Below are 55109 nucleotides of genomic sequence, written 5' to 3' on the forward strand. Positions count from 1 at the left end.
GTTGCGCCGCGTGATTCCGCTCCCCGATCTTCTTGAGGGCAGCATCACGCACGCGCTCGTCATCGATTTTTCCCTGCACGAGGCGACGGCGGCTTACCGCAAGCTTTTTCGCATGATCGCACTGATCGGGTTTGTGGGCCTTCTTCTCCTGTCGCTCGGCTGCTGGCTTGCAGCGCGTTCCCTGACGCGTCCGATTGCCGTGCTGGAGCGTGCGGTCAACAAGGTGTCGCAGGGCAGCAGACAACCTGTCGAACTGCACAGCAGCGACGAAATTGGCAGCTTGGCCAAAAGTTTCAACAGGATGGTCGGCGCCATCGCGACACATGAGGCCGAAATCACCCATATGGCGCTGCATGATGCGCTTACCGGCCTGCCCAATCGGCAGGCGCTGCTCGACCTGCTCGACCGGCACATTGCCGAGCAGCAGCCCGTCGCCGTTCTCGCGCTCGATCTGGACAATTTCAAGGTCATCAACGACTGGCTTGGCCATAGCATCGGTGACGGCCTGCTATGCGCTGTGGCACAGCGGCTGAAGACCGTGTTCCCCGACCGTATGATTGCGCGGTTTGGCGGCGACGAGTTCGTCATGCTGGTCGGCGGTGAACCTGTGGCCCGGCATGCGGTCGACGCCGCTCAGCGGATCCTTCAGGCGCTGGAGCAACCGTTCGATGTGGACGGACACAGCATGACCGTGGGCGCCAGCATCGGTATCAGCCTGACGCATCAGGATGGGCATACGGCGGGCGCGGTGTTCAAGAATGCGGATCTTGCCCTTTATTGCGTGAAGGAGGACGGCCGCGGCGCCTTCCGCTTCTTCGATGTCTCAATGGATGCTGATGCCCAGGAACGCCGGCGTCTCGATACGGACATGCGCACCGCTTTGGCGGACGGTCAATTATTCCTCGCTTTCCAGCCTTTCCTGCATCTGGAGGAAAACCGCATTACCGGAGTGGAAGCGCTGATCAGGTGGCAGCATCCGGAAAGGGGCCGTGTGCCCCCCGATCAGTTCATCCCGCTCGCGGAGCAGAACGGCATGATCTGCGAAATTGGCGAATGGGTTATCGAAGAGGCGCTGGCACGGTTGCAGGAATGGCCCGCGCCGCTCAGCATCGCGGTCAACGTTTCGCCCGTGCAGTTCGGCAGCCCGACCTTCCTTCCCAAAGTCGAGGCGGCGCTGGTCCGGTCGGGCGTTGACCCGAAGCGGCTGGAACTGGAGGTGACTGAGTCGGTCTTCATCGCGGACCTCGACGAAACCCTGCGAATATTGAAGGGGTTGCAGGCGCTTGGGCTTCGCATCGCGCTCGATGATTTCGGTACCGGCTTTTCCAGCCTCAGCTACTTGCAGAAATTCCCGTTCGACAAGCTGAAGATCGACCGCAGTTTCATTCAGGATCTCGGCGCTACGGACAGCGCCACCGGAATCTTTCACGCAATTACCGATCTGGCCACGGCGCTTGGGATGCAAACGACGGCGGAAGGCGTCGAGGAGGAGGGGCAATTGGCGCTGATCCGCGCACAGGGATGCACCCTGATACAGGGCTATCTGTTCAGCAAGCCGCTGGCGGCCGATCAAATTCCAGCGATATTGGCGACCGTGAATGGCAGTTCGGATGACCTCCGCTCGATGGTCGCGGCCTAGGCCTGATTGACATCCTCTCGCCGCTGCCCGGCGGCATTGAATATCCCTCCATCGGGAAGGGATTTCAGGTGGATATCCCGCTGCGGGAAGGGGACTTCGATGTCGTTCTCCTGGAATAGGTCCCATAGCTTGTTAAGGATGGCACTTTTGACATTCCCGACGCCTTCCTCGGCATCGGCGATCCAGCACAATATGTCGTGATCGAGGCTGTAATCTCCATACCCCTTCAGCCACACATTTGGCGGCGGCGTCTCCAACACGCGGGGCACGGACTTTGCTGCCTCCAGCATCAGTTCCTGCGCCTTGCGGATGTCACACCGGTAGCTGACGCCCACGGGTATGTGGATGCGCACATTGCGGCTGGAATAACTCCAATTTTCAACCTGTTCCGTCATCAGGATTTCGTTCGGGATCAGATATTCAATACCGTCGCGCGTTATGATGGACACTGCGCGCACGCCGATCTTGTTGACCCATCCGAACGTATCGTCGACCACGATGACGTCGCCGGGTTTGATCGACCGGTCGATCAGCAGGATCAGGCCGGAGATCAGATTGCCGAACGTCTTCTGCATGCCGAAACCGATGGCAATGCCCAGGCCGCCGGAGAAAAAGGCGAGGGCGGTAAGATCGATTTGCAACAGTTCGATGCCTAGGAAAAATCCAATCGCAATGACCGCAATGCCGGCCAGCTTTTGAAACAATACCCTCTGTGACAGGTCTAGCCGCCGCGAATTTCCGATCCGGCTCGAGATAAGCTGCGAAATGAATTTTCCACCGGTGTACAGCGCGACGACAACGATGATTGCGTTCAGGAAATCCAGAACGCTGACGCGCCGTGAACCAATACGAAGCGCGGCACTGTCCAATGCGTTCACCAGCGGTTCCAGGCCGCCTAGACTGCTCGCCACGGAGACGATACCTATGAAGACGCCAAGGATGACGGAGAACAGCCAGTTCACCTTTATGATGCGGGCGAAGATATAGACGAGGCGACCCAGAACGACGCCAAGCACGAAAGCGAGGATGAGGGTGCCATATATTCCGAAAACCGTGATCGCCCGCCCGGCAATTAACACGATCGCTGCGGTGGAGGCGCCCAGTGCGCGTGGCGCCCACTTTGCGATGTGCTGAAATGCCTGGGCGTCGCGTGCGCTCAGGAAAGTGCCGACGCGTGGTCCGATAAAACGCTGAACCAAGCCCCCCAGCAGGATTGCGACTGCGACGACGAGGCCTGCGAAGATCAATGCTTCCTGGCGAACGACATCATCGAGCGGCAATCCGAAAAGTATCGCCAGCTCGCGGAGGTCGTCGATCACGCGGCGGCCTTCTGAAAGCGATCGAGTCCTGCCATCAGATCGGCGATGAGGTCGTCCGCGTCCTCCAGGCCGCAATGGATGCGCAGCACGGGCCCCGGCGCCGACCATGGCGTGGCGCTGCGAACCGTACCCGGACTGACAGGCAGGATGAGACTTTCAAATCCGCCAAAGCTGAAACCCATGGAAAACAGCCGTAGATCGTCGACCATTGCCGCCAAATGATGCCGTTCGCCGCCATTCAGCACAACAGAGAACAGGCTGGAATAGCCGAGAAAATCTCGCTGCCACAGGTTGTGGTGCGGATTGCCCGGGATTCCGGGACAAAGAACGTCCGCAACTGCCGAATGGGTCTGCATGGCAGCGGCGGTCTTCAGCGCCGTTTCGCCATGGCGGCGCAGGCGCATCGACAGAGTCCGGACGCCGCGCAGCGCAAGGAACACGTCGTCCGGGCCCGCGCATTGGCCCAGTCTTAGCGCTGTCGCCTTCACGCGCGGCCATAACGCCTTGTTTGCGGTCACACTGCCCATCATGGCGTCGGAATGGCCGACGATGAATTTCGTCAGCGACTGAACCTCTATATCGACGCCGTGCTGCAGCGACGGAAACAGCAGCGGCGTTGCCCAGGTATTGTCGATGATCGTGACGACATCACGCTTCTTTGCGGCGGCGACGATGGCGGGAACATCCTGCACTTCGAACGTCAGGGAGCCTGGGCTCTCCATGAATATGGCGCGCGTATCGTCGCGGATCAGCCCGGAAATATCGCTGCCTATCAGGGGATCGTAGAACTCGCACTCCACGCCCATCCGTTTCAGGACACCGTTGGCCAGAACACGCGTAGGCTCATAGGCCGTGTCCGCGATCAGAACATGATCGCCGGCCCTGCAGACGGCCAGAAACGCCCCCGCAAGCGCCGCGACGCCGGACGGGAACAGTTTCGTGCCCGCCGCGTCCGCGTGCATCCCGGTCAATGCATCCTCAAGCGCCCATATCGTCGGCGTCCCGCGGCGGCCGTAGTAGAGGCCGTCATCGGGATGCTTCAGCCGCTCATCGAATTCTGCCAGCGTTTCGAACGTGCAGGTGCTGGCGTGATAGACGGGCGGATTGACGACCCCCTGGGTGTAGCGCGCGTCGCGGCCCGCATGGATCAACTGCGTGTCGCTCGCGAACTTCTCCGGCGCGCCGTCGCTCACGCGGGACCCGTCACCTTGTTGGTATCCTCGCGCGCGCCCCATTCGGCCCAGCTGCCATCGTAAAGAGCAGTCTTTTTCGCACCGATCAGATGCAGGGCAAAGGACAGCGCGGCGGCCGTCACGCCGCTGCCGCACATGGTAACGACCGGCTTGTCAACGTCGATCCCCGCCTCTTCAAAGATGGCGCGCAGTTCGTCCTGCGATTTGAAAGTACCGTCCCCATTGAACAGTTCCGAATGGGGTACGTTCTTTGCACCACGCATATGGCCGGCGGCGACGCCGCTGCGTGGATCTTCCTCGGCGCCTGTAAAGCGGGCCGAAGGTCGTGCGTCGACGATCTGTTCGTCCTTCGATTGCTGGTTCGCCTTCATCTGTTCCAGATTGCGGATGCCGCTTTCGTCTTTCCAGACGGTGAAGTGGCGATGCCGGACGCTGGCCTTGCCGCTTTCGACGGGCCGGCCCTCGTCCTTCCACTTGGCGAGGCCGCCGTCGAGGATGGCAACCTCATGAGCGCCGAACGTCTTCAGCATCCACCAGGCACGCGCGGCTGTTTTCAGCTCGCTATCGTCGTAAACGACGATGCGGCTACCGTCGCCCAGGCCGAGGGATTGCATGCGGCTGGCGAATTTTTCCGATGACGGAACCATGCCGGGCAGATCGCTCTCCTTGTCGGCCAGTTCTGCAAGGTCGAGAAAGACGGCGCCAGGAATATGGCCGTTTTCGAATTTCGCCCGTGCGTCCCGGTCCAGGAAATAGGTCGCATCGACAACGCGCAGGTCGGTCTTGTCCAGTTCCCCTGCCAGCCATTCGGTCGTCACAAGCGAATCCATGCGCGTCTCTCCAAGGAAGATATGTTGATGCCTGATAGATAACGCCCCCCACTAGGCAAGGCTAGGCCGAACCATGTAGGCCTCATCAAATGCAGCAGCCTCCTTTAAACCCCGCCCATCTGGGCCAAGCGAGCGTTCTTCCCGAAAGTCCGGATGCGGCGGTCCTCGATTATCCGGCCAATCCGCGCTTGGGGGAACGCTATCTGGTGCGCTTTTCCGCGCCCGAATTCACATCGCTCTGTCCGGTTACAGGCCAGCCGGACTTTGCCCATTTGGTCATTGATTATGTGCCTGCCGAGACAATCGTGGAGTCCAAATCGTTGAAGCTGTTCCTTGGCAGTTTCCGCAACCACGGTGCCTTTCACGAGGATTGCACGGTCGGCATTGGCAGGCGTCTGATGGATGAGATGAAGCCGATATGGCTGCGCATTGGCGGCTATTGGTATCCCCGTGGGGGCATACCCATCGATGTCTTCTGGCAAAGCGGAAAATCCCCCGAGGATGTGTGGATTCCCGATCAGGGCGTCCCCGGCTATCGCGGGCGAGGGTAAAGACCCCGTCGTTCAGGCCCGGATCAGGCGCAGATCAGGCAATGCCGATCATTTTGTGGGTCTGCAGGCTTAGGCGCCATTGCGGATGCGCCAGGCAATAGCGAACGGCCGCCGCAGTATTTTCGGCGGCGTTCGGCCCATCCATGGGCTGCAGGAAAAAATTGCGAAATGGCAGAGACGCGAAATCCGCCGGGTCGTTTTCCACCTGCGGATAGACCAGCTTCAGTTCATCGCCGGACCGCTGCACAAGCGGCTGCGCCGCCTTGGGGCTGACGCAAATCCAGTCCAGGCCCGCCGGCGCAGCGATGGTACCATTGGTTTCGACCGCGATGCGAAAACCATGTCCGTGCAGCGCAAGGATCAGGGCGCTATCCAGCTGCAATAGTGGTTCGCCGCCTGTGCAGACGATCAGGCGGTGATCGCGCGGCGTGCCCCAACATTCCGCCGCCGCCGCCGCCAACAGGTCGGCATCCGCGAATTTTCCGCCGCCAACGCCGTCCGTGCCAACGAAGTCGGTGTCGCAAAAACGGCAGACCGCACTTTCCCTGTCCTGCTCCCGCCCGCTCCACAGATTGCATCCGGCAAAGCGCAGAAATACGGCGCGGCTGCCTGCCTGCGCGCCTTCGCCCTGCAGGGTCAGGAACAATTCCTTAACGGCATAGCTCATCGTGGCGGTTTCAGGCCGCGTAGCGCGTGGGATCGGGCAGGGCGGCTTCCTCAAAGCCCTTCTTGCGCAACCGGCAGGCGTCGCAGCGGCCGCAATGCAGCATCTCCGATTTCCCCGGAACCGGATCGTAACAGGTCCAGGTGGCGCCCGCATCGACACCCAGGCGGTTCGCCAGCTTTGCAATGCCCGCCTTGTCCAGATCCAGAAGCGGCGTGTGGATACGAAATGCGTCGCCCTCGATCCCGGCCCGGGTCGCCTTTGCGGCCAGTTCCTCGAAAGCGGCGATGAAATCGGGGCGGCAGTCCGGATAGCCGGAATAATCGAGTGCATTCACGCCGATGAATATGTCCCGCGCGCCTGCGGCCTCGGCCCAGGCCAGCGCGACGGACAGGAAAACCGTATTGCGGGCTGGCACATAGGTCGGTGGCACGATGCTGTCGTCGACGGCGCCGTCTCCCTTGGGAACGTCGATATCGGCTGTCAGCGATGATCCGCCGAATGCGGAAAGGTCCAGTGGCAGAACGACATGCCGCTCTGCGCCATATTTCTCCGCTGCAGCGCGTGCAGCCTCCAGTTCGACGCGGTGACGCTGGTTATAATCCACGGTCAGCGCCAGCAGCGCATAGCCCTCCTCTCGCGCCACGGCGGCGCAGGTGCTGGAATCCAGCCCGCCGGATAGGAGGATGATGGCCTTCGGTTTTGGCATGGTCCCGGACTAACTGCGGCGGCATGCGGGGGCAAGGTGCCGCTATGGTCCCGCCTCGCCAAAACGGTGGCGATTGGCGGCCCTGCGTATTATGGCGCATATTATGAAACGCACGCTCCTTCCCCTGAACGGTCTTCGCGTATTCGACGCGGCGGCGCGGCATTTGTCGTTCACAAAGGCGGCGGAGGAACTGCACGTGACGCCCGCTGCGGTGGGGCAGCAGATTCGCACGCTTGAAGAGGTGCTGGGCGTCGTCCTCTTTCGACGGCTCACCCGAAACCTTGAATTGACGCCGGAGGCGGAGGCGGCTCTGCCCGCGCTGCGGGACGGCTTTTCCCGCATCGAAACAGCGGTCGACCGGATGCAGGCGGGGCAGGGGGACCGTGTTGTGACGATCGGCGCCTCGCGCGCGATTATCGGCAAATGGCTGGCACCGCACCTCGCCGCCGTGGGTGCCGCCGCGCCGGACCAGCGGTTCATTCTGGTGCCAACCGACGAGGGCGCGGACTTCACGACAGCGAATATGGATTTGGCGATCCTGTGGGGCGCCATGCCGGCTGAGGAGGAGCTGTCGGGCGTCCGTCTGGCCGAGGAGCAGGTCGTCGTTGTCGCTTCGCCGCAACTTGCGTCGGAACTCGCCGATCCGGCGGCGCTAACAACGCGCAGTCTGATCCATCATCCCAGCCAGAGCTGGCAAGCCTGGTTCGACGCCCAGGGTCTCAGCCATGATGAAATCGACGGGGGGCTCAGCGTCGCCGATGCGGGTCTTGCGATAGACGCCGCCGCCGCCGGTTACGGCGTCGCGCGGGTGCCGCTGACGCTCGCCCAGGGTGACATCGCTGCGGGGCGGATCACGCAATTGTTCGATGGTACGCCCAGCGACGAGCATTTCTGGCTCGTCGCGCCATCGCAAAGCTGGCGGCAGGCAAAGGTGAAAGCAATCGTAGAGGCGCTGACCGCCGCTTAGCAAGGCGGGGCGCCAGTTCCGCAGCCCGTCACCGCCATCACGCAGTCTCTCAGGCGTCGATGGCTTCTTCGTCCAGTTCGCGGGCATGTTCCTGGATGAAGCGGAAACGCATGGCCGGATCTTTTCCCATCAGCCGTTCGACCAGGTCTGCGACCGGCGCGCGGTCCTCATATCCCTGCGGCAGCGTGACCCGGATCAGGGTCCGCTTCGCCGGATCCATGGTTGTCTCCTTCAATTGCGCCGGGCTCATTTCGCCCAGGCCCTTGAAGCGGCTTGTCTCGATTTTGCCCTTGCCGGTAAATTCCCGCGCCATCAGCTCTTCGCGGTGCGCGTCGTCGCGGGCATAGGCCACCTTGCCGCCCTGCGCGATCCGGTACAGCGGCGGCTGCGCCAGATAAAGCCGCCCGCCGCGAACAAGACCGGGCATTTCCTGAAAAAAGAAGGTCATCAGCAGCGTCGCAATATGCGCGCCGTCGACATCGGCATCGGTCATGATGACGATACGATCATAGCGGACCGCTTCGTCGTCATAATTCTTGCCCGCGCCAGCGCCGATGGCCAATATCAGGTCGGCGATCTCGCTGTTTGCGGCGATCTTTGCGGTTGTCGAACTGGCAACGTTCAGGATCTTGCCGCGAATGGGCAGGATAGCCTGGGTGCGGCGATCGCGCGCCTGCTTGGCGCTGCCGCCCGCCGAATCGCCTTCGACAATGAACAATTCGGTTTCGGCACTGCCGCTGCCCGCCGCGCAGTCCGTCAGCTTGCCGGGCAGGCGCAGGCTGCGCCTGTTCGTCGCGGTTTTGCGCTTGATCTCCTTCTCGGCTTTCCGCTTCAGCCGTTCGTCGAGACGCTCCAGCGCAAAGCCCATCAACGCCTTGCCGCGATTCATGTCGTCGGACAGGAAATGATCGAAATGGTCCTTGATCGCGACCTCGACCAGGCGCGCCGCCTCCGGACTGGTCAGGCGGTCCTTCGTCTGCGACTGGAATTGCGGCTCGCGGATGAACACGGAAAGCATGATCTCCGCACCATTGACCATATCGTCCGCGGTCAGCTGCGAACCCTTTTTCGTGCTGGTCAGCTCCGCAAAGGCACGAATGCCCTTGGTCAGCGCGCCGCGCAGGCCGGTCTCGTGGGTGCCGCCGTCCGGCGTGGGGATCGTGTTGCAATAATAGCTGGTCGACCCTTCGCCGTATAGCGGCCAGGCGATTGCCCACTCGACGCTGCCCTGACCGTCGGGAAACTTCGCCTTCCCGGCAAAGGGCTCGGTTGTGGCGCATTCGCGATCGTCGACAAGAACGGCGAGATGATCGGCCAGCCCGCCGGGAAACTGAAACACTGCCTCCGCTGGCACGTCATCCGACGCCAGCTCCGGATCGCAGGACCAGCGGATTTCGACCCCGCCAAACAGATAGGCCTTCGATCGGGCGAGCCGGAACAGGCGCGCCGGCTTCAGTCGCGCCTTTGCACCGAAAATATCGGCATCGGGCAGGAAAGTGATCTTCGTTCCCCGGCGATTCGGCGCCTGGCCCGCCTCTGCCAGCGGCTCCACCACTTCACCACGAGAGAATGTCGCGCGGTACAGCACCTTGTTGCGCGCCACCTCGACATCCAGCCGCTCGGACAGCGCATTTACGACACTGACACCGACGCCGTGCAGCCCGCCCGACGTTTCATAGGCCTTGCCGGAAAACTTGCCGCCGGAATGCAGCATCATGAAGATGACTTCCAGTGCGCTACGACCCGGATATCGCGGATGTTCGTCGACAGGAATGCCGCGCCCATTGTCGGTGACGGACAGGCTGCCGTCGGCGGACAGATGCAGTTCTATGCGGGTGGCATGGCCCGCCACCGCCTCGTCCATGGCATTGTCGACGACTTCATTGGCAAGGTGGTGCAGTGCGCGTTCGTCGGTACCGCCAATATACATGCCGGGTCGCCGCCGGACCGGTTCCAGACCCTCCAGAACCTCGATCTGGTCGGCATTGTAATCAGTGGACTGAGGCCCGCCCCCGGTAAAAAGATCGCTCATGCGCGAACCTATAGGCGGCGGCGCGCTCGCTCGCTACCTTTGTCGGATACGCGCTCGCGGATTCACTCCTCCCCTGAGGCAGCAATCGCAGAGCCTAACATTCTTGGGGGTTGAATCATTTATGCTGCATTGCAATATACAGGGTGCTCCAAAGAGCGATCCTCCCCAAGGATTGACTGGGCCGGCCCGGCAACAGGTCGGCCCTTTTTTTTGTTAACTATACTGTTGCGTAACTGCATCACTTTTAGGCTTTGTGTTTTTGTGCCCAAAAAATAGACTTGTGCATCGCAATGTAATCGGCAATGTAACGATCAGGCGGTCGAACAAGAACCGCCAACCCCTTCCGGGCGAGCAGCTTCTGGCTGAACATAGAGAAGGGTTAAAGCATGAAGATCTTCGGACATCCCACAGGGATTCTGGCACTTGCACTTGTTGCAGGCGCGGCGGGTATCGGCACTGCAGCGAGTGCGCAGGACACGGGCCTGGAGGCCGCCACAGATACCTCCATTCCCTCCGACTGGTCGCTATCCGGAAATGTCGGCTTCGTGACCGACTATCGTTTCCGCGGCATTTCTTTCTCCGATGAAAATCTTGCGGTGCAGGGCGGTCTCGACGTCGCCCATTCCTCCGGCTTCTATGTAGGTACCTGGGCATCCAGCCTGGGCGGATACGGCACATATGGCGGCCCCAATCTGGAGGTCGATCTTTACGGCGGCTATGGCGGCTCCCTCGGCGGGGTTGGCACTTATGACGTTGGCGTCATCTATTACCTCTATCCCGGCGGTGCAGGTAATAATGACTATATCGAATTTTACGGTTCGCTGGGTGCAGAGGTTGGCCCCCTTGCCGCCACGGTTGGCACGGCATGGAACCCCGATCAGGATTCGCTCGGCGGCGATAATATCTACGTCTACGGCGATTTGGGTGCCGACATTCCGGGAACGCCGTTCAGCCTTGCCGGCCATCTGGGATATAGCAACGGATCGATGGGCTTCGGCGGTTCCGGCATAGCGCCCGACGGCACGTTTGCTTCCTATGACGATGATTATCTGGACTGGTCGGTCGGCGTGTCGACGGAGCTGTTCGGGCTCTCTCTCGGCCTTACCTACCTCGATACCAACATCAGCAAGACGCGCGAAAATGTCGTGGGTACGCGCGTCACTGGGTCGGGCAGCCCCTATGTGGCCGATGATCAGTTTGTCGCATCCCTGGGCTATAGTTTCTAGCACCAGGTATCCGCGGGGGTGGGGGACGGCGCGCGGGAGGGCGCGACGTCCCCCAATTTCTGTTCCTGTTTCCGCGCGCGACATTGACGTCGCCTCTGGCGTCCTGCGAAGAGCGGAACCATGACATCCAACATTGCTCCTGTTCGGGCCGACCAGATGCCGGATCCCACCGAATGGCCGCGCGTGCCGACCGTGCAGCGCAATATGTGGACGACGATCGCCATCGCGGTGATCGCTGCTTTGGGGTCCGCCGCTCTGGTGGGTTACGCGCTCGGGATCTGGGAATTCGCGGCCTTGTTTGCCGCGCTGGTGGTCGCCAGTGGGGCCATCGGCTATTTCGCCGCACTCGGCCGGTCGCGCAGGGGCGGTGGCCGTATCGACTGGGCGCTTGTGCGTGCAGCGCTCGAATCTCAACAGGTGGCACTCGCAATCACCGACAGGGAAGGGCGCCTAGTCAGTGCCAATGCCGCCTATGGCGCCCGTGCAAATGGTTTTCCCGCGCCGACGGAGCTTGCCCTGCGTGAAGGCGTGGGGGACGCGGCGGTGCTTGCCGCCGCCAATGCTGCACGACGCGACGGTAGCGGCTTCGCCGATATTTCCGTCACCGGCGATGACGGGATCAGCCGGCGCCTGCGGATCACCGTTCGTCCTGCCGAGCAGGGCCGGGATTATCTGCTGTGGACCCTGCGGCGCGATCGCACCGACAAGGCGCTGGATGACACGAGGGAGATGATTGAGGGGCCGCTTGGCGGCTGGTTCGGCAGTGCGGGTATTCTCGCGGCGATGGCAGGCGGCGATGGGCGCGTTCTCGCCAGCAATCATGCCTTCATGCAATATATTGGCGAACAACCGGCCGGGACGTCGTTAAATCTCGGAAATCTCGTCGATGTGGATGACGAGGGGGATCATTGGCTGATTTGCCGCTCGGGCACGGGGGACCCAGATCGTCTGCCCGTCCTGGTCACTCGCCTGCCATTGACGGCCGAGGCGGCGCGAGTGGCGGAGGGTGCACCGACCATTGCCGAAGGAGAGGACGATGTTGAGCCCGATGCGGGCGCCTTTCTTTTCCTGCTGCGGGAACGGGAAACACCGCAGGTGGCCGCCGCCGCCATACCGACCGATCTGCCGGCTTTGATGGGCGTTTTGCCGATCGGACTGGCGCTGACCGATCGGGATGGCCAGCTGAAATATATGAACGATGCGTTCCGCGCGGCGGCGGGCGTGACCGAGGATATGAACCGCGGCTTGTTATATCCCAGCGATCTCGTTGGAAAAGATGACAAGTCGGCGGTCGCCGATATGGTCCGCCGCGCCGCCTCCAGTTCCGAGGGCGTGCGGGATCTTCGCGTTCGTCTGAAGCACCGACCCGACGAACCGGTGGTGCTGACCATCGGTCGCGCGCCGTGGCAGGAAGGGCCCGCCGTGGTCCTGTCTCTAAAGGACAATCGCGAACAAATGCGTCTGGAGCGCCAGATCACCCAGGCGACGAAAATGCAGGCCGTGGGGCAATTGGCGGGCGGCGTTGCGCACGACTTCAATAATATCCTGACGGCGATCATTGGCTATTGCGATTTGATGATGATGCGCCACAGCCCTGGCGATCCGGATTTTGACGACATCAATCAAGTCCGTCAGAACGCCAACCGCGCGGCAAATCTCGTGCGCCAGCTTCTGGCCTTCAGCCGTCAGCAGACCTTGCGGCCGCAGCTGTTGCAGGTGTCCGACATTGTCGGCGAGCTGTCCCACCTCCTGAAACGGCTGCTGGGCGAACGTGTCAAATTGACCGTCGATCATGGCCGCGGGCTTGCCCCCGTGCGCGCCGATCCGGGCCAGATGGAGCAGGTGATCGTAAACCTCGCCGTCAACTCCAGGGATGCCATGCCTGACGGCGGCACGCTCACCATCCGGACGTTCGCGGTCACCCCCCAAGAGGCAAAGCGCCTGGCGAGGGAAGGCATGCCGCCCGCGGATTATGTCGCCATTGCCGTGTGCGACACCGGCACGGGCATCCCTGCCGAAGCGCTGCCAAAGATCTTCGAACCCTTCTTCACGACGAAGGAGGTTGGACGCGGCACCGGACTAGGTCTTTCCACCGTGTATGGCATCGTCAAGCAATCCGGCGGCTTTATCTTCGCCGATTCGCGCGAAGGCGATGGAACGGACTTCACGATCTATCTTCCTGCGCAGGAAGCCTTGGTGGAACCCGCATCGGCTACGGCAAGTGTAAAGCCGCGCGATACCAATTTCGGTGAAGGGACGATCCTGATTGCCGAGGACGAGGACATGGTGCGTGCCGTGGCGGAGCGGGCGCTGACCCGAAAGGGCTATGACGTGGTCTGCGCCTCCGACGGAGAGGCGGCGCTCGAAATGCTGATGGCGATGGATGCGCCGCCCGACCTTCTCATCACCGACGTCGTCATGCCGGTCATGGACGGACCTGCCCTCGTCGCGGCGGCGCGGGAGAAGTTTCCGCAGCTGAAAATCGTCTTCATGTCGGGCTATGCGGAGGAACAGCTGCGATCATCTCTGGAAATCGAGGACGCCGGATTTCTCGCCAAACCGTTTTCCGTCAACGATATCACGGAGAAGGTCTATCAAACGCTGAAGGGATGACCTCTTCCAACCCGAACGTCGTCCAGGAACATATAAAGAACTTTATCTTGTGAAGGTAGAACAAATGCGGTACGAACGGCTTATGTTGAACGCCCCGAGGGGCAGGGCTAGGGAGGCTGATCATGGCCGCAGCGTTAAAGATAGTGGACTCGGGAATGGATAAGCAGAAGGCTCTCGACGCAGCCCTGGCGCAGATCGATCGCGCCTTCGGCAAGGGGTCCGCGATGAAGCTGGGCCAGCAGGAAAAGGTTGAGATCGACGCGATTTCGACCGGGTCCATTGGCCTCGATCTGGCGCTGGGCGTCGGCGGTTTTCCGCGGGGACGCATCATTGAAATCTACGGCCCGGAAAGCTCCGGCAAGACGACTTTGGCGCTACACGCCATTGCCGAGGCGCAGAAGGCAGGCGGCACGGCGGCATTCGTCGATGCGGAACATGCGCTCGACCCCATTTATGCGAAGAAGCTGGGCGTCGATACGGCAGAGCTGATCGTTTCCCAGCCGGATACCGGCGAACAGGCGCTGGAGATCGTGGATACGCTCGTACGTTCCAACGCGGTCGATATTCTCGTCATCGATTCCGTCGCGGCCCTGACGCCGCGGGCCGAGATCGAGGGCGAAATGGGCGACAGCCATGTCGGTCTGCAGGCTCGTCTGATGTCGCAGGCATTGCGCAAGCTGACGGGGTCCATCAACCGTTCGCGCACGACCGTGGTCTTCATCAATCAGGTACGCATGAAAATCGGCGTCATGTACGGCAATCCGGAAACGACCACGGGCGGCAATGCGCTGAAATTCTACGCCTCCTGCCGACTCGATATTCGCCGCATCGGTCAGATCAAGGATCGCGATGAAGTCGTTGGCAACACGACGCGGGTGAAGGTCGTCAAGAACAAGGTGGCGCCGCCGTTCCGGCAGGTGGAATTCGATATCATGTATGGCGAAGGAATTTCAAAGACTGGTGAAATCCTCGATCTCGGCGTGAAGGCCGGCATCGTCGAAAAATCTGGTGCATGGTTCAGTCATGATTCCACGCGCATCGGTCAGGGACGTGAAAATTCCAAAACCTTCCTCAACGACAATCCCGAATTTCTGGCCAAGATCGAGGCTGCCATCCGCGGTAAATCGACGGAAGTCGACGGCGCACTGCTGGATGGTAAGGACGAAGAGGCTGAGGACGCCTGATCGGCACTTCCATCGGATTTCGTTGAGATGGTGAATGCTTACGGGGCCAGGTCCAGGCGGATCTGCCCCGTTTGTGTTTGTAGTCTCGACGATCGTCCTGCACGGCTTTAAGTGCCGCTCGAATGGCTGATATACCCACCGCCGATTTGCCGCCGAAGAGCCGTAAATTCTCGCGTCTCAAGATCGTCTGGGACTTTGCACGCGCGTACCCAATGCAGATCGTGGTTTCGTTGCTGGCCCTGATCGTCGCGGCCAGCGCGACGCTTGCCATACCGCAGGGACTGAAGCTGGTCGTCGACCGCGGCTTCGGCAATGAAGACCCTGCGGCTATCGCGCCATATTTCCTGGGTCTGATTGCCATCGTCATCGTCATGGCAATCGCAACCGGTGTTCGGTTCTATTTCGTTTCCTGGCTGGGCGAACGGGTGGTTGCCGACTTGCGCGTTGCCGTCCATCGCAACCTTCTGTCCCTCGACCCCGCCTATTTCGAGGAGAACCGCCCCTCGGAAATAGCAAGCCGGCTGACCGCCGACACATCCGTCATCGAACAGGTAGTCGGAACCAGTTTTTCCATTGCGCTCAGAAACACCTTCATGGGGCTGGGCGGGATCGTTTATCTGTTCTACCTCAGCCCGAAGCTGACTGGTCTCATCCTTCTCGTCATCCCACTGACGATTGGTCCGATCATTCTTCTGGGTCGTAAGGTGCAGAACCTCAGCCGCACCAGTCAGGATCGTATCGCTGACGTCGGGGCGATCATTTCCGAAACTCTGGGCGCGATCAAAATCGTTCAGGCATTCACGCAGGAATCGCGGGAAAGCCGCAGGTTTGCCAATGCAGTCGATGACGCTTTTGCTGCCGCCCGCCGCCGCATTCGTATCCGTGCGCTGCTAACAGGGGTGGTCATTCTGCTGATCTTTTCGGCGATCACCCTCGTCTTGTGGCAGGGCGCGGTGGACGTCATTACCGGCCGCATTACCGGCGGTACGATCACCGCCTTTGTCTTCGCCAGCGCGCTCGTTGCGGGTGCGTTCGGCGCCCTTACCGAGGTTTATGGCGACGTCATGCGCGGCGCGGGTGCGGCGGGGCGACTGGCAGAGCTCCTGGCCCAGATTCCCGCCATCCGCCCTCCCGAAACGCCAATTGCCTTGCCTGCCTCTGGAATGGGCAGGGTGGAATTCCGCGACGTCACCTTTCTTTACCCGACGAAGCCGGGTGTCGCGGCGATCAAAAATTTCGATCTGAAGGTAGCGGCGGGTGAAACCGTTGCTGTAGTCGGACCCTCAGGCGCTGGGAAATCCACGCTGTTTCAACTTGTTCAGAGATTTTACGACCCGCAGGAGGGCAGCATCCTTGTGGACGGCGTCGCCATCGACGAAGTGAGCCCGCTCGACCTCCGTTCGCGTCTCTCGGTGGTCCCGCAGGAAACCGTCGTCTTCGCCGCGACGGCGGGACAGAACATCGCCTATGGCCGTCCCGATGCCAGCGAAGAACAAATTTGGGAGGCGGCGAGAAACGCGAACGCCGATGGCTTTCTGCGCGCTCTCCCTGAGGGGCTCGACACATTTATGGGCGAGGCCGGCACCCGCCTGTCGGGCGGCCAGCGGCAACGAATCGCCATTGCGCGGGCGATCCTGCGCGACGCCCCCATTCTGCTTCTCGACGAGGCGACCAGCGCTCTCGACGCTGAGTCCGAACGGGATGTCCAGCTTGCGCTGGAGCGTCTTATGCAGGGACGCACCACGCTCGTTGTTGCGCACCGGCTTGCCACCGTCCGCAATGCAGATCGCATCGTTGTCATGGATGAGGGGCGGATCGTCGCAGAGGGAAACCACGACCAGTTGATGCGCCATGATGGCCTTTATGCCCGCTTGGCGAGGTTGCAGTTCGACGACGCCGCCTGAGGCACCCGACGCCTGCAACCCGCGCTAATAGCGCTTCGGCCTATGCGCTTTTTGCCGTGGGCATTCTGTCTGTGTCGGGCAGCCTGACCAGTTCGCGGGCGGCCTCCGCCGACATGGGTTTTCCCGTCAGATAGCCCTGGATCTGGTTACACCCCATTTGCTGCAGGGCAGCCAATTGGCCGGGCAGTTCGATGCCTTCTGCGACCGTCACCATTCCCATGTCGCGCGCCAGTCCGATCACGGCCTTGATGATGGCATGGCAATTCTTGTTGTTCTGCATGTCGATGACGAAGGATCTGTCGATCTTGATCTTGTGGAACGCGAATTTCTGCAGATAGCCCAATGACGAGAACCCCGTACCGAAATCATCCAGAGAAAACCGGATTCCAAGCGCGCGCAGCCGCTCGAGCAGAGCGCGCGTCCGGCGGCTTTCCTGCAGCAGCACCCCTTCCGTAATCTCGATCTCCAACCGCGATGGCTGCAGACCGGACGTGCGGAGCGCCTCGGCAACGATATGTTCCAGCCCATCGCCGCGCATCTGCAGGGGCGACACGTTGATTGCGACGCTCAGATTGCCCGGCCATCTCGCCGCCTCCGCCGTTGCGGAGCGGATGACCCATGCGCCCAGTTCGTTGATGAAGCCGCTTTCCTCGGCCAGCGGAATGAATTCCGCAGGAGAGACAAAGCCGCGTGTAGAGTGCGTCCAGCGCAGCAGCGTCTCAAAGCCTTTTACCTCCAGCGTCCGGGAATCGACCAGCGGCTGATAATTGAGGTAGAATTCGCCCCGTTCCAGACCCTGCTCCATCTCGGCGATCAGGGTTCGCCGGGCCGTGGCGCTGGCATTCATTTCCTTGTCGAATTTCTGCCAATTCTTCCGGCCGGCCTCGCGCGCTGCGCGAAGGGCTGTTTCGGCGTTTTGCAGCAGAGTCGGGAATGTCTTCGCATCATCCGGCGCCGTGGCGATACCGATGCTGACCGACATGTGCACCAGTGCGCCCGCGCCTCTGATCGGCAGAGACATTTCTTCCAGAATCTTTCCGGCAAGCGTCTCCAATTTGGCGGATACCTGGACAGAGGAAACCAGCAGCGCAAACTCGTCGCCACCCAGGCGTGCGACGATGGCGTTGCGGCCTGCTATCATTTGCAGCCGGCGCCCCGTCTCCTTCAGGATGGCGTCGCCGGCACGACTGCCATGCTCCTCATTCAGGGATTTGAAATGGTCTATATTAATGAGGAGAAGGCCGGTTTTCCGTGATCCTGCCGCCTCCGCCAGATACTGGATGGCTTGATCTTCGAAGGTCTGGCGATTGGAAAGGTCCGTAAGGGCGTCGTAATGCGCCAGGCGTGATACGCGTTCCTCGGCCCGCATCTCGCTCGTCACGTCGCTGATGACCCCGCGAAACGCCGGTCCCCCCGGCTCCTCTACCGGCCGCGCCGTCAGTGACCACCGCCGCTGCTCGCCGCGTGTACCCAGCGTCACGACGAGCCTTTGCACGGGCTGGTGGGTTGCGAGCTTATCGGCCAATTGCCGTTGCGCCTCATCCGGTACGAACAGAGACAGGAAATGGCGTCCCTCAAGATCCCCCACCCGCATGCGCGCAAGCTGCGCGAACGGGGCGGTGACGTTCAGCAGGTGGCCGTCCTTGTTCAGAGAGAACAGCCGGTCGGAACCCTGCTCCTCATATTCGTTCAACAGATTTCGCGCGATGCCGCCCTGCCACTCCGCGCGCACGCGACGGGCCAGGCTGCGGCTGGTATCCTCCATGATGTCCGCCAACAGCCAGGCGATCAGGATGGCGGCATTGCCCAGCCACCAAGCGCTCGTCTGCTGGATCGCGTAGCATGCGGTCAATAACGCCAGACCGACGCAGACAGCGGCCAGTTTCGGGCCATTGGGCAGAAACCTGGCAGAGGCGGTGGCGATAAAGGGCAGGGCGGAAAGCATCGCCAGCAGCGACATCTGCAACGACGTCGGCAGGTCCGGCAGCACAAGATAGGTGACCGTGAACAGCGGAATGATGGCAAGGCTATATTCGGCGACGATGCGCCCGATCGCGACATCGATGCCCTTGTCGCTGGCCAAGCGGGCCGCGGCGGTCAGCAGCAGAAGCCCCGCGACCGAAATCCCCGCGCCCCAAAAGGGCGCAAATTGGGGCAGGGCGGCCCAGAACAGCAGGCCATAGGTCGCCAGCGCGACCAACGCCAGGCTGCCCCTTGCGGTTACCAGGCCTGCGCGGTGTGCCTCTATCTGGGCGGCAAGGATGGCGGCGGGTGGGGGGGCGCCCGTCTGATCCTCTTTGATTGTCCTCATTTTTGACACGGGGGGTACTTGTCTCCGTCGGCCATCCGTCCCCTTGGTTATCGGCCGCAAAACCCTTCAAATCCGTTTAAAAAGCCCCGCTATTATGGGCAAGAAACATCGATTATGGCTTGTTAATCAGCTCAGCATCGGCGTCATGCCGGGCTCGGCCTTTGCCATCGCGGCGCGGTAAGCATCCCGTTGACCGATGCGCTGCAGCCATGCGCGAATATTGGGAAAGGGTTCGACGCTTGTCTGGCGAAATGCCCGCCCAGTCGTCAGGGCATAGCCCATATTTATGTCCGCCAGGGTCAGGGATTGGCCGCCGAAATAATCGGCCTCGCCCAGACGCGCTTCGATCATGGCCCAAGCCTTCGCATTGCGATCGCGGCTAAAGACCTCGGCGGGGTTCCCTTCTGGTGCGTTCGCGATGGTCAGCATCAGGGACAGCATGGCCGTGGCCATGAACGTGCCGTTTGCCCAATGAAACCAGAAAAGATGATCCGCATGATCCGGACTGTCCGGCCCGGGTGCGAAGCTGGCGCGCTGGTCGGGGGTGCCGTGGGTGGCGAGGATATATTCCAGGGTCGCGCCCGATTCACCCAGAACCAGATCGCCGTCGGTAATAACCGGCGCAACGCCCATCGGCGACAGGGCCTTGTATTCGTCGGGTGCCAGACGATTGTCGGACCGCCGCTCATAGACTTTCAGTTCGTAGTCGAGGCCCAATTCCTCTGCTAGCCAGACGATACGCTCGGACTGCGACAGGCGCAGGTGATGAATGGTCAACATTTTCTGTCTCCTCCCGAACCTTATGTCCGCTGGAAACTGAAAAGTCGATCAGGCCGTCTGGTCCATGGCGTTGGCTGATACGGCGATCACTCCAATGTCACCGACGCCTAATCCTCGTTGGTTTCTTCATTCAGCTCTTCATAGTCCACGGGCGGGGGCAGGGTGCAGCCGCGTTCGATGGCGCGACCTTTCAAATAGCTGCGTCGCGCAACACCGGCCAGGATGGCCGCCCTATAGGCGCGTTCGCGGCCCGCGCTACCCGTTACTTCCCGCACCACCCCGCGAAACGGGATCAGCATTCCCGCCCCGAATTTCCCCGCAAGCCCAAGAGCGGCATTGCGGCGCTTTTCGGTAAGTGACGGGTCGTCCGTAACCGTGTCGAAATCCGGGCCCAGCACTTCGTTCATCTGCGTGATTTCGGCACCCAGACGCGCACAACTGGCGGGTTCGGGCAGCCTGTAAGGATCATCCAGAATACGCTGGATCGCATCCTCCACCTTTGGCTGAACGATCCCGACGTCGCTAAGCGGCTGTATGGCGGCATCCCGCGCCCGTTCACCGGTCGATGCGCCGCCGGGATCCCTGCTGACGGCGCATGCCTGCAGGCTGAGTGTCGCCAGCGCGCCAATTATCACGAAACGAGCGCGCATGGCGACAGGTCCTTATCTATTTTCGAGCCGGACATAGTCGCGCTGGACCGGCCCGGTATACAATTGGCGGGGGCGACCGATGCGCTGGTCGGGATCCGCGATCATCTCGTTCCACTGGGCGACCCAGCCGACTGTGCGCGCCAGCGCGAACAGCGCCGTGAACATGGACGTCGGGAAACCGATGGCGCTCAGGATGATGCCGGAATAGAAATCCACGTTCGGGAACAGCTTCTTCTCGACGAAATAATCGTCGTTCAGGGCCATTTCCTCCAGTTCCAGCGCCACGTCGAAAACGGGATCATTTACGCCGAGGGCGCCCAGAACTTCGCGCACCGTTTTGCGCATCACGGTCGCGCGCGGATCGTAATTCTTGTAAACGCGATGGCCGAAACCCATCAGGCGGAACGGGTCGTTCTTGTCCTTGGCGCGCTCAATATATTTCGGGATCTCGGAAGGATGTCCGATTTCCTTCAGCATGTTCAGCGCCGCCTCATTGGCACCGCCATGGGCAGGGCCCCACAGGCAGGCAATGCCGGCCGCGATGCAGGCAAATGGGTTTGCACCCGACGAGCCGGCCAGGCGGACGGTCGACGTGGACGCATTCTGCTCATGATCGGCATGCAGGATGAAAATGCGGTCGAGAGCACGCTCCACCACCGGATTGACTTCATAGGGCTCGGCCGGAACGCCGAACGTCATTTTCAGGAAATTGCCGGTGTAGCTCAGCGAGTTGTCAGGGTAGAGCGTCGGCTGGCCGACGGCATATTTATACGCCATCGCTGCGATCGTTGGCATCTTGGCGATCAGGCGGTGCGACGCGATCTTGCGCTGTTCCGGATCGTTGATGTCCGTCGAATCATGATAGAATGCCGACATCGACCCGACGACGCCACACATGATGGCCATCGGGTGGGCGTCGCGGCGGAAACCGCGGTAAAGTTCGCGCAGCTGCTCGTGCACCATCGTATGAAGAGTGATCGTGCGGGTGAAATCGTCATACTCGTCCGGCGTCGGCAGTTCGCCGTTTAGCAGAAGGTACGAGGTTTCCATGAACGAGGAATCTTCCGCCAGGTCCTCGATCGAATAACCGCGGTGCAACAGGACGCCCTTCTGCCCGTCAATATAGGTCAGCTTCGATTCACATGAGGCGGTCGACGTAAAGCCGGGATCGTATGTGAACCGGCCCGATTTGCCATAAAGGGTGCGGATATCGACGACATCTGGACCGATACTGCCCTTGTGGACCGGGAATTCTATGTTCTCATCGTCGAGGGTCAGATTTGCCGTCGTGTCGTTCATGTCTACTCCGTTCCGGTTCGGGCGGCCCTTGTTCAGGACAGCCGGTCGTCAATACGTGCGAGGCTTTCCTCGCGGCCCAGTAGTTCGAGCATCTCGAACACGCCAGGCGACTGCGTTCTGCCCGTCAGCGCGGCGCGCATGGGCTGGGCGATCTTACCGAGACCAACGCCTTCCGCTTCCGCAAGCTCCCTTAGAAGATCGCCAAGCGGTTCCACCGCCCATTCATCCGCCTGGGCGAGCGTCGATCGCGCCTTGCCGAGAAGCTCGCCGCCATCCTTCTCTAGCACCGCAGAGGCCTTCTCGTCGAGATTTAAGGGGCGGGTGCGAAACAGGAAAAGTGCACCGTCCGCCAACTCATTGATATTCTTTGCGCGGGGTTTCAATTCTGGCATTGTGCGCAGCAGCAATTCGCGTGAGCGATTATCAAGATCCCGCCCCAGCTCGGCACAAATGGTGGGTTCCACCAGCTTCGCCAGCCGCTCGTCATCAGCCTGGCGGATATAGTGTGCATTCAGATTTTCCAGCTTCTTCGTATCGAAACGCGCCGGGTTGCGCCCGACTCCCTTCAACGAAAAAAGCTCCAGAGCGCGCGGCCGGTCGACGATGTCCTCGTCGGCATGTCCCCAGCCGAGGCGCAGCAGATAATTTTCCAGCGCTTCTGGCAGAATGCCCAGGTCGCGATAGGCCTCCACGCCCAGCGCGCCATGCCGCTTCGACAATTTCGCGCCGTCGGAGCCGTGAATCAGCGGGACATGCGCCCATTGCGGCATGGGCCAGCCCATCGCTTCTATGATCACCCGTTGGCGAAACGCATTGTTCAGATGATCGTCGCCGCGGATCAGGTGCGTGACGCCCATGTCGTGATCGTCGACGACGACCGCCAGCATATAGGTTGGCGACCCGTCGGAGCGCAGCAGGATGAAGTCGTCCAGTTCCGCATTCGGTACGGTGACCGTGCCCTGCACGAGGTCGTCAATGGTGGTCTCGCCTGTCTGCGGCGCCTTCAGCCTTATGGTGAAGGGCGCACCCTCCGGCGCGTCTGCCGGGTCGCGGTCGCGCCACCGCCCGTCATAGCGGATCGGACGCTTCTCGGCCTTCGCGGTTTCGCGCATCTCCGTCAGCTCTTCGGGCGTCGCATAGCAGCGATAGGCTGCACCCCGTTCCAGCAGGGCATGGGCGACCTCGGCATGACGGTCCGATCTTTGCGATTGATAAACGGGGTCGCCGTCCCAATCGAGGTTCAGCCACCGCATGCCGGAAAGAATCGCGGCGATTGCATCATCCGTGGACCGCGCCTTGTCGGTATCTTCGATCCGCAACAGGAACTTTCCGCCATTCGCGTGCGCGAACAGATAATTGAACAGCGCCGTGCGGGCTCCGCCAATATGCAGATAGCCGGTCGGTGACGGCGCAAAGCGCGTCACGATATCGCTGGAGGCTGCGCCTCTTTCCATTGGGTCCCTCTGGGCTAAAGGTGGTGACACTGGCGGGAAAGGGGGCCAGCTTCGCGCCATGCCTAGCATCGCCGTTCGCGCCGTTCAAACGATTGCCGACCGGCATTTTGCCGCTTTTGAGGATTGGCTGGCGGCAGAACGTCACCAACTGCCCTTGTTCATTCCGATCGCTCTGGGTGCCGGCATTGCCGCCTGGTTCGCCATTGCCGCTCCTGCCGGCTGGATTGGCGCCATCTGCCTCGCAATGGCCGTCGCTGCGGCCGGCTTGTTTCGAGAGGGGCTAGGTGCGCGGCTGGTTATCATCGGCGGCATTTTGGTTGCGGCAGGCGTCGGCATCGCCTGGTGGCAGGCGGAACGCGTCGCCGCGCCGGTACTGGAGCGTACGCACTTCGGCGTAGAGCTGGTGGGCACGGTAGCAGCCGTTGAACATCTGCCCGCTCGCGACAGAACCCGGCTGCTGGTCGGACAGCTAGCGGGCTTTCCGCCTGACATGGCCGTTCGCCTGAGCTTTCGCACCGTACCAGAAGATCTGGGGCCGGGTGCGCGTATCGCCGTGAAGGCCACGATATCGCCGCCACCGGGGCCCAGCGTTCCCGGCGGCTATCATTTCGCACGGCGCGCCTGGTTCGAGGGGATTGGCGGCACCGGCTATGCGCTGGGCGATGTGACGGTCCTGTCGCCTGCGCCGCCGCCGACGGGATTTTCCGCCTGGCTGGCAAATTTCCGGGCGACGCTGACCCGCCAATTGCAGCAGGGGGTCGGGGGCCGTGCCGGCGGCGTTGCTGCCGCGTTGGTGACCGGCGACCGCGGCGGCATCGAGCCTGAAGTGACCGAGGCCATGCGCGACAGCGGTCTTGCGCATCTGATCGCCATCTCCGGACTGCATATCGCCGTCGTCGTTGGCGGTACGCTTTGGCTCGTTCGGCGTATATTGACCCTCTGGCCATGGTTCGCTCTGCGATTTGACGCGCGGATCGTTGCCGCCGCCTTCGCCGCACTGGCGGGGATTGCCTATACGCTGATTGCCGGGGCGGGGGTGCCAACGGTGCGCGCCTGCATCGCCGTTCTTCTGGTCCTGATAGGCCTGGCCGCCGGCCGCGAGGCGATCAGCCTCCGGCTCGTCGCGGTAGGTGCGACCGTCATTCTGATTTGGCGACCCGACTATCTGCTCAGCCCCAGTTTCCAGCTCAGCTTTGCCGCCGTCACCGGCATCGTGGCGTTGTATCAATCGACCTGGGGAAAGCGCTGGAGCCAATCGGACCGCGAGGGCGGATGGCCGACCCGATTTCTGCGCGGCATTATCGCCCTGATACTGACCGGCATCGTCGCGGAACTGACGATCGGTCCGATTGCCCTTTACCATTTCAATCAGATGGGTCTGTTCGGGGCGGGCGCCAATTTGATCGCCATACCGCTTACCAGTTTCCTGATCATTCCGCTCTTGGTCCTCGCCGTTCTTCTTGGCGGGTCGGTCTTGGTCGCACCGGTATACACAGCGCTGGGTGCGACCATCGACATTCTGATCGGGCTTGCGGAATGGGTGTCTGGCCTGCCGGGCGCGGTCGCTATGGCTCCGGCCATGCCCGTCAGCGCGTTTCTGCTCATCGTGGCGGGCGGGTTATGGATATGTATCTGGCAGGGTCGGCGCAGGTGGGCAGGCATTTTGCCGGCTGCGGTCGGGGTCGCAATCGCCTTTGTCGCGCCGCAGCCGGATTTATTCGTCAGCCCGGATGGAAAGCATTTGGCTTATCTCGATGGCGACAGCATCGCAATGTTGCGGCCACGCGCGGGGGACTTCATCACTACCATGTGGTCGGGGGCGGCAGGTTCCGATGCCGTTGCGCGCCTTGAGGATCGGGAAGATGCGGATTGTACGCCCGCTGCGTGCCGCCTGTTGTTGCGGCACGGCCCGCGCCGCTGGGACATTCTGGCGACGCGCAGCCGCGACCTGATTGCGCGCCCGCAGTTTGAAGCTGCATGTCGCGAAAGCGATCTCGTTATCAGCGACCGCTATTTGCCACGCTGGTGCCGTCCGCGCTGGCTACGATTGGGGCGCCGCGAATTGAACAGGCTGGGTGCGGTGTCGATCGATCTGGCGAGCGGGCGGGTGCGCAGCAGTGCCGCCGAAGACGGCGCGCATCCATGGGCCCGAGGACACGAAAAGAGCCCATGACCGCCCGCCTCGACGATCCGCCCAAGATACCGGGCTTCACCGGGCTTTGTCGAAAAAAGGCAGCCACGTTCCCCAACGGGGAGTGACTGCCTTTTTTCCGGGCCAGGTGCGACCGGGGTTTAGCCGACTTCGCCTTTTGCTGCCTGTCCGGCGCTTTTGGCGGCTTCGACTGCCTGATCTTTCATCTCACTCAGGTGCGATTTCGCCTGGTCTTTCAGGCCCAGTTCGTCAACGCGCTCCAGCCCGGCGGTTTTCGCCGCTGCCGCTGCCGCCGCCGCCTGATCGAACAGGCCGTCGCGAATGCCGCCGATCGCCCTGTTTTCCTGACGCGTGCGTGGCAAGAGAAGGCCGATGGCTGCACCGGCCAGAAGGCCCAGACCCGCCGCCGTCAGCGGATTGGCTTCGACTTCGCGGGCGGTACGTTCCCGTGCGGCGGCTGCACTTTCCTGCGTTCTTGCCCAGCTCTCACCGCCATATTCGCGCGCTGCCTCGTACCTCTCCTTGGAATAGTCGCGCGCCCGTCCATAGCGGTCGGACGAATAGTCCTTCGCTTCGGCGTATTTCTGCGCCGTATAGTCCTTGGCCGCCTTTGCGTGGTCGGTGGTGTAATCGCGGGCCGCGCGTGCATGCTCGGTGGTGTAGTCCCGCGCCGATGCTGCGGCGCCCTTCACGCTGTCTGCGGCACCGGAAACGGTGCCCTTGGCCTTCGCCATTTTACTGTCGCTGGTATTCCGGTCGTTCGTGTCCATGTTATCAAACTCCATTCTAATCGTTATCGCTCAAGCGCCACGCGGCGAAGAGCCCCAAAAGTCCCCCGAGGAAGCCGACGGCAACGGGATATTTTTGCACGGTTCTCCGCGCTACCTCGACCTGGTCTGCGATCTCGCCCTTTGCCGCTTCGGTCGCATCGTGGATCAGGCGAGCCGGGGACAGGCGTGTCTCCATCGCGTCGATGATCTCACCGATCCGCTGCCGCGAGACTTGTGCCTCTGCCCGGTAATGGGCGATTGTGTTCTTGCCTCCGCCCTTCATTGCGACTTCGCCAATCCTGTCGGCGTACCCCCAAAGATGCGGACAAAGCGCTTTCGTCCGATCTGAAAGAGTACGGCTCCCAGAACCACGCTGACCAGCGTGACGATGGCTGCGGCTGCGACCGTGCTCATCGCCGTCGCCAACAGGGCGCCCAGGGTAAACATCAATGTCAGCAAGGCGATGAAACCGAACGCCCCACCCGCGGCGATGAACAGGACAGAAGTGCCTGCAATCGTCAGACGGCGCGCCAGCTTGGCCTCGACCAGGCGGATCTCAGCAGCAACCAAATCGCTGCCGGCTTCCGCCAGGTCGTGGACCATCTCGCCAAGACTTGGCTCCTTGTTGTACCCCTCAGTCACTTAGGCGTCGTAGCGTGTCGTGCTGGTGGTATTGTTGGCCTCGGTGTCGCCGGCCCGCTCGCTCGCTTTGATGAAGCGAGAGATCATGAAGCCGACTGCGGCGGCGGCCCCGATGGCGATCGCGGGTGAACGGCGAACGATTTCCCGCGCGTCGCCGATAATCTCGTCGACGGATTTCTGGTCCAGCGTGTCGCCGAACCTGTCGATGCTGTCTGCGGCCGTGTTTACGTATCCGCTCAGCATCGATGCCTGTGTTCCCTCGAACTGCTTCGCGGCGTCACGTGTCGACTTGGCCAGCGACTTCACGCTTTCCGCCGCTTTTGCCTTGCCTTCTTCTGCGGCACCGCGGGCCCTGCTGCCGGCGTCGCTCGCCAGCCGTTTCGCCTGACCCTTGACTTCGTCGCGACGGCGCCCGCCGGATTGTTCGTCCTGCGAGGACTCGTTCTGGGCAACATTCTGGTGCTGGGAAATGGTCGGATGCGTGGTTGTGGCACCCATGGGAGCGGAGGGGGTGCTTACGACGGTTTCGCCGGGAATATTGTCAGGCATGGATATGGGTCCTCTTTTTTCCTTTGTATTACCATGGCAACGCCGTGCCGTGCCTGCGGTTCCGCCGCCGTTGAGCTTCGATGCTGCACCCGCTAACAGCGCCGCAAACCACGCCTTCGGATAAAGGATCATTCATGACCGCAATCATCGATATTCATGCCCGCCAGATCATCGACAGCCGGGGGAATCCGACGGTCGAAGTCGACGTCCTTCTCGAAGATGGCAGCCAGGGCCGCGCGGCCGTCCCCTCCGGCGCGTCGACCGGCGCTTACGAGGCTGTTGAAGTGCGCGATGGCGACAAGAGCCGCTGGCTGGGCAAGGGCGTCGGCAAGGCAATTGATGCGGTCAATGGCGAAATACTCGACGCGCTTCTGGGCGCCGAAGCAGAGGATCAGCTTGAAGTGGACGCCGCCATGCGTTCGCTCGACGGCACGGAAAATAAGGGGCGGCTGGGCGCGAATGCCATTCTGGGCGTCAGCCTAGCCAATGCGAAGGCGGCGGCGAATGCACGCGGCCTGCCGCTTTATCGCTATGTCGGCGGCACGGCGGCAAACGTCCTGCCTGTGCCGATGATGAACATCGTCAATGGCGGCGCGCACGCGGACAATCCCATCGACTTTCAGGAATTCATGATCATGCCCGTGGGCGCCGAGACCTTTTCAGAGGGGCTGCGCTGGGGCACTGAAATCTTCCACACGCTGAAGGCGGCGCTGGCCAAGGACGGCCTCGCGACCGCCGTGGGGGACGAGGGCGGCTTCGCTCCAAATCTCGCCAGCGCAGAGGCGGCGCTGGATTACGTCATGGCGGCCGTACGTGATGCCGGTTTCGAACCGGGGAAAGAGGTCATGCTGGCCCTCGACTGCGCGGCGACCGAATTTCACAAGGACGGCGCCTATCATTATGCGGGCGAGGGCGTGACGCGAAGCGTCGATGAACAGGTCGCCTATCTGGCCAAGCTGAGCGCCGACTACCCCATCCTGTCGATCGAGGATGGCATGGACGAGGACGACTGGGACGGCTGGGTCGCCCTGCAGCAGCGCATCGGCGACAAGGTCCAGCTGGTTGGCGACGATCTGTTCGTGACCAATCCCGCGCGCCTGAAAACCGGTATCGAGAGAGGGGCCGCCAATTCGATCCTGATCAAGGTCAACCAGATCGGCACGCTTTCCGAAACGCTGGATGCCGTGAATATGGCGCACCGCGCGGGCTATACCTCGGTCATGTCGCACCGCTCGGGCGAGACGGAGGATTCGACGATTGCCGACCTCGCCGTCGCCACCAATTGCGGCCAGATCAAGACGGGCAGCCTTGCGCGGTCGGACCGGCTCGCGAAGTACAACCAGCTTCTGCGGATCGAGGAAGAACTGGGCGAAGCCGCGCATTATGCCGGCCGCGACATTTTGCGCGCAAAATAGGCTCTCTTATATGTCGCGGCTGGCCCCTCCCGGGTCGCCGCGACATCTAGAATCGGGTGTCCTTTCGAGCGCCTTGAGGCTAGCATGACGGGATGAGCGCAGCGCCGATTTCCTCGCCTTCTCCCGAAACTCCCTACGTCCCCCTACGCATACAGTCCGCCTATTCCATGCTGGAGGGCGCAATGTATCCAAAGGCGATTGCGGAAATCTGCGCTGCGCACGGCATGCCGGCGGCGGCGCTTACCGACCGCGACGTTCTGTTCGGCGCCATGGATTTTTCGCAGGCACTCGCCGCTGCCGGCGTTCAGCCGATCCTGGGAGCGCTCATTTCCGTCGAACGGCCCGGCACGCGCCAGATCGGTGCGCGCGCGCCAATAGATTCGCTCGTGATCCTTGCGCAGGACGAGGGCGGCTATGCCAATCTGATTTCGCTGGTTTCCACTGCTCATCTGGGCAGCGAGCCAGCCGAGGGGCCGCATGTCACGCTTGATCAGCTAGAGGCGAAATCTGCGGGGCTGATCGCCCTGACCGCTGCCGCCGATGGCGCGCTGGCGCGGCTGCTGGCAGAGGGGCAGGACAAGGCGGCAACCGATTATCTGGCGGAACTGGAGCGCATCTTTCCAGACCGCCTCTATATCGAGATCGCGCGCACTGGCGATGAGATAGAGCGGCGATCGGAACTTGCCCTGATCACCCTCGCACACGAACGGAACCTGCCGCTGGTCGCCACCAATCCGGCCTGTTTCCCGGAGGAGGCGTTCAGCTCCGCCCATGACGCAATGCTTTGCATCGCCAGCGGGGCAAAGATCGCCACCGCCGACCGCCGCCGTTCCAATCCCGGCTGCTGGCTGAAACCGCCGGAGGCGATGCGCCGGGCGTTCGAGGATCTGCCGGAGGCGATTGCCAATACCGCGCTGATAGCGCGCCGCTGCGCCGTGATGGCACCGCAGCGGTCGCCGATCCTGCCCAGCGTGGCCGGAGATCTGCAGGGGGAGGTGGCAGAACTGCGACGGCTGGCGCGGGAGGGGTTGGCAAAACGCCTGGAGCGCAGCCCCGATGCCGACCGGGAAGTCTATGAAAAGCGGCTGGACTATGAACTCGGCATCATCGAATCCATGGGATTTCCCGGTTACTTCCTGATCGTTGCCGATTTCATCCAATGGGCAAAGGCGGAAGGGATCGCCGTCGGTCCGGGCCGCGGCTCGGGTGCAGGCTCGGTCGTCGCCTGGGCGCTGACCATCACCGATCTCGATCCTATCAGGCTCGGCCTGCTCTTCGAACGCTTCCTCAACCCCGAACGCGTGTCGATGCCCGACTTCGACATCGACTTTTGCGAAACCCGGCGCGGCGAGGTCATTCGCTATGTCCAGCGCAAATATGGCGAGGGGCAGGTGGCGCAGATCATCACCTTCGGAAAGCTGAAGGCGCGCGCCGTTCTGAAGGACGTCGGCCGTGTCCTGCAGATGCCCTTTGGTCAGATCGACCGTCTGGCCAAGATGATCGACAATAATCCGGCTAATCCACAGGACCTGAAAACGGCGCTGGAGGAGAATCCGGACCTGCGGCGCGAACGGAAGCAGGATCCAGACGTTCGCCGCCTGATCGACCTTGCGCTGAAGCTGGAGGGCATGCCGCGCCATTCGTCGACGCACGCGGCGGGCGTGGTCATCGGCGATCGTCCGCTGGCGGAGCTGGTGCCGCTATATCGCGATCCGCGCTCCGATATGCCGGTCACGCAGTTTGACATGAAATATGTCGAGCAGGCCGGCCTGGTCAAATTCGACTTTCTGGGCCTGAAGACACTCAGCGTGCTGCAGCGCGCCAAGGAGCTGATAAAGAAGTCCACCGGCGAAGACATAGACCTAGACGCCCTGACCTGGGACGATCCAAAGGTCTACGAGCTGATCACCCGCGGCGACACGGCTGGCGTGTTCCAGCTGGAATCCCCCGGCATGCGTTCCGCGCTGGCGCAGGTAAAGCCCGACAAGTTCGAGGATATCATCGCGCTCGTCTCGCTCTACCGGCCGGGTCCGATGGACAATATCCCATCCTTCGCACGGCGTAAGCACAAGCTGGAGGAACCGGATTATCTGCATCCCCGGCTAGAACAGTATCTGACCGAAACCTACGGCGTCATCATCTATCAGGAACAGGTGATGCAGGTCGCGCAGGAACTGGCCGGCTATTCCCTGGGGGAGGCTGATCTTCTCCGCCGCGCCATGGGCAAGAAAAAGAAGGAGGAAATGGATGCACAGCGCGTCCGCTTCCTGTCCGGCGCAAAGGAACGCAGCGTCGACGCGGACCAGGCGGGCCGGATCTTCGATCTGGTCGCGAAATTTGCTGGCTATGGTTTCAACAAGTCCCACGCCGCCGCCTATGCGCTGGTCAGCTATCATACGGCTTGGGTAAAGGCCTATTATCCGGCGGAATTCTATGCCGCTTCCATGGCCTTCGATCTGGCCCTCACCGACAAGCTGTGCATATTCCTTGAGGATGCGCGCAAGGGCGGCATTGAATGCCGCCCGCCGAACATCAATAAATCGGGTGCCGACTTCACTGTTGAAAAGAACGAGGATGGCACGCGCAGCCTGCGATGGGCGCTCGCCGCGCTGAAGGGTGTCGGACTCAGGGCGATGCAGACCATCGTGGCAGAGCGGGAGGCCAACGGCCCCTTCGCCTCGCTGGGCGATTTTGCGAACCGTGTCGATCCGCAACTCCTTAACAAGCGGCAGATCGAACAGTTGATCGCCGCGGGCGCATTCGACGATCTGGAACCGAACCGCGCCGCCGCACATGCGATGGCCGAATCCATTCTCGCTGCCGCAAACAGCGCTGCGGAGGCGCGCCGCACCAATCAGGGGGCTTTGTTCGGCGGCGATGGCGGTGGCGGCGGCGGCATCGCTCTCATGGCCCCTAAGGGTGTAGAGAAATGGTCGCTGGCCGAAGCAATGGCGCGGGAGCGGGAGGCTTTCGGCTTCTTCTTCGCCGCGCACCCGCTGTCCGCGTGGCAGCATGTCCTCGATGCACAGCGGGCGCGCACCTATTCGCAGCTTCTGGAACGCGGCGGAGCGCCGGGTTCCAGGGAAGTCGTGACCATGGGCGCGATCGTCGATTCCTTTCGCTGGCGCATGCCGCAAAAGGGGGGCGACAAATATGTATTTGCGACGCTGTCCGACCAGGGCGGGCAATATCTCGCCAGTGCCTATGACGATGACGCGAAGGCGGCGCTGCAGGAGGCGGCCAGTTCCGGCGAATGCTTGCTTGTCCGCGCGCAGCTTAGCTGGGGCAGCGACGAGGGGCCGCGTCTGGCCATCCGCAGCGCGGTGCCGCTCTCATCCATTGCCGGCGGCAACACCGCCTGCATGCTTGTGACGCTGGACGATATCGCCGCGGTGGATTCGCTTCCTGCGGCATTGCCGAAGGAGCACGGGCAGGGCAGTGTCCTGATCGACCTGCCTCTGGAGCGCGGAGGCGTTGCCCGTATCCGGCTAGGCGGTGGCATAAAGACCGACACGGAACTTGCCCATCGCATTATGGACATTCCCGGTGTAGAGACGGCCAGCCTGACCGCATGATCGCGGCCGGGCGTTGCCGGGAAACCACGATCCGCTGTTGCGGCGCAGGGCGAATACGGGAACAGCTTGCGCACTTCACGCGTCATTGGTATGTCGCGCGCGCTCTGCTGGCGGGTGTGCCCGGCGGCCAAGGTACGCTTTTGTGCCGATCAGATAAGAATTTGGAGTGACGACCTCATATGCAAATCATCGTTCGCGATAATAATGTCGATCAGGCGCTACGCGCACTGAAGAAGAAGCTGCAGCGCGAAGGCGTTTATCGCGAGATGAAGTTGCGTCGTCATTATGAAAAGCCTTCGGAAAAGCGCGCTCGTGAGCGTGCTGCCGCGATACGCCGCGCCCGGAAGCTGGAGCGCAAGCGCGAGGAACGCGACGGCATCCGCTAGGCGTCCCTGAAGTTCGACATTGAAGGCTGATGCGTAAGATGGCCAAGCGTTCGACGATCGCCGATCCGGCGCCCGAAAATAAGATTCGGCAGCACGGTGCCGGTTTCTGGCTCGGCCTGCTCGCGCTGGCGGCGGTGGCCATGGCGCTGTTTTCCTGTGTCGGCACCTCCTCCATGCTGCGCACGGAAACGGACAGCGGTCTGGAATATCAGGTCCTGCGGGAAGCGCCCGCAGGTGCGCAGAAGCCCACGGCCGACGACCTGATTCTGGTGCATTATGAAGGTCGCCTTGCCGATGGCACGGTGTTCGATTCCAGCTATGCGCGTGGCGAGCCGGCTCCCTTTGCCGTCTCGCAGGTGATCCCCGGCTTCGCCGAGGGGCTGCAGCTGATGGGTGTGGATTCGAAATATCGCTTCTTCATTCCGTCCGAACTTGGCTACGGCGCGACCGGCGCGGGCGACACCATTCCGCCCAATGCCGATCTCATGTTCGAGGTTGAATTGCTCGGCATCGCGCCAGAGGAGGTTCGCCGCGCCAGAGAGATGGGGCTATCCGGCATGGGCGGCGCCCCTGCCGACAGCGGCCCCGAGTCCCTGGATGTCCTGCCTGCCGAATAGTTTTTGCGGCGCGGCCCCGGCCGCGTGACGCCGGTGCAGCGCACTTTCCTGCTGGCCCGCGGCGTGGCAGCCGTTCGCCGGGACCGGCTCCTGTTTCGCAACCTAGACATTGATCTGATGCCGGGCGATGCCATTCGCCTTGAGGGGGCAAACGGTTCGGGCAAGTCCACCCTGTTGCGGATATTGTCCGGCCTTCTTCCGCCCTATGCAGGTACGATTGACCGGTCGGGTAGCATTGGCTGGGTAGGCCACGATAATGGCTTTTCGACAGATCACACGCTGCGGCAGGAATTGACGTTCTGGCTGGGGCAGGTTCCCGGACCGGACCGCCCCGATTTCGGGCTGCGCCCGCTTCTCGACGTCCGTCTCGGTACGTTGTCGCAGGGACAGAAGCGGCGTGCGGCCCTTTGGCGCCTCGTGGGACAGCGGACCGCAATCTGGTTGTTGGACGAACCCGGTGTCGGCCTTGATGCCGGCTCCCTCGCCAGCTTTTCTGCCGCCATTGCTGAATTCCGGCAGGCGGGCGGTATGGTCGTCATGGCAACGCACGGCGAAACTATTCTGAATGATGCGCAAATCCTTCGCCTGGGCGATGCTGCGTGACGATTGTCCGGTTGATCCGTCGCGGCATTCAGCCGGCAGAAGCGCTGATCCCCGCTTTGTTTTTCATCATCGTCATCAGCCTGACCGCCTTTTCCGTAGGACCCGATGCGCGACTCCTTGCACGCATTGGGCCCGGCATGCTGTGGGTCGCCGCCCTGCTGGCCAGTCTGTTGCCGGTCGGCACCTTGATCGAACAGGACGTCAGGAACGGCACCGTTGATCAGCTAAGGATCGGCGGGCTCAGCCTGGAAGCGATCATGGCGGCGCGCATCCTGTCGCACTGGCTGGGTTTCGGGCCCGCTCTTCTTGCGGCGGCGCTTCTCTCGATGGGCCTCATCGGCGCGCCCGTATCACTGCTCCTCATCCTGGCGGTTGGCAGCATTGGGCTGGCAGCTGTGGGCGTCATTGCTGCCGCGCTGATCTCCGGCGCGCGGGGCGGTGCAGCAATCGCGGGTATCCTCGCCCTTCCGCTGACGCTTCCCATTTTGATCTTCGGCTCGGGCAACGCCGTACGGCTGGTGGCCGCCGCCAGCCTTTTCCTGACGGCACTCGCTCCGTTCGCCGCAGCGGCCGCCTTGCGGATTCGCGAACGCTAGCGCGGCTCGGCCGCTGTCAGGGCCGCAGGTTCAACAGCCTCTCGACTTCGTCGACCAGGAACTCGGTCTGCACCGGCTTGTTGCACACCGGCGCGTCCGAGAAGCGCGCCCGAAGCCGCTCCGCCTCCCCATGGCCGGTATGGAACAGAAAGGGTATCCCGCGCGCCACCAGCACTTCGGCGATCGGATAAACCTCCTTGCCCTGCAAATTAATGTCCAGAATGGCTACGTCGACATGCTGGTCGCTATCCGCGACAATCGGCAAACCTTCGCTCAGCCTGGTTACAGGACCGCGGACGATAGCGCCGCGCTCCTCCAGTTCTGCCTCGATATCCATCGCAATAAGTATCTCGTCTTCGACGAGAAGAACCGTTCTACCTGTCAGGATGATGCTTCCCCCGCATCGCATTTACAATAACCCACATGAAAGACGCCCGGCGACCGAAATGGTTGCATGGTTTTAACATGGACCAGCGCCCACGCAGTCGCTAGCGGCTCCTACCATGTTGAGACGGCTTTACCACTGGACGCTTGCAAAGGCGGCGCACCCCCTTGCGGAGCGCTGGCTGGCCCTGATTTCCTTCATGGAATCAAGCTTCTTTCCTATTCCGCCAGATATACTGCTGGCGCCGATGGCGTTGTCGCGGCCCCACCGGGCGATACGCTTTGCCCTCATCGCGACACTCTCCTCGGTGGCAGGGGCCGCGCTCGGATGGATGATAGGTGCCAGTTTTTTCCAGACGGTCGGCGTTTGGCTGCTCGACGTCTATGGCGTGCGTGATCAGTTTGCGACGATCAGTGCGGAATTCAACGAACGCGGCGTGATGATCGTGCTGCTTGCCGGATTCACGCCCATCCCGTTCAAGGTCATCACCATCGCCAGCGGTGCGACCGGGCTGTCGATCTACACAATGCTGGCGGCCAGCCTGGTCGCGCGCGGCGCGCGGTTTTTTCTTCTGGCCGGGCTGCTGAAGTATTTTGGCGAACCGATGAAGGCGCTGCTCGACCGGCATTTCGGTTTGATCACCATGGCCCTCGGCATATTGTTCGTTGGCGGGTTTCTTGCCGTGCGTCTGCTCTTCTAATCGGGAACCGGACGACGGCTTCGGGCTTTCCTTTGGCAGATACATAAAAAAGGAATAGAATATGCTAGGGAAGATTATCGGCGCCACGATCGGACGTAAGGCTGCCAGCGCGGTTGGCACTTCGGTGGGTGGCCCGGTTGGCGCCGCATTGGGTTATGGCCTCGCCTCCCGCCGCTTCCGGGGTGCCGCTATGGGCGGTCTTGCCCTGATGGGCGGCCTTGCACTTTACCGCAAAATGCGCGGAAAATCCCATTCGCAGTCACAGGCTGCATCAGACCGGACGCACAGCGACACGTTCACCGGCGGGCCGCACCCCTGATCCCGCAGTTTCAGTCGCGCTGAAAGCGGCGAACGACGTCCGCCGCCACGCGGGCGGGGCGGTGTGACTCGGCATCGACAGAGCACCAGGTGCTGTCGATCTCGGCAAGCACCTCCTCGCCGCGTTTGATCGCCGTCCGGTAAAAGGCGCGGACCCCCTTAACCTTTTCCAGTGCTACGCTCGCAATCAGATTATCGCTCAGAAATGCCGCTTTTCGATATGTGATGCTGTGTTTCAGGGCGACCCACAAATACCGTGCCTGTGCATCGTCAGGCGCGAATTTTTCCCAGTGCTTAATCACTGCTTCCTGCACCCAGTTCAGGTAGACGGCATTATTGACGTGGCCCATATGGTCGATATGCGAAGGTTGAATGGCGAGGGGGTAGTCGATTTGCGCAAAGTTCATGATGGCTACCCTAAGGCAATTAGCACCGATGCCAATAAGGATTCGTAAGACCCGCCGTGCGGCAGCGGAAGTGCGCGCCGATGCAATAATTGCCGCCCGTGCCTTGCTGATCGCGGAGGGTCCGCAGGCCGTTACGTTGCAGGCGGTGGCCAAGGCTCTGGGCATGACGCATGGCAACATAACGCATCATTTCGGTTCTGCGGGCGGCCTGCACAGCGCGCTGATCGGCGATATGACGAGGGAGCTAACCGGCATCGTCGAGCATCTGGCGGCGGAATTACGCGATCATCGCGCGACCACGCGGGAAATCGTCGATACCGTGTTCGACGCGTTCGGCGGCGGCGGGGCGACGCGTCTTATCGCGTGGGTAATGCTGTCGGGAAAGCCGGCCGACCTTGCACCCTTTCACGCTGCCGTGGGGGAATTGGTCGAAGCTCTGACGGGCGAAGTACCCGGACGCCGAAAGATAGATTCGGCGCGCGTTACGCTGGCAGTGATGTTGCCCGCATTGGGACACGCGCTGGTGTCGGACCATCTGGAGGCAGAACTCGGCATCGACGACGACGCCGTTCGGGCGCAGGTGGCGACGACTCTGGGCGCGCTATTGCGTCTGGAAAGAATGGGCGCCCGCCATCCGCAGGCGGGCCCCGCCAGACTCAGTGAACCTCGCCGACCACATCGACGAGTTGAAGCATGAGAACGGCGCGTTCCACCTGGCGCCACCGTGCAAAGCTGGACGAATCCCCGGCGTTCAAGTGGCGGTCTGCGATGCTCGCCGCCTCCAGGACGGCATCATCGCCGAAACGCTCGACAAGAAGCGCTGCCTCGTCAAAGGAATGGCGGTCGTTTACGGCTTGCAGGTGCATGGCTCTCGTCCCCGGCGAAAGTTCGGATATGCGAAGCCGTTGCAAGCCACGTGCCATAATAGTAAGTATATGAAAAACGGGAAGAACGCTCAGTGAAAATGTCCGAACAGGCGCTTCAGCCGTATCAATTTGGGACAAGCGGAGCAGCGGCCCGCGGTGCGGGGAGATTCGTCCGATGAGCGCGGCCGGAATTCTTCTCGCGCTCTGTGTCATCATTGGCGCGGCCATCGGCATCGCCACTTATCAGCCGTCGGCGGGCTTTCTCATTGGTCTCGGCGTCGGAATCATACTTGCCATTGTGGCGACGATCCGGGAACGCCGCCGCAATGCAAGGCTGCGAAAAGACTGACGATTACGGTAAGCGGGCCTTGCTGAAGCCGTCCCAGCAGGCGTCGTAATCCGGCTGCAGCAGCGGTGTTTCCATCGCCCAAGTCGTCGGGCGAAACGGGTATCGGCTTTCGAACATGAACGCCATCGTGTCGTCGATCTTTTCAGGCACCAGATCTTTCGCGACGGCCTTGCGATAGGATTCCGCGTCCGGGCCATGCCCCGACATCATATTGTGAAGGCTGGCGCCGCCGGGGGCGAAGCCGCCCGATTTCGCGTCATAATCGCCATGGATCAGGCCCATGAACTCCGACATGATATTGCGGTGGAACCAGGGCGGGCGGAACGTGTCCTCCGCCACCATCCAGCGCGGCGGGAAGATGACGAAATCGCAATTCGCCGTCCCTTCGGTATCGGACGGGCTGGTCAGGACGGTAAAGATGCTGGGGTCGGGATGGTCATAGCTGACCGTCCCCATCGTGTTGAACCGGCGCAAATCATAGCGATAGGGCGCCAGATTGCCGTGCCATGCCACCACGTCAAAGGGGCTGTGGTCCAGCGTCACCGTCCATAGACCGCCTAGATATTTCTGCACGATTTCAAAGGAGACGTCGCGATCCTCGAACTCGGCCTCCGGCGATTCGAAATCGCGGGCATTGGAAAGTCCGTTTGATCCGATCGGTCCCAGCTCGGGCAGGCGGAAGGGGGCGCCGTAATTCTCGCAAATATAGCCCTGTGCCTTGCCATCGGGCAGCGATACGGAAAAGCGGGCGCCGCGCGGGATCACGGCGATCTGCAATGGCTCGACATCCAGAACGCCGAATTCCGTGCGAAGGGAGAGACGGCCTGCGCGCGGCACGATCAGCATTTCGCCATCGGCATTTACGAATGCGCGGTCCTTCATGTCCCGGTCCGTGCCATAATGATGCACCGCCAGGCCATGCTGTGCGTCGGGCGTGCCCGATCCGGCATAGCTGGTCAGGCTGTCGACAAAATCGCCGCCGACCGTCTCGATCGGATCCCAGCGCAGCCTGTTGGGACTGACCCGCGCCTCGGTGAACGGTCCCGAGGCCAGCCGGTCAGCGCCGGTATAGGGCGTGTAGGCGCCATGCGACGCACTCGGCCGCATGCGATACAGCCAAGACCGCAGATTTTCATGTCGGGGCGCCGTGAAGGCCGTCCCCGACAATTGCTCTGCATATAGTCCGAACGGCACCTCCTGCGGAGAGTTGCGTCCGACCGGCAGCGCACCTTCAATGGCTTCAGATGCGTGATGATTTCCGAAGCCGGTCAACATTTTAAGCGTTCGCCTTCAGAACGCCGCGCTCCATCTGGTCGCGCTCGATGGATTCAAACAGGGCCTTGAAATTGCCCTCGCCAAAGCCTTCGTCCTTCTTGCGCTGAATGATCTCAAAGAAGACCGGTCCCATCAGATTGCCGGTGAAGATCTGCAGCAGCAGGCGCGGATCGTCATTTTCCGTCGATCCGTCAAGCAGCAGCCCACGCGCTTTCATCTCGTCCACTGGTTCGCCATGCCCCGGCAGGCGGTCGGCCAGCATCTCATAATAGGTTTCCGGCGGCGGCGTCATGAAGGGCAGGCCATTTTCGCGCAGCTGATCGATGGTCGCGTAAATATCCGGGGTTGCCAGCGCGATGTGCTGGATACCCTCGCCATTGAAGTCCATCAGGAACTCCTCGATCTGGCCGCCGCCCTCCTTGGATTCCTCGTTCAGCGGGATCTTGATCTTGCCGTCGGGCGCGGTCAACGCCTTCGACGTCAGGCCGGTATATTCGCCCTTGATGTCGAAAAAGCGGATTTCACGGAAATTGAACAGCTTTTCATAGAAATCGGCCCAGAATTTCATGCGGCCGCGATAGACGTTGTGCGTCAGATGATCGATGATCTCCAGCCCCGCGCCCTCGGGATTTCTGTCGACGCCGTCGAAATAACGGAAGTCGATGTCGTAGATGTTCGCTTCCTCGCCATAACGATCGATGAAGTAGATCAGGCTGTTGCCGATGCCACGGATGGCGGGCAGGCGCAGTTCCATCCAGCCGGTTTCCTGCTCGGCCGGCTCCGCTCCATTGGCGAGCGCGTGCTCATAGGCGGCGGCGGCATCCTTCACGCGGAATCCCATGGCGCAGGCGCCCTCATTATGTTCCTCCGCGAAATAGGATGCGGGGGAGCGCGGCTCCGCGTTCAACAGGAAGTTGATGCCGTTCTGGCGGTACAGGGTCACATCCTTCGACCGGTGCTTGGCGACCGCTGTAAAGCCCATCTGGCGGAACATCTTGTCCAGCTTTTCGGACTCGCCTGCGAATTCCAGGAATTCGAAACCGTCGAGACCGGCGGGGTTGGCGTGTATATCGGACATGGGCGGCTCCTGAAGAATGACGTTTGGAAAACAGGTTTCAAATGTAACCAAAATGCCGCTTCTTGTCAATCCGGTCTCTATGCTAGCCCTCGCTGGATGACCGATGGCCCCGATCTGCTGCACCTCAAGGATTTCCTGCCCTATCGGCTCTCTGTCGTCTCAAACCTTGTCAGCCGCGTCATCGCCTCCAGTTACGAAGGCGACGGCCTGAAAATGGCGGAATGGCGTGTTCTTGCCGTCGTTGCCGAAGAAGACGGCCTGCCACAAAGAGAGGTCGTCGCCCGTACCCGCATGGACAAGGTGACTGTCAGCCGCGCGACACAGGCGCTGCGGGAACGCGACTTTCTGAAAAGTACGCCCAATCCCAATGATGGCCGTTCCCAGCTTCTGACCACCACGACAGCGGGCAGGGCGCTCTACCAGCGTATCATGCCGCAGGTTCAGGCGCTCGATGCGCGCATCGAACGTCATGTGGGCGATGATCAGGTTCGCGAATTAAAGGCACTGCTCGATAATGTAGAGCGGGCCGCCCTCTCTGTCCTGCCGCTATGACGTATCGTCCGCTGTGGATCGTGGCGGGTCTGATCGCCTTCACCGTTCTGCGGCTGATCCCCGCTCCTGCGGGCCTTTCGCCAGAGGCATGGACGGTTGCGGCGCTCGGCGTCCTCATGCTGATCTGGTGGGTGACGGAGGCCGTTCCGATTCCGGTGACCTCCTTGCTGCCGCTGATTATCCTGCCGCTGTTCGGTGTGATGGATTTCGCCGCTGCGGCGCCTGCCTATGCCAGCCCCATCGTCCTGCTGCTACTTGGCGGCTTTATTATCGCGCAGTCGGTCGCCGCCTGGAATCTGCATGCGCGCATCGCTCTTGCCGTGGTTTATAAGGCAGGCAGCAGCCCGGCGGCCATGGTGGGCGGCTTCATGCTGGCGGCCGCCCTATTGTCCATGTGGATATCGAATACCGCCACCGCCATCATGCTGACGCCCATTGCCTTGTCGGTGGCACAGCGCATCGGTGGGAAAGGGTGGAATACGGCGCCAGCGTCGATCGCCCTGCTGCTTGGCGTCGCTTATGGCTGCTCGATTGGCGGCGTCGGCACACCGATCGGAACGCCGACAAATCTAATCGTGCTGGGTTACATCGAAAATGAATTCGGCCGCACGATCGGTTTTACCGACTGGATGAGCTACGGCGTTCCGGTCGTTGCCACCGTCCTGCCGCTCGCCTGGCTGGTTCTCACCCGGATATCGCTGAATGTGGGCAGCAGTGCAGAGGCGCCCGCGCGCGACGTCATTGCAGAGGAGCGGCGCAAATTGGGGCCGATCAGTACGCCGGAACGCCGGGTCGCGCTCACCTTTGCGATTATCGCGCTCGCCTGGATTCTGCGGCAGCCGATGAACGAACTCGAATTGTTCGGCACCAGGCCGCTGGCGGCAGTGACCGATCATTGGATCGCCATTGCCGGCGCGATCCTGTTCTTTCTTGTGCCCAGCGGCACGGGGGAGGGGCGGGCGCTGCTGACCTGGCCAGAGGCGGAACGCATTCCCTGGGGCGTCCTCCTGCTTTTCGGCGGCGGGCTCAGCCTTGCCGCCGCCATCACCGCAACCGGTCTCGGCGACTGGATGGGCGCCCGGCTAGAGGTGGTGAACGCCCTGCCGCTCATCCTGCTGATCGGCGTGATGGTCGCATTCGTCATTTTCTGGACCGAGGTGACCAGCAATGTAGCGACGGCTAGCGCCCTGATGCCTGTCATCGGTGCCGTGGCGTTGGCGGGTGGCGACGACCCTCTCTACCTCGCCTTACCCGTGGCGGCGGCGGCCAGCTGCGCCTTCATGCTGCCCATGGCGACCGGTCCGAACGCGATTGCCTATGCCTCGGGGGCGATCTCCATTTCCCGCATGGCGAAGATTGGGCTCGTGCTGAACCTTCTGGTGATCCTTGCTATTTCAACACTTTCTGCCTGGATATTGCCACATCTTCTCGGCTGACGGTTTCAACCGGCAGTCTGGTTTGGATCAGATCGCCACGACAAACTGCTTCGCGCAGAATTCGCAATCGACGCGAACCTTGTCGTCATCGTCGCGCAGGTCGGCGCGGTGATCCTCCGGCAGTGCGCCCAGCCGGTCCTCTATATGGCTGGCGGAGCAGCGGCACCCGCGCGACAGCGGCGTCGGCGGCAGCAACCGAACTTCGTCCTCATGGAACAGCCGCCACAGCAGCGCTTCCAGCGACAGGTCCGGGTCGGTCAGTTCGGCGGCGGAAACGGTCGCCGTGATCGCGTGCAGATGCGTCCAGTCCTCGCGGTCATCGGCGACATGCAGGCGCTCGCGGTCCTGCTCTCCGCGCGGCAGGTGCTGCACCAATATGCCGCCGGCATGCCAGGCGCCTGTTTCGTCCTGCCGCACTCCGGCGCGCAAGACCGTCGGGATCTGTTCGGAGGATTCGAAATAATGCTGAAAGGCTTCGCACAAATTCGCCCCTTCCAGCGGGACGATGCCCTGAAAGCGTTCTTTCCCCTCGGCGGGATCGATGGTTACGGCCAGATAGCCTTCACCGAATAATTGCGGCAGGTCCGCGCCATCCGACAATTGGGTCAGCGCCTCGGCGTCGAACTGCAGATAACCGCGCAATTCGCCGGCGCGATAGTCGCAGACGATCAGGCCGATGGCGCCGCCATCCGCCTTTGCCTGCACCGTTGTCTGCGCGCCTTCGCCTTTCAGCGCGGATCCGATCAGCGCCGTCAGAATCAGTGCCTCGCCCAGCGCTTTCGCGGCAACAGACGGATAATCATGCGCGGACAGGATAACGCCCAGCGTATCGCCCAGCCGCATGGCGCGGCCGCGCCCGGAATGGGCGGGAATGGTAAATCCCAGAACGCGATTGTCTTCGGGTGAGGGGGCGTGCACGGCGGCGGTGATCGTCATGCCCTGCTATTTAGGAAGGGTTGCGCCGCAATACAGCCTTAGAGTTTTCCGCCCGAAAGTTTCCCGCCCTAAAGTTTCCCCAGGCACCACAGCAGCACGGCCTTCTGCGCGTGCACGCGGTTTTCCGCCTCCTCGAACACGCGGGATTGCGGCCCATCGATCACTTCGGCGGATACCTCCTCACCGCGATGGGCGGGCAGGCAGTGCAGGAATATGGCGTCGGGCTTGGCGCGGGCCATCATTTCCGGCGTCACCTGAAACGCGCTGAAGGCGACCAGTCGCTTCGCCGAATCCGTGTCGCCCATGGATACCCAGGTGTCGGTCACGACGACATCGGCACCCTCCACCGCCTCTTCGGGGTGCCGGATCACTTCGATCTTGCCGCCACGCGCTTCGGCTGCCGCGACATAGCGGGGTTCGGGGTCATAGGCCGGCGGCGTCGACAGGCGCAGCGTGAAGCCCAGCAGGCCCGCCGCCTCGATCAGGGAATGGCTGACATTATTGCCGTCGCCCAGCCACGCCCACACGGTCCCGTCGACCGGGCCGCCACGCTCCTCCTCCACTGTCATCAAATCGGCCAGGATCTGGCACGGATGCGTATTGTCGGTCAGCGCGTTGATAACGGGAACATCGGCCAATGCCGCGATCGTTTCCACTTTCTCGTGCAGGTCGGTGCGCAGGGAAATCACATCGACGAACCGGCTCAGAACGCGCGCCGTATCCTCGATGGTTTCGCCACGGCCCAGCTGCATGTCGGCAGACGAAAGCGTCTGTACGGAACCGCCCAGCTGACGCATGGCCATTTCCATCGAAATACGGGTGCGCGTAGAACTTTTTTCAAAGATCGAGGCCAGTTGATAACCTTCCAATGGCCGGTCTGCGTCGACTGCGCCCTTCGGCATGCCCTTGCGCGCGGCCTTGCGGCGCAGCGCCTCGTCCAGAATGGCGCGAACGGCGTCCGGGCCCAGGGGATCTAGATCGATGAAATCTGGCATGGGGTTGCCTGCCTCCTGTTTGTCCCAGCCGGCGAAGTCGTGCCGGCGGGAATATCCGTCCTAGGAAATTTCGCCATTCGCCTTGGCGGTGCGATAGGCATTCGCGGCCTCGGTCAGCTTGCTCGTAAATTCGGCAATATGGCTCTCTTCGATGTTCAGCGGCGGCAGCACGCGAACGACATTGTCACCCGCCGCCACGGTCAACAGACCAAATTGCCGCGCAAAATTTACGAAGGGGCGCGTGGCTTCGGTCATTTGCAGGCCCAGCATCAGTCCCGCGCCCCTTACCCCGACGAACAGATCGTCATGATTGGGGATCCACTGCGTCAGGGCGGCGGTCAGCCGCTCGCCCGTATCGCGCACCTGCTGCAGGAATTCCGGCTGCGCTACGATATCCAGAACCGCCATCCCTGCCGCCATTGCCAGCGGATTGCCGCCATAGGTCGATCCATGCGTGCCTACGGTCATCCCGCTGGCGGCTTTTTCCGTCGCCAGGCACGCCCCCAGCGGAAAACCGCCACCGATCCCTTTGGCGATGGCCATGATGTCGGGTTTGATGCCATATTGTTCATGGGCGAACAGCGTGCCCGTCCGCGCGACGCCGCACTGTACCTCGTCCAGGATCAGCATCAGGTCGTGCTCATCGCACAATGCCCGCAGGCCGCGCAGGAATTCCGGCGTCGCGGGCAGGATGCCGCCTTCGCCCTGAATGGGCTCCACCATGATCCCTGCCGTCGCATCGGTAATCAGCGCCTTGGCCGCGTCCAGATCGTTGAACGGCGCGTAATCGCACCAGTCGGGCAGTGGCTCGAACGGGGTGCGCAGCTTTTCCGAAGCGGTGGCGGAAATCGCCGCGATGGAACGGCCATGAAACGCATTGTGAAAGGTGATGATGCGGTTGCGCTCAGGATGGCCGTTCACATGCTGATAGGCCAGTGCGGTTTTCGCTGCGCATTCGAATGCCTCGACCCCGGAATTGGTAAAAAACACCGTGTCGGCAAAGGTCAGGTCGACCAGCCTTTCCGCCAGCTCCCACTGCGCCGGAACGGAATAAAGATTGCTGACATGCATCAGGGTCGCCGCCTGATCCTGGATTGCCTTTGTCAGGTGGGGATGGCTGTGTCCCAATATGTTGACCGCGATGCCGCTGGCGAAATCCAGATATTTCTTGCCGTCCTTGCCAAACAGATAGGCGCCCTCGCCGCGAACCGGCTCCACCTCACAACGTGCATAGGTCGGCATCAGGGCGGGCATGGTCATGACGGTCTTCCTTGAAAGGCAGCTTTACGAAGGCAAAAAGGCGGCACGAGCGGCCACCTTTCCCGGTGCCGAATTAAGGGGTGGGCCATGGTCAAGTCAAACCGCGTCATATCGGATGGGAGCCGAAACATATGTTGCGCGTTCACTACGGCATGAAACAGATTGCCGCACTCCTCCTCTCCGCCGCACTTGCCGCCTGTGCGTCGCCGTCGCCAGAGCGCGGGGTAGAGGCTGCCACTGTCGTTCCAAAGGCTGGCACCTGGCAGGCGGTCATCCTTCCAGAAGACAGGCAGAGGCTGGAAAATCTCGACTCCACCTGGCAACGCGCGCTGGAGGTAACGGCCTACGCCAATGCCGATCTGGTCGCTCAGGAGGGCGCGCTCCTGCAGCCTGGCGACGCTACGCGCGCTGTTCCTGAAATCGGCACTTATCGCTGCCGCACGATCAAGCTCGGCATGGAGCAGCTTGGCGGCATCGCCTATGACTGGTTCCGCTGCCGCGTGTTTGACGATGAGGGGCAGGTCTGGGTGGTGAAGGAAACCGGGTCACAGCGCCAGACGGGCCGCATCTTCGCCGACGGCGTTTTTCTTGGCGGCACCCTTCTGGGTGAGGAGCAGGGCGGTATCGCCTATGGCGCGATTACGGATCGCAATGTCGTCGCAGTGGTCGAAAGGCTAGGGCAGGGGCACTACCGTCTCGTACAACCGCAACCCTATTATGAATCGGCGCTCGACATATTGGAGCTGAAGGCAGGCTAGGTCTTGATCCGCCAGCCGCTTTCCAGCGCCCAGTAACAAATGCCCAGCATCAGGATGTTGATCGCGGCCAGGACAATGACCCCTTGCATGATCGGTCCGTCGGCAACGCCGAGGAAGCCATAGCGAAACCCGTCAATGACATAGAAGAACGGATTGCCCAGGCTGATATCGTGCGCCAGCGGCGGCAACCTGTCGATCAGGTAGAATGTACCGGACAGCAGCGACAGCGGCTGTACGATGAAATTGGACACCGCCGCCGCATGGTCGAACTTATCCGCCCACAGACCGACCAGAACACCCAGAAGCGCCAGCATCATCATCCCGCTTATCGCGAAATAGGCGACCGCCCAGGGTTCGCGGATGAAGGGCGTCACCCCCGGCCAGGCCCACATGGCGCCATAGACGGCGAGGCCCACGAGAAACCCGCGTGTCAGCGCACCGGCGATAAAGCTCGCCAGCAATTCCCCGGTCGACAGGGGCGGCATCAATATGTCGACGATGGTCCCCTGGATTTTTCCGATCAGCAGGCTGGACTGGCTGTTCTGGAACGCGTTCTGGATCATCCCCATGACGATCAGGCCGGGTGCCAGGAAGTCGTTGAAATGAAAGCCCAGAACCTCGCGATCGCCCCGGCCCAGCGCCACTGTGAAGATGGCCAGGAACAATAATGTTGTGATCGCCGGTGCCCAGATCGTCTGGAGCTGCACCTTGAAGAAACGCTTCACCTCCTTCATGTAGAGGGTCTGCAATCCCCGCCAGTTGATGAACGGGATCAGTGGCTCTCCCGGTTCCGGGTGCTTCGTGGTCGTGATGGTGTTGGCCGGTTGGTCCATGCCCGCCCGACTAGTGAGGCGATCCGGCGCCCGCAAGCCGCGTGTAAAGATGAAATTGACCGAAGGCTATTCATGTCCTGGACCGAAGACCGTATCGCCATTCTCTCCAAGCTTTGGGAAGAGGGGCACCCCGCATCGAAGATCGCCGAGGAACTGGGCGGTGTCAGCCGCAATGCCGTTATCGGCAAGGCGCACAGGCTGGGTCTTGAAAAGCGTCCGTCGCCGGTAAAGACCGACTCGAAACCCGCCCCGGACAAGGCGAAGGCAGAGGCGAAACCGGTCAAGGCCGAGCCGCCAAAGCCGCCCCGCCCCGAACCGCAGGCAGCACCCGCACCCGCGCCTGTAGATGTGGCGGCCTCTGTCGCGGCGCCCGATTTGCAATCCGCTGATTTCGAAGAGGCGGAAGATGGCGAAGACGATATCCCTATCGTGCCAAAGGTGCCGCTCAGCGCCCGTTCCGACGTGGACCAGTCGACCACGGCAGCGCCGCGCATTCAGATCCACGATCCACGACCCGCGCCCCGTCCTGCGCCAAAGAAGCCGCTGCGTCCCGCCCGAATTTCGGAGGCGGTCAAGGACAAGACGTCACTCCTCGATTTGAACGAGCGCACCTGCAAATGGCCGATCGGCCATCCGGGCGAAGCGGAATTCCACTTTTGCGGTGATAAGTCCGAGCCCGGCTTCCCCTATTGCAACGCACACTGCGCCATCGCCTATCAGGCGCCGCAGGCGCGCAAGGATCGGCCGGGCCGTACCCCGATGCCCAATCTTCCCCGGCCTCGCTAAGCGACAAGGTTACGGTTGGGGAGCGGCCGATCCGCTCCCCACCGCACACTGCCATCAGATGAGGCGCTGCTTCACATAGCTGCCCGGCGCATCCTCGATGGCCTTCAATTTGCGCTTACCCGGTTTGCGGGCCTCGACGTTCTTGCCTGACTGCGGCGTCAGCCAGGCAATCCAGTCCGGCCACCAGGAGCCCTTGTTCTCTTTCGCCAGTCTTTCAAACTCGTCGACTGTGTCCGGCAATTCGCCGTCCAGCGTCCAGTGTTGATATTTGCCGAGAGCGGGCGGATTCACCACCCCCGCAATATGGCCGCTACCGGCCAGCGTGAACCGCACCGGCCCGGAAAAATGCTTCGTCAGCTTCCACACCGACCGCGCCGGGGCAATGTGATCCTCCTTGCCGGCCTGAATATAGGCAGGCGTTTCAACCTTCGACAGATCGATCGGGGTTCCCAGGATCGAGATACCGCCAGGCGTTGCCAGCTTATTATCGCGATAAAGGTCCTTCAGGTAATTTTGATGCCATTTCGCCGGCACATTGGTCGCGTCGGAATTCCAGAATAGCAGGTCGAAGGGGAAATAATCCTTTCCAAGCAGATAGTTATTTACGACATAGTTCCAGATCAGGTCGTTGGACCGCAGCATGTTGAACGTCGCGGCCATTGCCCGCCCGTCCAGATAGCCGCGCTCTCTCGACTGCTCGTCGGCCAGTGCCAGTTCGCCCTCGCGGATGAATACGCTCAGCTCGCCTGCGTCCTCGAAATCGACCTGCGCGGTGAAGAAGGTGGCTGTCCGTACCTTGTCCGCTTCGCCGCGCGCCGCAAGCAGCGCCAGTACCGCCGATAAAGTTGTCCCCGCCACGCAATATCCGATCAGGTGCGCAGCCTCTGCTTTCGTATCCGCCAGCACCTGATCAAGGGCAGTCAGGAATCCTTCCTCGACATAGCTGTCCTGCGTCACGTCCGCGGTTGTCTCATCCGCATTTTTCCAGCTGACGACATAGACGGTCAGGCTTTGTTCAACGGCCCAGCGGATGAAACTTTTTTCCGGCGTCAGGTCCAGAATATAAAATTTGTTGATCCACGGCGGAAAGATCAGCAGCGGTATTTCATACACTTGCGGTGTTGTCGGCGCATATTGGATCAGCTGGAACAGCCTGTTCTGAAAGACGACCTTGCCGGGCGTCACGGCGACGTTACCGCCCACTTCAAAGGCGCTTTCGTCGGTCATGCGCATCCGACCCTGTTCCAGGTCGTGCAGCAGGTGTTCCGTCCCCTTCAGCAGGTTCTCGCCGCCGGTCTCCATGGTCTTTTGCAGAACCTCGGGGTTCGTCAGCAGATAGTTTGATGGCGACATAGCATCGACGAATTGCTTGGTATAAAACTGGATTTTCTCGCGGTCCTTGTCCTCGATACCGTCAAGCTCCTCGACCGTGTCCATGATGTACCGGCTGGTCAGCAAATAGGCCTGCTTGATGAAGGAAAAGGCCGGAGCGTTTTCCCATGCGTCGCCGGAAAATCGCCGATCCTGCTTACCGGTCGCGGCGGTTGGCGTCGCCTCTCCCCCCAGCATACCTTGCCACAGCTGCACCGCCTCCTGCACATAGTCCATCTGCATCTGGGCCAGCTTTACGGGGTCCGACAGCGCGGCCTGGGTGATGCCTGTCCACATGTCCATCATGCCGAACGGGTCCGCCGTCAGGTTCATGCCACCTGATGTACCGCCCGCGCTCTCCTGCCGGGTAATAAATTCCAACATCATCTGTTGCGCCTTGCCGCTCAGATATGTCATCCGCTCAAAGGTTTCGGCGGGGTCGGCCAGTTTATTATCGTCCGCCATTGCGTACCTCCCTAGGTTTTTGGCTCGCCAAGCCGATTCTCTCACGCTTATAGCGACCGCGTCTCCGACAATGCGTCGGGACCTGCTTTGTTCAACAATCGGAAACCATCGTGACTGAAGAATATTACCGCATAAAGCGCCTGCCTCCCTATGTCTTCGCCGAGGTGAATGCGGCCAAGGCGGCCGCGCGGGCGCGCGGTGTCGATGTCATCGATCTTGGTATGGGCAATCCCGACACGCAGCCGCCGCAGGCGGTGATCGACAAATTGGCAGAGGTCGCCGCCGATCCAAAGGCGCACCGTTATTCCGCCAGCCGGGGCATTCCGGGCCTGCGAAAGGCGCAGGCACGCTATTACAAGCGCCGTTTCAACGTGGACGTGAACCCGGAAACGGAAATCTGCGTCACCCTGGGGTCAAAGGAGGGGCTGGCCAATCTCGCCCAGGCGATCACAGCGCCCGGCGACGTGATCCTCAGCCCGAATCCGTCCTACCCCATTCACGCCTTCGGGTTCATCATTGCCGGCGCGACGATCCGGTCGATCCCGGTCAGCCCGGGGCCGGAATTTTTCCAGTCGCTGGAATATCAGATGAAATACACCATCCCGCGCCCAACGGGGATGGTAATCGGCTATCCGTCGAACCCGACGGCAGAAACGGTCGATCTGGACTTTTACAAGGACGTGGTGAAGTTTGCGAAGACCCACGATTTGTGGGTCATCTCCGACCTTGCTTATGCGGAAATCTATTTCGACGGAAATCCGCCACCCTCGATCCTGGAGGTGCATGGCGGACGCGACGTCGCGGTCGAATTCACGTCCATGTCGAAAACCTTTTCCATGGCCGGTTGGCGCATGGGCTTCGCCGTCGGCAATGAACGCATGATCGGCGCCCTGACACGGGTGAAATCCTACCTCGATTACGGCGCTTTCACCCCCATTCAGGTGGCTGCCGTCGCCGCGCTCGACGGGCCAGAGGAGGAGATCGCGAAGCGCCGGGAAATGTATAAGCGCCGCCGCGACGTCCTCATTGAAAGCTTTTCCCGCGCAGGCTGGGATCTGCCGGTCCCCAATGCCAGCATGTATGTCTGGGCTCCGGTCCCCGACAAGTTCGCCCATCTTGGCGCGGTCGGTTTCGCGAAGAAACTGATCGAGGAGGCTGGGGTGGCGGTCTCCCCCGGCGTCGGCTTCGGTGAACAGGGCGAAACGCATGTCCGCATCGCTTTCGTTGAAAACGAACAGCGTATCCGGCAGGCAGCGCGCCAGGTGAAATCATTTTTCCAAAAAGCGGAGACGGAATGAGTACCCCCTTGCGCATCGGTATCGTCGGACTTGGCACTGTTGGCGCCGGCGTCGTCAAACTCCTGACGGACAATCGCGACCTGATTACCGGCCGGGCAGGGCGGCCGATCAACATTATCGCCGTCAACGCCCGCGACCGGTCCAAGGATCGCGGCGTCGATCTCAGCCCTTATCGCTGGCAGGATGATGCCAGTGCTATGGCTTCGGCGGACGATATCGACGTGGTCATCGAATTGATCGGCGGCGCCGACGGGCTCGCGGTATCGCTGGCGCGCAAGGTGCTGGAAAACGGCAAGGGGTTCGTCACCGCCAACAAGGCGATGATCGCGCATCATGGCGGGGAGCTTGCCCGCGCGGCTGAGCGTTCCGGATCCCCTCTCAAATATGAGGCGGCGGTCGCTGGCGGCATTCCGGTTATAAAGGCGCTGGGCGGCGGCGCGGCGGCGAACGAGATCAAGAGCCTGTTCGGTATCCTCAACGGAACCTGCAATTACATCCTGACCGAAATGGAATCGAAGGGGTCCTCCTTCGACGACGTGCTGCAGGCCGCGCAGGCGCTTGGCTATGCGGAGGCTGACCCGACCTTCGACATCGACGGCATCGATGCGGCGCACAAGCTTGCCATCCTCGCCAGTCTCGCATTTGGCACCGAACTCGATTTCGATCATGTCGAAACGCGGGGCATCAGAGAGATCGAAACCGCCGATGTGGAGCGCGCGGCGGCGCTCGGCTATCGCATCCGTTTGGTGGGGGAGGCGCGTCTTGACGGCGATCGCCTATTGCAGCGCGTGCATCCGGTGCTTGTGCCGCTCGACCATCCGCTCGCAAAGGTCACGGGCAGCCTGAATGCCGTGGTCGCGGACGGCGATTTCGTCGGTCGCCTGACGTTCGAGGGCGCTGGCGCCGGCGCCGGTCCGACGGCCAGTGCCGTCGTCGCCGACCTGATCGATATTGCGCGCGGCGAGGCTGTTCATGCCTTCGGTGTGCCTGTCGATTCCCAGATCAAGATGCAGCCGGGCGATCACGAGCAGGGTATCGGTCGTTCATACATTCGCGCGGCGGTGGCGGACCAGCCCGGCGTGATGGCCGACATCACCGCCATTCTGCGCGACTGTGGCGTATCCATCGAAAGCCTGATCCAGCGCGGCGACGGCAGTGATGGCGGCGATGTCTTCATTGCGATCATCACGCACGAGACACAGCTGCACCGCACGGCGCAGGCGGTGGAAAAGATTGCCGCTCTCGGCAGCGTCATTCAGCCGCCCATGCGAATGGACCTGTTGAACTAGCGGCGACGGTCGTCGTCCGGCGCCTTCGCGCGGGCGACGATTTCGCGGTGGAAATCCTGCACAAAGGGTGTTCGATCGATGATTCGGTCGAACAGCCATTGCAGCGCCTTGCCGCCGCCGTGCAGCGGGCGTTTCACATGGACCAGCAGGTTCAGCCGTGGCTGGCCCGTACGGTTCCACGCCTCGTGCCGCCGGGTATCGTCAAAGATGAACCATTCGCCCGCGCGCCATTGGTGCACATGATCCTCCACACGGATCGCGCAATCACCCTCGGGGACGTCCAGGCTCAGATGGCAGGTCAGCATGCCCTTCGTGACGCCGGAATGTTCCGGCAGATGGGCGCCGGGCTGATGCACGGAAAACATGGCTGACACGAGGCCGGGTATCTTCTCGATCACTGCTGCGGTTCGGGGATAGCGTGCATAATTCGCATCGATCCTGTGGCCATAGCCGTGCAGTACGGCGCTGTGCCATTTCTCCTCCCGGTCCAGCCCGACATGGTCCGGCGACAGCTGGCCGATGGGGATGAAGCTCTCATCGCCCACGGACTGCGCGGCGAATTCCTCGCGCATCGCCTGCCATTTCTTTTGCGCCTCCGCCGGCCAGCTAAATTCCTCTGCCGGAAAGATCGCCTTGTCGGGGATCAGCGAATGGCGCCCGACATAGTCGTTCACGCTGTACCTTAGCGGATACAGGTATTTTTCAAGAAAGAAGCGCGCGAAACCGGCCATTTGTCGACAGGGGCTCCGGTAGGGGGCAGGATATGGGGGGGAGGAAGGGCAGCAGGCGCTATCGCAATGCTGGAAGCCTTTGGAAAGCTAAAAGTCACAATGCGCCGCTGTCAGCGCTTGCTCTTGTCCTCCAGCAATTCGCGCGTCCCCCGTCCCATCAGTCGCGAAATCTTGTCGCCCATTGCGGCCAGCAGTCCCGTCAGGCGGACCGATACCCGAACCTTATCGTCAAAGACCTCCAACTGGGCATCGGCGCTTTGCCCCAGCGCGCTGTAGGACAGGAACATCGTATCGCCCGCCCAATGGTGCTCCGCCTTGCCGCCGGGCAGCATCTCCAGCAGTTGCGGCAGGCCGTCGGCCATGCGCCGCCGTGCCTCTTCGCGGCCCAGGCTGTGGGGGACTTCTTCTGAAAATGTCTGTTCTGCCATGCGGCCTCATTGCCGCAGCTGTCTTAGCATTGCAAGACGGCTAACTGCCTCCGCAGCCCGTAAAGATGGGCTCGAAGCCACCCCAGAACATCCGCATCCCGTCGAACGGCATTTCCATTCCTTCCGGCATGCCTTCCTCCTCCATGGCCTTCGATGCCGCATCGCAGGTCGCCCGGTCCGGCCAGGTAATCCAGGAAAATACGATCTCCTCGCCTTCCTTCGCGTCGGTCGCGCGGTAAAAGTCGGTTTGCTTGCCCTTCTGCACATCGACGGCTCAGTTTTCCTGGATCGTCAGCGCGCCTTTTTCACGAAAGCTGGGCCAGGCGGCCTCCGCCATCTTGCGATAAACGTCCTTCTTGTCGGCGGGAACAGCGAGGACGAAGCCTTGAACATAGGTCATGCTGACATCTCCTTCTCGGTGGCTTCGAAAACGCGCAGCTGCGCCTGAAGTGCCGTCTGATAGGCCGGGCGCCCACGACCGCGATCGCGATATGCGGTCAGACGCGGAAAGCCCTGCAGGATCTCGGAATGGCCCAGCGCGTCGAGCGCGTGGACGAACAATATGTCGGCGATGGAAAATTCACCGGCCAGCCAATCCTTGTCGCCCAAGGCGTCGCCGATCTCGCGCAGGCGTTTCTCGACCATCTCGACGATTTGCGGGCGGCGTTCCGCGGTCCACCCTTCGCCCTTGTGGAATATATCGGTTGAGGCGAGCTGAAATATGTGGGGCTCCAGCGTGTTCAGGATCGCCATCATCCAGGTGATGACAGCCCATTTTCCGCGCTCTCCGTCGCCCAGCAGGCGGCCATTCTCTTCGGCAATGCGCAGCAGGATGGCGCCCGATTCAAACATTCGCACCGTGCCATCATCATAGGCGGGAACCTGGCCAAACGGTTGCCAGCTGCGATATTCGGCGCTGTCCGTCTCGCCCCGCTGCAGCAGATGCACGTCATAGGGCAGGCCGATTTCTTCGAGGGCCCAGCGAATGCGGAGGTCGCGCACCAGACCGCGCGCAAATTCCGGAACCCAGGGAAAGGCGGTGATGACGGTCATTTCGTGTCGTCCTCGCACAGCTGCGCCAGTTGCTCGACAACTGCACCCCATCCCTCATGAAAACCCATGTCTTCATGTTGTTTCATGGCCTCTGCGGTCCAATGGCGCGCCGCCGCCGTATAGCGGGTGCCCTTTCCTTCCGGTTCGAAGGTCGTGATGGCGACGATGAAGGGCCCGGCTGGCTGCCAGTCATCGACAAACGCATCCGTGGAGACGATGCGCCGGTGCGGAACGACTTCCAATATGGTGCCGTTCACTTCGTTCTTCTCCCCTTGCGGGCCATACATGTTAATGCGGGATCGCCCACCCGCGCGATGATCTTCCTCGACGACTTCAGCGCGCCAGGGCTTGGGGCAAAAAAACTCGTCCTTGCGGGTCGTATAGACCTCCCACACCTTTTCAGGCGGTGCATCGATATAGCGCGTGACGGATAGCTCGTGCGGATCGGTCATCTGTCGTCCTTTCAATCGCGGTCGGGGGCGCCGAGGGGGAAATAGTGGCGGTATGGCCGCGCATCCTCGACACAGCGGGCCACGGACGGCCGCGCCAGCAGCCTGCGTCTGTAGGCTGTCAGCCTTGGCCGCATGTCCCCGATTTCATGCACCCAGTCGGCGTAGAACAGCGCCGGGGCGGCAGAGATGTCGGCCATCGAAAATGCGCCGCACACCCAGCCCTCGGCGGGGAGTTTCGCGTCCAGATAATCGTAAATTATATCGAGGTCGGCTTTCGCCCGGTCGACGATCGGCTGGCAATGTCCATCGGGCCCGCGAAGGGCATCGTTCACGACATGCTGGGCAATCTCCATGACGTAATTGTCGAATACCCGGTCCCAGCGCCTCACCTCCAGTGCGGCCATGGCGTCGTGCGGCAGCAGGCATATGGTACCGGGAAAGGTGAGGTCGAGATATTC

54 protein-coding genes and 1 pseudogene (2 of these 55 running past the window's edge) are annotated in these 55109 nt (G+C 61.7%); 24 read left to right on the forward strand and 31 right to left on the reverse strand.

Annotation, left to right across the window (positions count from 1 at the left end; all coding sequences use genetic code 11):
* On the forward strand, nt 1–1639 hold the 3' portion of the coding sequence (locus tag ACSMXM_RS02695) for a putative bifunctional diguanylate cyclase/phosphodiesterase (protein ID WP_460313718.1). 680 nt of this gene lie to the left of the window's left edge; only the last 1639 of its 2319 coding nucleotides appear in the window; its start codon lies beyond the left edge, outside the window; the stop codon is at nt 1637–1639.
* On the opposite strand, the gene ACSMXM_RS02700 is transcribed toward ACSMXM_RS02695, so the two are convergent.
* From ACSMXM_RS02700 to sseA, 3 genes are read right to left on the reverse strand one after another with little or no spacing between them, the layout of a single operon-like run.
* Entirely contained in the window at nt 1636–2958 is a 1323-nt protein-coding gene (locus ACSMXM_RS02700) for a mechanosensitive ion channel family protein (protein WP_460313720.1), read from the reverse strand. The two genes, ACSMXM_RS02695 and ACSMXM_RS02700, sit on opposite strands and share 4 nt — an antisense overlap.
* Nucleotides 2955–4151, reverse strand: coding sequence for a cystathionine beta-lyase (metC, locus tag ACSMXM_RS02705; protein ID WP_460313722.1), 1197 nt, complete (start codon nt 4149–4151; stop codon nt 2955–2957). Before metC ends, ACSMXM_RS02700 begins: the two co-directional genes overlap by 4 nt.
* A complete protein-coding gene (gene sseA, locus ACSMXM_RS02710) occupies nt 4148–4981 on the reverse strand; it encodes a 3-mercaptopyruvate sulfurtransferase (protein ID WP_460313724.1) in 834 nt (277 codons plus the stop codon). The genes metC and sseA overlap by 4 nt, the downstream gene beginning before the upstream one ends.
* Before the next feature lie 89 nt (nt 4982–5070).
* Between sseA and queF the strand changes: the two genes are divergently transcribed.
* Nucleotides 5071–5532, forward strand: a complete 462-nt coding sequence (gene queF / locus ACSMXM_RS02715) for a preQ(1) synthase (protein ID WP_460313726.1) — start codon at nt 5071–5073, stop codon at nt 5530–5532.
* Nucleotides 5533–5566: 34 nt separating this feature from the next.
* Here queF and queE read toward each other — a convergent pair whose 3' ends face one another.
* Entirely contained in the window at nt 5567–6199 is a 633-nt protein-coding gene (gene queE, locus ACSMXM_RS02720) for a 7-carboxy-7-deazaguanine synthase (protein ID WP_460313728.1), read from the reverse strand.
* A 10-nt stretch (nt 6200–6209) separates the two neighbouring features.
* Nucleotides 6210–6905 (reverse strand): 7-cyano-7-deazaguanine synthase QueC, encoded by a 696-nt coding sequence (gene queC / locus ACSMXM_RS02725; protein ID WP_460313730.1) that lies wholly within the window; start codon nt 6903–6905, stop codon nt 6210–6212.
* A 103-nt stretch (nt 6906–7008) separates the two neighbouring features.
* Between queC and ACSMXM_RS02730 the strand changes: the two genes are divergently transcribed.
* A complete protein-coding gene (locus tag ACSMXM_RS02730) occupies nt 7009–7872 on the forward strand; it encodes a LysR substrate-binding domain-containing protein (protein WP_460313732.1) in 864 nt (287 codons plus the stop codon).
* Nucleotides 7873–7921: 49 nt separating this feature from the next.
* Here the strand turns inward: ACSMXM_RS02730 and parE are convergent, their stop codons facing one another.
* On the reverse strand, nt 7922–9904 hold the full coding sequence (gene parE, locus ACSMXM_RS02735; RefSeq protein WP_460313734.1) for a DNA topoisomerase IV subunit B: 1983 nt from the start codon (nt 9902–9904) through the stop codon (nt 7922–7924).
* 386 nt (nt 9905–10290) lie between these two features.
* Here parE and ACSMXM_RS02740 point away from each other — a divergent pair, with 386 nt between their 5' ends.
* From ACSMXM_RS02740 to ACSMXM_RS02755, 4 genes are all read left to right on the forward strand, one after another.
* Nucleotides 10291–11130, forward strand: coding sequence for a TorF family putative porin (locus ACSMXM_RS02740; protein ID WP_460313735.1), 840 nt, complete (start codon nt 10291–10293; stop codon nt 11128–11130).
* A 120-nt stretch (nt 11131–11250) separates the two neighbouring features.
* The gene (locus ACSMXM_RS02745; RefSeq protein WP_460313737.1) at nt 11251–13743 is read left to right on the forward strand and encodes a hybrid sensor histidine kinase/response regulator; all 2493 of its coding nucleotides are present in this window, start codon (nt 11251–11253) and stop codon (nt 13741–13743) included.
* A 122-nt stretch (nt 13744–13865) separates the two neighbouring features.
* Nucleotides 13866–14927, forward strand: a complete 1062-nt coding sequence (gene recA / locus ACSMXM_RS02750) for a recombinase RecA (RefSeq protein ID WP_460313739.1) — start codon at nt 13866–13868, stop codon at nt 14925–14927.
* Between the two features lie 122 nt (nt 14928–15049).
* Nucleotides 15050–16831: an ABC transporter transmembrane domain-containing protein gene (locus ACSMXM_RS02755; RefSeq protein WP_460313741.1), complete on the forward strand. Its 1782-nt coding sequence runs from the start codon at nt 15050–15052 to the stop codon at nt 16829–16831.
* A gap of 40 nt (nt 16832–16871) precedes the next feature.
* On the opposite strand, the gene ACSMXM_RS02760 is transcribed toward ACSMXM_RS02755, so the two are convergent.
* From ACSMXM_RS02760 to gltX, 5 genes are all read right to left on the reverse strand, one after another.
* On the reverse strand, nt 16872–19142 hold the full coding sequence (locus ACSMXM_RS02760; RefSeq protein WP_460313743.1) for a putative bifunctional diguanylate cyclase/phosphodiesterase: 2271 nt from the start codon (nt 19140–19142) through the stop codon (nt 16872–16874).
* A 126-nt stretch (nt 19143–19268) separates the two neighbouring features.
* Complete coding sequence (locus ACSMXM_RS02765) at nt 19269–19922, reverse strand: glutathione S-transferase family protein (RefSeq protein WP_460313744.1); 654 nt, start codon at nt 19920–19922, stop codon at nt 19269–19271.
* 107 nt (nt 19923–20029) lie between these two features.
* Nucleotides 20030–20572 (reverse strand): hypothetical protein, encoded by a 543-nt coding sequence (locus ACSMXM_RS02770; protein WP_460313746.1) that lies wholly within the window; start codon nt 20570–20572, stop codon nt 20030–20032.
* 12 nt (nt 20573–20584) lie between these two features.
* Nucleotides 20585–21871, reverse strand: coding sequence for a citrate synthase (locus tag ACSMXM_RS02775; protein WP_460313748.1), 1287 nt, complete (start codon nt 21869–21871; stop codon nt 20585–20587).
* Between the two features lie 32 nt (nt 21872–21903).
* The gene (gene gltX / locus ACSMXM_RS02780; RefSeq protein WP_460313750.1) at nt 21904–23325 is read right to left on the reverse strand and encodes a glutamate--tRNA ligase; all 1422 of its coding nucleotides are present in this window, start codon (nt 23323–23325) and stop codon (nt 21904–21906) included.
* Between the two features lie 58 nt (nt 23326–23383).
* Here gltX and ACSMXM_RS02785 point away from each other — a divergent pair, with 58 nt between their 5' ends.
* Entirely contained in the window at nt 23384–25498 is a 2115-nt protein-coding gene (locus ACSMXM_RS02785) for a ComEC/Rec2 family competence protein (RefSeq protein ID WP_460313753.1), read from the forward strand.
* Between the two features lie 119 nt (nt 25499–25617).
* Here the strand turns inward: ACSMXM_RS02785 and ACSMXM_RS02790 are convergent, their stop codons facing one another.
* Genes ACSMXM_RS02790 through ACSMXM_RS02805 form a run of 4 tightly spaced genes read right to left on the reverse strand, consistent with a single transcriptional unit; the run spans nt 25618 to nt 27438 of the window.
* A complete protein-coding gene (locus tag ACSMXM_RS02790; RefSeq protein ID WP_460313755.1) occupies nt 25618–26247 on the reverse strand; it encodes a hypothetical protein in 630 nt (209 codons plus the stop codon).
* 16 nt (nt 26248–26263) lie between these two features.
* On the reverse strand, nt 26264–26530 hold the full coding sequence (locus ACSMXM_RS02795; RefSeq protein ID WP_460313757.1) for a DUF3618 domain-containing protein: 267 nt from the start codon (nt 26528–26530) through the stop codon (nt 26264–26266).
* Complete coding sequence (locus ACSMXM_RS02800) at nt 26527–26889, reverse strand: phage holin family protein (protein WP_460313759.1); 363 nt, start codon at nt 26887–26889, stop codon at nt 26527–26529. Before ACSMXM_RS02800 ends, ACSMXM_RS02795 begins: the two co-directional genes overlap by 4 nt.
* On the reverse strand, nt 26890–27438 hold the full coding sequence (locus ACSMXM_RS02805; protein ID WP_460313761.1) for a hypothetical protein: 549 nt from the start codon (nt 27436–27438) through the stop codon (nt 26890–26892).
* A 134-nt stretch (nt 27439–27572) separates the two neighbouring features.
* On the opposite strand from ACSMXM_RS02805, the gene eno reads away from it, so the two are divergent.
* The 6 genes from eno (at nt 27573) to ACSMXM_RS02835 (ending at nt 34630) form a co-directional block, all read left to right on the forward strand.
* Nucleotides 27573–28853 carry a phosphopyruvate hydratase gene (eno, locus tag ACSMXM_RS02810; RefSeq protein WP_460313763.1) on the forward strand — a complete coding sequence of 427 codons (1281 nt, stop codon included), beginning with the start codon at nt 27573–27575 and terminating at the stop codon, nt 28851–28853.
* 92 nt (nt 28854–28945) lie between these two features.
* Nucleotides 28946–32428, forward strand: coding sequence for a DNA polymerase III subunit alpha (gene dnaE / locus ACSMXM_RS02815; RefSeq protein WP_460313765.1), 3483 nt, complete (start codon nt 28946–28948; stop codon nt 32426–32428).
* A gap of 179 nt (nt 32429–32607) precedes the next feature.
* The gene (gene rpsU, locus ACSMXM_RS02820) at nt 32608–32814 is read left to right on the forward strand and encodes a 30S ribosomal protein S21 (RefSeq protein ID WP_460313767.1); all 207 of its coding nucleotides are present in this window, start codon (nt 32608–32610) and stop codon (nt 32812–32814) included.
* Nucleotides 32815–32843: 29 nt separating this feature from the next.
* Nucleotides 32844–33431, forward strand: a complete 588-nt coding sequence (locus tag ACSMXM_RS02825) for an FKBP-type peptidyl-prolyl cis-trans isomerase (protein WP_460313769.1) — start codon at nt 32844–32846, stop codon at nt 33429–33431.
* 3 nt (nt 33432–33434) lie between these two features.
* Nucleotides 33435–34034 carry an ABC transporter ATP-binding protein gene (locus ACSMXM_RS02830; RefSeq protein WP_460313771.1) on the forward strand — a complete coding sequence of 200 codons (600 nt, stop codon included), beginning with the start codon at nt 33435–33437 and terminating at the stop codon, nt 34032–34034.
* Entirely contained in the window at nt 34031–34630 is a 600-nt protein-coding gene (locus ACSMXM_RS02835) for a heme exporter protein CcmB (RefSeq protein WP_460313773.1), read from the forward strand. The genes ACSMXM_RS02830 and ACSMXM_RS02835 overlap by 4 nt, the downstream gene beginning before the upstream one ends.
* Before the next feature lie 16 nt (nt 34631–34646).
* Here the strand turns inward: ACSMXM_RS02835 and ACSMXM_RS02840 are convergent, their stop codons facing one another.
* A complete protein-coding gene (locus ACSMXM_RS02840; protein WP_460313775.1) occupies nt 34647–35039 on the reverse strand; it encodes a response regulator in 393 nt (130 codons plus the stop codon).
* Nucleotides 35040–35133: 94 nt separating this feature from the next.
* Between ACSMXM_RS02840 and ACSMXM_RS02845 the strand changes: the two genes are divergently transcribed.
* Nucleotides 35134–35715, forward strand: a complete 582-nt coding sequence (locus ACSMXM_RS02845) for a YqaA family protein (protein ID WP_460313777.1) — start codon at nt 35134–35136, stop codon at nt 35713–35715.
* 61 nt (nt 35716–35776) lie between these two features.
* Nucleotides 35777–36034 carry a hypothetical protein gene (locus ACSMXM_RS02850; RefSeq protein ID WP_460313779.1) on the forward strand — a complete coding sequence of 86 codons (258 nt, stop codon included), beginning with the start codon at nt 35777–35779 and terminating at the stop codon, nt 36032–36034.
* 10 nt (nt 36035–36044) lie between these two features.
* On the opposite strand, the gene ACSMXM_RS02855 is transcribed toward ACSMXM_RS02850, so the two are convergent.
* A complete protein-coding gene (locus ACSMXM_RS02855; protein WP_460313781.1) occupies nt 36045–36440 on the reverse strand; it encodes an acyl-CoA thioesterase in 396 nt (131 codons plus the stop codon).
* Nucleotides 36441–36468: 28 nt separating this feature from the next.
* On the opposite strand from ACSMXM_RS02855, the gene ACSMXM_RS02860 reads away from it, so the two are divergent.
* Complete coding sequence (locus ACSMXM_RS02860; protein ID WP_460313782.1) at nt 36469–37137, forward strand: TetR family transcriptional regulator; 669 nt, start codon at nt 36469–36471, stop codon at nt 37135–37137.
* Here the strand turns inward: ACSMXM_RS02860 and ACSMXM_RS02865 are convergent.
* Complete coding sequence (locus ACSMXM_RS02865) at nt 37097–37306, reverse strand: hypothetical protein (RefSeq protein ID WP_460313784.1); 210 nt, start codon at nt 37304–37306, stop codon at nt 37097–37099. The two genes, ACSMXM_RS02860 and ACSMXM_RS02865, sit on opposite strands and share 41 nt — an antisense overlap.
* A 175-nt stretch (nt 37307–37481) precedes the next feature.
* Here ACSMXM_RS02865 and ACSMXM_RS02870 point away from each other — a divergent pair, with 175 nt between their 5' ends.
* Nucleotides 37482–37655 (forward strand): hypothetical protein, encoded by a 174-nt coding sequence (locus ACSMXM_RS02870; protein WP_460313786.1) that lies wholly within the window; start codon nt 37482–37484, stop codon nt 37653–37655.
* Between the two features lie 3 nt (nt 37656–37658).
* Here ACSMXM_RS02870 and hmgA read toward each other — a convergent pair whose 3' ends face one another.
* Complete coding sequence (gene hmgA / locus ACSMXM_RS02875; RefSeq protein ID WP_460313788.1) at nt 37659–38930, reverse strand: homogentisate 1,2-dioxygenase; 1272 nt, start codon at nt 38928–38930, stop codon at nt 37659–37661.
* 1 nt (nt 38931) lies between these two features.
* A complete protein-coding gene (gene hppD, locus ACSMXM_RS02880) occupies nt 38932–40008 on the reverse strand; it encodes a 4-hydroxyphenylpyruvate dioxygenase (protein ID WP_460313790.1) in 1077 nt (358 codons plus the stop codon).
* A 96-nt stretch (nt 40009–40104) separates the two neighbouring features.
* On the opposite strand from hppD, the gene ACSMXM_RS02885 reads away from it, so the two are divergent.
* On the forward strand, nt 40105–40560 hold the full coding sequence (locus ACSMXM_RS02885; RefSeq protein WP_460313791.1) for a MarR family winged helix-turn-helix transcriptional regulator: 456 nt from the start codon (nt 40105–40107) through the stop codon (nt 40558–40560).
* Nucleotides 40557–41996, forward strand: coding sequence for an SLC13 family permease (locus ACSMXM_RS02890; protein WP_460313792.1), 1440 nt, complete (start codon nt 40557–40559; stop codon nt 41994–41996). The genes ACSMXM_RS02885 and ACSMXM_RS02890 overlap by 4 nt, the downstream gene beginning before the upstream one ends.
* 27 nt (nt 41997–42023) lie before the next feature.
* Here the strand turns inward: ACSMXM_RS02890 and hslO are convergent, their stop codons facing one another.
* From hslO to ACSMXM_RS02905, 3 genes are all read right to left on the reverse strand, one after another.
* Nucleotides 42024–42932, reverse strand: coding sequence for an Hsp33 family molecular chaperone HslO (hslO, locus tag ACSMXM_RS02895; protein WP_460313793.1), 909 nt, complete (start codon nt 42930–42932; stop codon nt 42024–42026).
* Between the two features lie 68 nt (nt 42933–43000).
* Nucleotides 43001–43927 carry an ornithine carbamoyltransferase gene (gene argF, locus ACSMXM_RS02900; RefSeq protein ID WP_460313794.1) on the reverse strand — a complete coding sequence of 309 codons (927 nt, stop codon included), beginning with the start codon at nt 43925–43927 and terminating at the stop codon, nt 43001–43003.
* A gap of 60 nt (nt 43928–43987) precedes the next feature.
* Complete coding sequence (locus tag ACSMXM_RS02905) at nt 43988–45187, reverse strand: acetylornithine transaminase (RefSeq protein ID WP_460313795.1); 1200 nt, start codon at nt 45185–45187, stop codon at nt 43988–43990.
* Between the two features lie 131 nt (nt 45188–45318).
* On the opposite strand from ACSMXM_RS02905, the gene ACSMXM_RS02910 reads away from it, so the two are divergent.
* Nucleotides 45319–45945, forward strand: a complete 627-nt coding sequence (locus tag ACSMXM_RS02910) for a DUF4893 domain-containing protein (RefSeq protein WP_460313796.1) — start codon at nt 45319–45321, stop codon at nt 45943–45945.
* Here the strand turns inward: ACSMXM_RS02910 and ACSMXM_RS02915 are convergent.
* Nucleotides 45942–46778 carry an ABC transporter permease gene (locus tag ACSMXM_RS02915; protein ID WP_460313797.1) on the reverse strand — a complete coding sequence of 279 codons (837 nt, stop codon included), beginning with the start codon at nt 46776–46778 and terminating at the stop codon, nt 45942–45944. The genes ACSMXM_RS02910 and ACSMXM_RS02915 overlap by 4 nt on opposite strands.
* A gap of 72 nt (nt 46779–46850) precedes the next feature.
* Here ACSMXM_RS02915 and ACSMXM_RS02920 point away from each other — a divergent pair, with 72 nt between their 5' ends.
* A complete protein-coding gene (locus tag ACSMXM_RS02920) occupies nt 46851–47564 on the forward strand; it encodes a GcrA family cell cycle regulator (protein ID WP_460313798.1) in 714 nt (237 codons plus the stop codon).
* Nucleotides 47565–47618: 54 nt separating this feature from the next.
* Here ACSMXM_RS02920 and ACSMXM_RS02925 read toward each other — a convergent pair whose 3' ends face one another.
* Nucleotides 47619–49400: a PHA/PHB synthase family protein gene (locus tag ACSMXM_RS02925; RefSeq protein ID WP_460313800.1), complete on the reverse strand. Its 1782-nt coding sequence runs from the start codon at nt 49398–49400 to the stop codon at nt 47619–47621.
* A gap of 110 nt (nt 49401–49510) precedes the next feature.
* Between ACSMXM_RS02925 and ACSMXM_RS02930 the strand changes: the two genes are divergently transcribed.
* Together ACSMXM_RS02930 and ACSMXM_RS02935 are read left to right on the forward strand one after the other, a co-directional pair.
* Nucleotides 49511–50698 (forward strand): LL-diaminopimelate aminotransferase, encoded by a 1188-nt coding sequence (locus ACSMXM_RS02930; protein ID WP_460313802.1) that lies wholly within the window; start codon nt 49511–49513, stop codon nt 50696–50698.
* Entirely contained in the window at nt 50695–51987 is a 1293-nt protein-coding gene (locus tag ACSMXM_RS02935; protein WP_460313803.1) for a homoserine dehydrogenase, read from the forward strand. Before ACSMXM_RS02930 ends, ACSMXM_RS02935 begins: the two co-directional genes overlap by 4 nt.
* Here ACSMXM_RS02935 and ACSMXM_RS02940 read toward each other — a convergent pair.
* The 6 genes and pseudogenes from ACSMXM_RS02940 to ACSMXM_RS02965 form a co-directional block, all read right to left on the reverse strand.
* The gene (locus ACSMXM_RS02940; protein ID WP_460313805.1) at nt 51984–52661 is read right to left on the reverse strand and encodes an aspartyl/asparaginyl beta-hydroxylase domain-containing protein; all 678 of its coding nucleotides are present in this window, start codon (nt 52659–52661) and stop codon (nt 51984–51986) included. The two genes, ACSMXM_RS02935 and ACSMXM_RS02940, sit on opposite strands and share 4 nt — an antisense overlap.
* A gap of 167 nt (nt 52662–52828) precedes the next feature.
* Nucleotides 52829–53146, reverse strand: a complete 318-nt coding sequence (locus ACSMXM_RS02945; RefSeq protein ID WP_460313807.1) for a polyhydroxyalkanoic acid system family protein — start codon at nt 53144–53146, stop codon at nt 52829–52831.
* Nucleotides 53147–53186: 40 nt separating this feature from the next.
* A pseudogene (locus ACSMXM_RS02950) lies at nt 53187–53546 on the reverse strand (DUF1428 domain-containing protein).
* A complete protein-coding gene (locus ACSMXM_RS02955; RefSeq protein WP_460313809.1) occupies nt 53543–54199 on the reverse strand; it encodes a glutathione S-transferase family protein in 657 nt (218 codons plus the stop codon). The pseudogene ACSMXM_RS02950 and the gene ACSMXM_RS02955 overlap by 4 nt, the downstream one beginning before the upstream one ends.
* The gene (locus tag ACSMXM_RS02960) at nt 54196–54651 is read right to left on the reverse strand and encodes an SRPBCC family protein (protein ID WP_460313811.1); all 456 of its coding nucleotides are present in this window, start codon (nt 54649–54651) and stop codon (nt 54196–54198) included. The genes ACSMXM_RS02955 and ACSMXM_RS02960 overlap by 4 nt, the downstream gene beginning before the upstream one ends.
* An 11-nt stretch (nt 54652–54662) precedes the next feature.
* On the reverse strand, nt 54663–55109 hold the 3' portion of the coding sequence (locus ACSMXM_RS02965) for a glutathione S-transferase family protein (protein ID WP_460313812.1). The gene runs 216 nt beyond the window's last position; 447 of the gene's 663 nt are visible here — the last part of the coding sequence; its start codon lies beyond the right edge, outside the window — the gene reads right to left on this strand; it ends in the stop codon at nt 54663–54665.

Source organism: Pacificimonas sp. ICDLI1SI03 (assembly GCF_054740865.1).

What these genes read in the sequence shown, in the direction of transcription:
- rpsU (WP_460313767.1), top strand. Translation starts at nt 32,608, where the DNA reads ATGCAAATCATCGTTCGCGATAATAATGTCGATCAGGCGCTACGCGCA.
- hmgA (WP_460313788.1), bottom strand. Translation starts at nt 38,930, where the DNA reads ATGTTGACCGGCTTCGGAAATCATCACGCATCTGAAGCCATTGAAGGT.
- ACSMXM_RS02760 (WP_460313743.1), bottom strand. Translation starts at nt 19,142, where the DNA reads ATGAGGACAATCAAAGAGGATCAGACGGGCGCCCCCCCACCCGCCGCC.
- ACSMXM_RS02915 (WP_460313797.1), bottom strand. Translation starts at nt 46,778, where the DNA reads ATGGACCAACCGGCCAACACCATCACGACCACGAAGCACCCGGAACCG.
- ACSMXM_RS02745 (WP_460313737.1), top strand. Translation starts at nt 11,251, where the DNA reads ATGACATCCAACATTGCTCCTGTTCGGGCCGACCAGATGCCGGATCCC.
- argF (WP_460313794.1), bottom strand. Translation starts at nt 43,927, where the DNA reads ATGCCAGATTTCATCGATCTAGATCCCCTGGGCCCGGACGCCGTTCGC.
- ACSMXM_RS02790 (WP_460313755.1), bottom strand. Translation starts at nt 26,247, where the DNA reads ATGGACACGAACGACCGGAATACCAGCGACAGTAAAATGGCGAAGGCC.
- ACSMXM_RS02870 (WP_460313786.1), top strand. Translation starts at nt 37,482, where the DNA reads ATGAGCGCGGCCGGAATTCTTCTCGCGCTCTGTGTCATCATTGGCGCG.
- hppD (WP_460313790.1), bottom strand. Translation starts at nt 40,008, where the DNA reads ATGTCCGATATACACGCCAACCCCGCCGGTCTCGACGGTTTCGAATTC.
- ACSMXM_RS02765 (WP_460313744.1), bottom strand. Translation starts at nt 19,922, where the DNA reads ATGTTGACCATTCATCACCTGCGCCTGTCGCAGTCCGAGCGTATCGTC.
- parE (WP_460313734.1), bottom strand. Translation starts at nt 9,904, where the DNA reads ATGAGCGATCTTTTTACCGGGGGCGGGCCTCAGTCCACTGATTACAAT.
- queE (WP_460313728.1), bottom strand. Translation starts at nt 6,199, where the DNA reads ATGAGCTATGCCGTTAAGGAATTGTTCCTGACCCTGCAGGGCGAAGGC.
- ACSMXM_RS02945 (WP_460313807.1), bottom strand. Translation starts at nt 53,146, where the DNA reads ATGGCAGAACAGACATTTTCAGAAGAAGTCCCCCACAGCCTGGGCCGC.
- ACSMXM_RS02955 (WP_460313809.1), bottom strand. Translation starts at nt 54,199, where the DNA reads ATGACCGTCATCACCGCCTTTCCCTGGGTTCCGGAATTTGCGCGCGGT.
- ACSMXM_RS02890 (WP_460313792.1), top strand. Translation starts at nt 40,557, where the DNA reads ATGACGTATCGTCCGCTGTGGATCGTGGCGGGTCTGATCGCCTTCACC.
- ACSMXM_RS02825 (WP_460313769.1), top strand. Translation starts at nt 32,844, where the DNA reads ATGCGTAAGATGGCCAAGCGTTCGACGATCGCCGATCCGGCGCCCGAA.
- ACSMXM_RS02805 (WP_460313761.1), bottom strand. Translation starts at nt 27,438, where the DNA reads ATGCCTGACAATATTCCCGGCGAAACCGTCGTAAGCACCCCCTCCGCT.
- ACSMXM_RS02770 (WP_460313746.1), bottom strand. Translation starts at nt 20,572, where the DNA reads ATGCGCGCTCGTTTCGTGATAATTGGCGCGCTGGCGACACTCAGCCTG.
- recA (WP_460313739.1), top strand. Translation starts at nt 13,866, where the DNA reads ATGGCCGCAGCGTTAAAGATAGTGGACTCGGGAATGGATAAGCAGAAG.
- ACSMXM_RS02785 (WP_460313753.1), top strand. Translation starts at nt 23,384, where the DNA reads ATGCCTAGCATCGCCGTTCGCGCCGTTCAAACGATTGCCGACCGGCAT.
- ACSMXM_RS02795 (WP_460313757.1), bottom strand. Translation starts at nt 26,530, where the DNA reads ATGAAGGGCGGAGGCAAGAACACAATCGCCCATTACCGGGCAGAGGCA.
- ACSMXM_RS02855 (WP_460313781.1), bottom strand. Translation starts at nt 36,440, where the DNA reads ATGAACTTTGCGCAAATCGACTACCCCCTCGCCATTCAACCTTCGCAT.
- gltX (WP_460313750.1), bottom strand. Translation starts at nt 23,325, where the DNA reads ATGGAAAGAGGCGCAGCCTCCAGCGATATCGTGACGCGCTTTGCGCCG.
- hslO (WP_460313793.1), bottom strand. Translation starts at nt 42,932, where the DNA reads ATGACGATCACCGCCGCCGTGCACGCCCCCTCACCCGAAGACAATCGC.
- sseA (WP_460313724.1), bottom strand. Translation starts at nt 4,981, where the DNA reads ATGGATTCGCTTGTGACGACCGAATGGCTGGCAGGGGAACTGGACAAG.
- ACSMXM_RS02730 (WP_460313732.1), top strand. Translation starts at nt 7,009, where the DNA reads ATGAAACGCACGCTCCTTCCCCTGAACGGTCTTCGCGTATTCGACGCG.
- ACSMXM_RS02860 (WP_460313782.1), top strand. Translation starts at nt 36,469, where the DNA reads ATGCCAATAAGGATTCGTAAGACCCGCCGTGCGGCAGCGGAAGTGCGC.
- dnaE (WP_460313765.1), top strand. Translation starts at nt 28,946, where the DNA reads ATGAGCGCAGCGCCGATTTCCTCGCCTTCTCCCGAAACTCCCTACGTC.
- ACSMXM_RS02850 (WP_460313779.1), top strand. Translation starts at nt 35,777, where the DNA reads ATGCTAGGGAAGATTATCGGCGCCACGATCGGACGTAAGGCTGCCAGC.
- ACSMXM_RS02920 (WP_460313798.1), top strand. Translation starts at nt 46,851, where the DNA reads ATGTCCTGGACCGAAGACCGTATCGCCATTCTCTCCAAGCTTTGGGAA.
- eno (WP_460313763.1), top strand. Translation starts at nt 27,573, where the DNA reads ATGACCGCAATCATCGATATTCATGCCCGCCAGATCATCGACAGCCGG.
- ACSMXM_RS02910 (WP_460313796.1), top strand. Translation starts at nt 45,319, where the DNA reads ATGTTGCGCGTTCACTACGGCATGAAACAGATTGCCGCACTCCTCCTC.
- queC (WP_460313730.1), bottom strand. Translation starts at nt 6,905, where the DNA reads ATGCCAAAACCGAAGGCCATCATCCTCCTATCCGGCGGGCTGGATTCC.
- ACSMXM_RS02905 (WP_460313795.1), bottom strand. Translation starts at nt 45,187, where the DNA reads ATGACCATGCCCGCCCTGATGCCGACCTATGCACGTTGTGAGGTGGAG.
- ACSMXM_RS02775 (WP_460313748.1), bottom strand. Translation starts at nt 21,871, where the DNA reads ATGAACGACACGACGGCAAATCTGACCCTCGACGATGAGAACATAGAA.
- ACSMXM_RS02740 (WP_460313735.1), top strand. Translation starts at nt 10,291, where the DNA reads ATGAAGATCTTCGGACATCCCACAGGGATTCTGGCACTTGCACTTGTT.
- ACSMXM_RS02885 (WP_460313791.1), top strand. Translation starts at nt 40,105, where the DNA reads ATGACCGATGGCCCCGATCTGCTGCACCTCAAGGATTTCCTGCCCTAT.
- ACSMXM_RS02925 (WP_460313800.1), bottom strand. Translation starts at nt 49,400, where the DNA reads ATGGCGGACGATAATAAACTGGCCGACCCCGCCGAAACCTTTGAGCGG.
- ACSMXM_RS02935 (WP_460313803.1), top strand. Translation starts at nt 50,695, where the DNA reads ATGAGTACCCCCTTGCGCATCGGTATCGTCGGACTTGGCACTGTTGGC.
- ACSMXM_RS02960 (WP_460313811.1), bottom strand. Translation starts at nt 54,651, where the DNA reads ATGACCGATCCGCACGAGCTATCCGTCACGCGCTATATCGATGCACCG.
- ACSMXM_RS02755 (WP_460313741.1), top strand. Translation starts at nt 15,050, where the DNA reads ATGGCTGATATACCCACCGCCGATTTGCCGCCGAAGAGCCGTAAATTC.
- queF (WP_460313726.1), top strand. Translation starts at nt 5,071, where the DNA reads ATGCAGCAGCCTCCTTTAAACCCCGCCCATCTGGGCCAAGCGAGCGTT.
- ACSMXM_RS02840 (WP_460313775.1), bottom strand. Translation starts at nt 35,039, where the DNA reads ATGCGATGCGGGGGAAGCATCATCCTGACAGGTAGAACGGTTCTTCTC.
- ACSMXM_RS02845 (WP_460313777.1), top strand. Translation starts at nt 35,134, where the DNA reads ATGTTGAGACGGCTTTACCACTGGACGCTTGCAAAGGCGGCGCACCCC.
- ACSMXM_RS02865 (WP_460313784.1), bottom strand. Translation starts at nt 37,306, where the DNA reads ATGCACCTGCAAGCCGTAAACGACCGCCATTCCTTTGACGAGGCAGCG.